Here is a 57,671-nt window from a genome sequence, read left to right as displayed (position 1 = left end):
GAAGATAGTTTGACTAAAATGGTGAATGCAGCAGAGAAAGCTAAAGTGGATTTTGTGTTTTGTAATACCGAAGTATGGCATCAAAATAGTGATACACGACGAATTGCCAAGCCTAATTCAGCACAATTAAAACGACTCGAAAAAGATATTAATTTTCTGTTTTTTAAAAATGTAATAGGTGCTCCATCCGCTACTTTATTTTTGAATAATAAAAAGTATTTCAATTCAAAATTCAAATGGTTAGTCGATGTAGAATTCTATATACGTTATTTAAAGGCGGCAAAATTTGCTTATGTAAATGAAGCTTTGGTTTGCACGGTACATGAAGCACCCGGACAAGTTACGCAAGCCGTAAAAGGTACAAGAGATGTTGAATTGAAAGAGAATATTTTATTGTTTTCTTTATTACTGCCACAGTTGAAACAAACTAAAAACTACGAGTTGTTTTTCGAGTATTTTTTCAGGGATTTTGAAATTAAGAAAATAGAAGAACTGGAAGCATTAACTGATTTAAGCAGGGAATTGAAGAAAATATTCGAAAGAATTTTAAACAAAAAGGACAAAAACGTAACCATAAAAAGATTAATTTGGCGTTTATATAACAGCCGTTATAATAAACGTTATTTTAAATTAGAGCAGTTTTAAATGATTATTGTCAAATTAATGGGCGGACTGGGTAACCAGATGTTTCAATACGCGGCGGGGCGTTGTTTGGCTCATTTACACAAAACTGAACTAAAATTGGATTTGTCTTATTTGGAAGCAGATCCTCAAAACAAATACACGAAGCGGCATTATGCTTTGGATGTGTTTAATATTCATGCAACAATAGCTACAGAAGGTGATGTTAAACCGTTTCTTCCCCTATATCGTAACAAATATCATAGTACTTTACAGCGTAAGCTGCCTATATTGTTTTCAAAAATTGTCGCCAATGAAAGCGGACATGCGTTTATGAAGGAGTTCTACAGTTTTCCTGCCAAAACCTATTTAAATGGTTTTTGGCAATCGGAATTGTATTTTCAATCGGTGAGGGAAATTCTCTTAAATGAATTTACAATCAAGCAAGAACCGGATGCTGCAAACTCGGCATTGGCAGAAAAAATAAAATCGCTTACCGCGGTGAGTTTACATATTCGAAGAGGCGATTATGTAAACAATAAAGAAGCTGCTGCCTTTCATGGCAGTTGTTCTTTAGCGTATTACCATCAAGCTATTTCGTATATAAAGACCGTTTGTGAGTCGGCACATCTTTTTGTGTTTTCGGATGATGTTGCTTGGGCAAAAGCAAATCTAAACTCTATTCTTCCGGTTACCTACATTGATATTAACACAGAGAAGCCACACTACGATATTTGGTTAATGAGTTTGTGTAAACATCATATCATTGCTAATAGCAGTTTCAGTTGGTGGGGTGCGTGGCTTAACCCATATGCCAATAAATTGGTAATTGCTCCAACTCAATGGTTTGCAGGTGTGGAGGCTCATTCGCACAATATTTATCCCGAAAATTGGATAATCATGTAAGTGAAAAAACGTAAGTAAATTTTAATAAAATTTAATCTTTTCCTTAATTAAATCATCTGTTAAAACGCTAATCTTTAGTATTTTTAGCTTTTAATCTTTTATTATGACAGACATGAACGAAAAGCCGAAAAAGAGCTTGATAAAGCGCATTTTGAAATGGACAGGAATTACGTTCCTTTTATTAATCATTTTAATTATTGCAGCACCATTTTTGTTTAAAGATAAAATTGTTGCTCTTGTAAAAGAGGAAGCTAATAATAATTTAAATGCAAAAGTTGATTTCGGCGATTTTGATTTAACCCTCATCAGTACGTTTCCTGATTTTCATTTTGTAATTAAAGATGTACGAATTGTTGGTATCAACGAATTTGAGAAGGATACATTGGCTTATATTGGAGAGTTAAGCACCAACATCAATTTGAAAAGTGTTTTAAGCGGCGATAAATATCAGATTAATTCAGTGGTGATCGATAAAGCCCGAATTAAAGCGGTGGTGTTACATGATGGTAAAGCGAATTGGGATATTGCTAAGGCAAGTGCCGATACTACTACCACTACTGAAGCTCCAAGTGAGCCAACAAAATTTGCATTGCAGCTAAAGCAATTTAAGATTAGCGATACATATATTGTTTACGATGATAAACAAGGTGACATGTATGGAAGATTAGAAGGGTTTAATTACGAATTGAAAGGTGATTTTACACAGGATGTTTTTGTGATGGAGAATTTACTTGATATCGCTAAAACAACTTATAACATGGGCGGTGTTGGTTATTTAACAGATGTACATATTCATTCTAAAGCCGATTTAGACATGGATATGCCGAACATGAAATTTACATTTAAAGAAAATGAATTAAGTTTAAATGATTTGACTTTAGGATTTGATGGTGTTATTACCATGCCAACGGATGACATTGGCTTAGATGTTACTTTCAAAGCTAAACAAACGGAATTCAAATCTATTTTATCTTTAATTCCTGTTGTTTACTCCAAAGACTTTGCTGGATTAAAAACATCGGGTAAACTCGCTTTAAACGGATACGCAAAAGGTACCTATAATGATAAGCAATATCCAGCTTTCGGTGTAGAGTTAACTGTTGCCGATGGTATGTTTAAATATCCTTCTTTACCGAAATCAGTGAACAATGTAAACATTGATGTGAAAGTGAAAAATCCTACCGGTGTACTGGATGCTACAACAATTGATGTCAATAAATTTCATGTAGAAATGGGAGGGAATCCTGTTGATTTATGGGCACATGTTGCTACGCCAATTTCAGATCCGAATATTGATGCACAAGTGAAAGCGAAAATTGTTTTGGCAACTGTAAAAGAATTTATTCCGCTTGAAAAGGGTGATGAAATGAATGGAACCATTACCGCAGATATAGAGATGGCCGGACGAATGAGTTCAATTGAGAAGAAGGAATACGAAAAATTTAAAGCGCAGGGGGTACTTGAAATTGCGGGTATGAATTATAAAAGTTCAACATTACCGTATGAAGTTTTGTTGAATATGATCAAGTTTAATTTTACCAATCAATTTGTAGAGTTAGCAGGCTTTGATGCTAAAATGGGTAATACAGATATTCAAGCTAGCGGTAAGATTGAAAATTTCATGGAGTATGTATTTAAGGATTCATTAATCACCGGGCATTTTAATATGACCTCTAACGTGATTGACTTAAACCAATTAATGGGTCCTGAAGAAGCAACGCCAACCGAAACAACTGCGGCTGCGCCAACTTCAACTGCCGCAACGGGTGTTATTGAGGTGCCGGGTAATATCGATTTTGTTTTGAACGCGAAAATGGGAAAGATAATTTATACCAACCTTAATTTGGAAAACGTAGCCGGTAATATTGTGGTTCGTAAGAAAAAAGTAGACATGACGAATTTAAAACTGAATGTACTTGGTGGCGCTATGCTATTGAATGGTTATTATGAAACAACGAATCCAACCAAGCCTAAAGCAAACTTTACTTTGAAGTTGGATAACTTCGATATTCAAACAACATTCAATGCGTTTAATTCAGTACAAAAATTGGCACCTATCGGTAAATATGCAAAAGGTATGTTCTCGGCAGTTATCGAAGATTTTGACATGGTGTTAAATGATAAAATGGAGCCGGATTTGAATACCGCGCACATGCATGGTAAATTAAAAACTAATAAAGTGAGTGTTGGAGGATATGAACCTTTCGTAAAATTGGGAGATGCTTTAAAGATTGAGCAATTAAAAAATCTTGATTTCCAGAATATGGATGTGTCGTTTGAAATGAAAGACGGTAGGGTTGAGACAAAACCATTTGATGTAAAGGTAAACCAAATCAATACTAACATTAGCGGAAGTACCGGTTTGGATGAAACCATCGATTATAAATGGAAAATGGAAATTCCGCGCGCTATGTTTGGTGCACAAGCCAATAGTGCTTTAAATAGTTTAATGGCACAAGCTAATCAAGCTGCCGGAACAAATGTTAGTTTAGGAGAGAAAGTAAAAGTAAACATCAACTTTGGCGGTACGGTTAGTAAGCCTACCATTAAAACCGGACTAAAAGACGGGGATAAACCCGCTGTTGAGCAAGTGAAAGAACAAGTGGTGGCTGCCGTGGTAGATAAAGCTAACGAAGAAGCACAGAAAATTTTAGATGATGCTAAAGCACAGGTTGAGAAAATGAGAGCAGAAACCCAAGCTCAAGTGGATAAATACAAAGCGGAAGGTTATGCCGCAGCTGACAAACAAGTAGAACAAGCTACTAATCCTATTGCTAAGATTGCAGCCAAGAAAGCGGCAGAATTAGCGAAGAAGGAGGTTGATAAGCAAGCGCAAAAGATGGTGGATGAGAGCGAAAAGCGTTGTCAGAAAACATTGGATGATGCGAAAATAAAAGCCGATGAAACGGCTAATAAACAAAAGAAATAGTTAGAGCTAATTGGCAGGTGAAAAGAAATTTTTAAAACTTTTCTCCTGCCATAATTAAAATTCTTTTTTCATTACCAACAATCCAAACTTTGTCGTTTTCCTTAAAAATTAAATCCGATTCAGGATTAAGAATTCTTTTTCCATCTCTTTCCACTCCTACAACAAGTCCTTTTGTTCTCTCACGGATGTTAGATGTCTTAATGCTTTTTCCAATCAAAACTGATTTTGTATTTATAGTGAAATGAAGAAGTTTTATCTCTGTTTTGGCTTTAAGAATATTTGTAGCAACTTCTTCTTTTTCTATATAATCTTTAAATTTTTTTAATTGATCATCAGTGCCAATAACTGAAATAATGTCTTGTGGATACAAACGTTCAAACCTGTCTGGTACGTTTATAGTAATGTCTTCTCTATCAATTGCAGCAATGTTTACCCCAAATTTTTCCCGAATTTCAGACTCTAATAGCATCTTTCCGATAAATGGCGAATGAGAGTTCAGTTTAAATGATGAAAGATGCGTATCCCAAGGTGTTAAGTGTGATTTTTTGTTATTGTATCGTGTTTCTCGTTCGTTTAGGTTTAAAAGAAAACGCCCTTCAATTTTACCATAAAACTTCTGAATCCTTTTTCTGAATAAATACAAAGCGATAAAAGTTATAAATACACCAAGTAAAGCAGTTCTCGTTGAAAATAAGCTATCAAATAGAAAACCTATCAATACAATCGAGAATAGTATTCTGACAAGTTGCAAAGTAACTAAAGGACTTCTATATTCTTCTATACTCCACATTTTGGCGTAATCGTTTTTGTTTCCGCGCCTGAACGAAAGTGCCCATAAGAAAGGCGAAATAAAAACTATTGTTATTACGGCAGTAATTATACGACTCCATTTATATTCCCAAAAATAGGGTTGTATGAATTTTATATTAATAAGTATAATAGTAACGATAATAACAATAAAAATAATGGAATTACTAATTGTACTTCTTATTAATTTTCGCCACTCACTGATTTCTGTAAGTTTATCTGTACTGATGCTATAATTATTAATTATCTCATTCCATCTATCAGGCAGAATTCTCTGCAGTAAATTATTTGCATTCTCTGAAAACTTAATCATATAAGGAGTAGTGAATGTGGTGATAACTGAAACCGCAACCGCAACAGGATATAGAAAATCGCTTGTAACTTTTAAGCTTAATCCAAGTGAAGCTATAATGAAGGAAAACTCACCTATTTGTGAAAGGGACATTCCTGTTTGAACAGCGATTTTTAAAGGCTGTCCGGTTAAAACAGATCCTATAATTATAAAAAGTGGTTTTCCAAAAATCAAAATAAGAACAGAAAGAGCAACAGGAATAATGTGCTCTATGATAGTGTTGGGGTTAATTAACATGCCAACTGATACAAAGAATATAGCGCCGAATAGGTTCTTAAGAGAAGAGATTAAATGTTCGATTCTTTCGGCTTTTGTAGTTTCCGCGAGAATGGATCCCATAATGAATGCGCCAAATGCAGGTGAGAATCCGGCGTACAGAGCCATAATTACTAATGCAAAACACAAGGCAAGGGAAAAAATTAAAAGAATCTCTTCATTAAGCAAGTTCTTCAAGAACTTTAAAATGGATGGTAAGAAGAAAATGCCTGAAACAAACCAGAGAACAAGAAAGAAAAATAATTTTGAGACAGAAAATAGCAATTCTGTGCCTTCAAATTCACGGCTAATAGATAGAGTGGTTAATATTACCATTAAAATAACAGCAGCAAGATCTTCTACAATAAGAACACTGGTAACTATATTGGTGAATTTTTGTGTTTTAACATTTAGTTCCTGAAAGGCCCTTATAATTATTGTAGTCGATGCAATACCTAATATTCCTCCCATGAAAATACTGTCAGTATTATTCCACCCCAAAAGTTTTCCAAGCAAAAATCCTGATAAAAGTGTTAAGCCAACACCCATAAGCGCTATCACAATAATGCGAGAGCCTTCTTTGAGAAGTTTTTTAAAACTGAATTCCAAGCCTAAATTGAAAAGCAAAAAAATCACTCCTATTTCAGCCCATGTTTTAATGCTTTCAATTTCCGCCACAGTAGGAAAAAATTTGAAATAAGGCCCAACAATAACACCAGCAATAATATACCCAAGAACTATCGGTTGTTTTAGAAATCTAAATAAAATGCCAAATACAGCAGCGCCTAAAAGTATAAGCGCTAAATCAGTTATTAAGGGCGGTAAATGCATCTTTTTGCAAGATACACATTATCACAAATTCAATAAATTAATTGTAGATAATGTTGAAAATAAATATCTTTAAACCCGGATGGGAAGCGAAGTGTTAAAAATATTTTTACCTGCCTTTATTGTTGTTTTTGTATTGATTACATTCTTCTGGAAGTGGTTTAGGAGACTAATAAGACTGGAAGTGTATCGTAGTTTGGAGCAAACAGTTTCTTACAAAAGGGTTAAACGGATAAACGGCGTTTTTTTGGTGCTGTTTTTTCTATTTGTAATTATGACGTTTGTTTATTCATTATTTCCGGAAATGTATTTTGTTTTTGTTCCGTTTGAATCCTTTGATCACCCAATGATTAATAGTGCAGGTGTTTTGCTTCTTAAGGCTGCTCTGATTTGGATGATTGTGGCTCAGCTTCATATTGATAAAGAACTTTATAAATATTCAAGAAGAAGTGGAGATTTAAAGCTTATGGAATTAGTTTACTTCTCGGAGAGAATGTTTTTAGGTGGATTAACCGTTATGTTTGTAGGAATGTTTGTGACGATAACAAATTTAATAGGAATATTGGCTGCGCTTGTGTCCTTGTATTTTTATTACAAATTTATATTGAAGGATAAGGTATTAAATTAGGTTCTATGTGGAGAAAGTTTTCAGGATTGTTACTAAGAAATAAAGCTGTATTTACTGTTGTTGTTCTATTGGCAACAGTATTTATGGGATATGAGGCATCTCAAATTGAATTGTCTTATGATTTTGCACGCATTTTGCCGGACGATGATCCAGCTTATGTAGAATACCAAAAATTCAAAAAGCAATTTGGTGAAGATGGAAACGTCATGGTGATAGGATTTGAGGATAAAAATTTTTATACGCTCAATAAATTCAACGACTGGTACCATCTAAGCAAAACCATTAAAATTATTCCGGGAATTAAGGAAGTTTTATCGGTTCCTACTGCATATAAATTAATTCGTAACGATAGTCTCTCTAAGTTTGATTTTGTTCCGGTTATTACCAAAATTCCGAGAACACAATCGGATGTTGACAGTATTAAATTGGAAATGGATAAACTCAAATTCTACGAGGGTATCATTTACAATAAGGAAACGGGCGCCACTTTAATGGCTATTACCTTTAATACATCAACGCTCAATTCAAAGCGTCGTTTAGATATTGTGCGCGACATCAAAACTCTTACGGAGGGATTTGGAATTAAACATCATGTTCAGATGCATTATTCAGGCATGCCGTACATCCGCTCTCAGATGATGGAAAAAATTTCGCATGAGATGACCTTGTTTTTAGTGTTGGCGATTTTAATTACCGGATTTATTCTTTGGATGTTTTTCCGCTCCGGAGCCAATGTGTTCTTTAGTATAGTAATCGTTTTAATTGGTGTTTTATGGTCGCTGGGTGTCCTTGAATTATTCGGATATAAAATCACCGTCTTAACCGGACTTGTCGCACCGCTCATAATGGTTATTGGTATTCCAAATTGTATTTTCTTAATTAATAAATATCAGGCTGAGTTTGTTCTGCACGGTAATAAAATAAAAGCTTTATCGCGCATGATTGAAACAATTGGTGTTACACTATTCCTGGCTAACGTTACAACTTCTATTGGTTTTGGCGTATTGTATTTTACTAAAAGTACAATGTTAGTGGAGTTTGGTGTGGTGGCAGCTATCAGTGTTATGGCAACTTATATCGTTACGCTTATTTTGATTCCTGTTCTTTTGTTTTTACTGCCTGAGCCCAAAGCAAAGCACACTAAACATCTGGAAGCAAAGCGTATAAATAAAATATTGGATTATGTTGATAGTTTAGTTCAGAATAAAAGACCTGCTATTTATTTAAGCACAGTTATTATAACAGTTATTGGAGCAATAGGAATGCTTAAGATTAGTTTAGTTGGATATGTAGTAGATGATTTGCCTAAGAAAGATCCTGTTTATACCGATTTGCATTTCTTTGAGAGTGCATTCCATGGTGTATTGCCATTTGAGATTTCGGTTGACAGTAAAAAAGAAAATGGAATTTTTGCAGAGAATGCGAAGGTGCTTTATAAGATGAAAGCATTACAAGCCTTGTTTGGCGATTATAAAGAATTTTCAAAACCACTCTCAGTTGTAGAGGCGGTGAAGTTTTCTTATCAGGCCTATAAGGATGGAGCGCCTAAATATTATCGTTTGCCTTCTATTACCGATTTAAAAACTTTATCAGAATATTCCGGTTCGTTAAGCGGACAAAATAATCGGATGAAATTTTTTATTGATAGTACTAAGCGAATTACACGCATTAGTTTTCAAATGGCGGATGTAGGCTCTAAGAGAATAAAGGAATTAGTAGCGGAACTTCGACCGAAAGTAGATTCTATTTTTCCGCCGAAAGATTACGACGTTAGTTTAACTGGTCACAGCTTAGTGTTTTTAAAGAGTAATGATTATTTACTTTATAATTTATTTGAGAGTTTAATCATCGAAATTATATTAATTGCAATTGTAGGAATGGCTTTATTCCGTTCGGTGCGAATTATTGTGTTATCCAAGTTACCATGTTTGATTCCATTAATTATTACAGCGGGCGTTATGGGTTTCCTTGATATTCGATTTAAACCCTCTACCATTTTAATTTTTAGTATAGCCTTTGGTATAAGTTCAGACGGAACCATTTATTTCCTAACAAAATACCGTCAGGAATTAAGAAAACTCGGAGGAGATGCTTTTAAAGCGATAAGCGTAGCTATTAAGGATACAGGCTTCAGTATGATTTATACATCTGTGATTTTATTCTTTGGATTTTCTATTTTCTCTGTATCCAGTTTTGGTGGTACAGCCGCATTAGGCGTATTAATCTCATTAACCTTAATTATGTCATTAATTACTAATTTGGTTTTATTACCGGCAATTCTATTGTCCATTGCTAATAAAAAGCAGAACAAAGAAATCATGAAGGCTTCTATGATAGAAATAGAAGAATAGGACAAATTTAAAATTTAAAAATCCCGCTCAAGGCGGGATTTTTTATTTAATGCTTTATACTGTTTCTTTTGGTTTTATTCGCTTAGTAATTTCTTTACCACCTAAATACGCCATCGGAATGTAAGCCAGAATTAAATCCGTTAAAGTAAACCAGAGTGGGGAAGGAAGCAGAATGATATTGATAATGCCACCAACTAAAAACCAAGCCCCGATACCTAATGCGAATTTCATTTTATGATTTGCGGCAACGGCTGCAGCAATAATGGCACCTGAATAAGTACCTAATGCGTGCGCTAAAAAAGGCATTAAAAAATGTTTGGGTTCCATTAAGTGCATGGAAGCTTTTAATCCTTCCATGGTTGTTATGTCTGCACCTTCCGGGGGCGGAATTACAGAGCCACTCACCATAATTAAGGCCATATTAATGGCACCGCCGCCAAACGCTCCGGCAATAACAGCGATAATATTTCTTACAATTGGATTCATTTGTTAACGATTTTAATAATTGAATAAATAAAAATATGAATTTAATATCAAATATCTGTTAATAACATTAATAGTTGAAATTTGATTATAAAGTGGCGATTTTTAGTAACTCTTAAGCCATTCAATGGCCTCTTCCTTTTTCGAAAAACTTTTGGTTGGAACAATTGGCTTATTCATTTTCATAAAGAAATTCATGAGTAAACTTTTGGCCATATTGTCAACCATTACAACAATAGCTAAACTATATTTGGTTCCCTCTTCAGAGGTAGCGTACTTTCCGGCTTCACTGCTTAAATGTAAAAAATCGTGAGGCTTGAATAAGAGCGGCATTTTCTTTCCTTGACCGAGTTCCTCAACAAGTCGCTGCATTTCTTTTAAATGTAAAACTTCAATGGTCTCAATGGAAGCGTCCCAGGTTATTTCTATAATGCCGTTGTCGTACAATTCAGCTTGTAGAATTCCGGGTGTATGAGATTTTTTTATTAAAACAATTTTTTTCAAATTTTGCGCTTTTCTCAAAGCAATGAAGATACTGTTTTATCTTTTTTCTCCATTAAAAACCTCAATGAATCGATTGTTGTAACGTGTAATTAAAGTAATTTATTGTGGAATATTTTCTGTGAGTATTTCATTCCCCTTTGTGTCATAATAAGTACATGTCATTTGGTGAAGGTCTACTTTCCATTTTTCTATTCCTGATTTAGCGGCATCATTGCGAAAAGTTATATAATCTGTTTTCCCCTGCTGATGATTTTTTAAATCGCTTTTAAATTGGTTCACGTTACAATCCTCCGAAATTGGTATAGAGGAAAATTTAGCAGGCATGCCGGCTTTGAAGTCTGTAGCACCATAAAAAATGGCTCGACTGTCACTGGCAAAAGTTTCGTAATGCGTCACACCTAATTGTTTTATTTCCTTTATGTAGTTTGGAAAATCAGCTCCCGATTTTACTTTTGAATGAGCTGCCGCTATTTGATCGATTGTAAACATGGTTTGTGCTTTTTACAAATGTAATGCAATTACCCACTCAATCCTTGCGTAATAGTCTATTAAGATTCAGAAAATTTGATTGAAACTTCATTTTGCTGAGTTAATGGAATCAATAAAATAACCGAACGTGTCAGGCTTCATTGAAATATTGAAATGAATTTGTGCGAACCCGATGTTTTATTAAAGAACAACTCCCAAAAAACCTTAAAGACTCGTTTTTAAGATAAAATCTTTCCTTTTTTGTATCTTTTTGCTAGCCTTCTGAATTGTATATCCCGAAAGAGCCCTACACACCTATATGGAGATTGATAATGAACAGCAAATAATAGAGAAGGCCAAAGCAAATCCTGCCGGCTTCGAGCCGCTGTATACAACTTATTACGAGCGTATTTTGCGCTTTGTATACAAACGGATGGAGGATGTGGAAGATAGTAGGGATGTAACGGCCATGGTATTTATAAAAGCGCTCAGTAGTATTGGAAAATATCAGCACCAGGGCTTGCCATTTTCAAGTTGGTTATATCGCATCGCTATTAATGAAGTGAATTTGTTTTATCGACGCACCAAGAAAGCGCGTGTTATAAGTTTGGATGAAAAGGGATTAAAAGGAATAGCTAACGAAACAGACGGATTGAGTAAGGAAGATCTTGCAGCTTTGAAAAGGGCACTCTTATATTTATCAGACGAGGAATTACTCATAATTGAACTTCGGTTTTTTGAAGAAAGACCTTTCTCGCAAGTGGCTCAAATTTTAGATATTACCGAGAACAACGCTAAAGTAAAAACCTATCGCATATTAGATAAATTAAGAAAAGTATTTACACAAATTGCATGATGAGTACAGGATAAAATGAAACACATGAAGAATTACAAAATAATAGAAAACCGTCCGGAACTCACACCTGAACAAATTTCCCAGGGGATGAATTTCGCGGCTGTTAAAAGTAGTGCCGTTGGTGCTGGTAAGGCAATTATTAAAACGGCTTCAATTAAAGGTATAATCATTAAAAGTGCAATCACTATTGCTATAATCAGTACAACAGTTGTTGTTTGTTATAAGGTGAGTTCCTCAGAATCAACAATTAACGAGGCAGTTGCAGAAACTAAGGAGAATGCATTAACAGTTAACAAGGATACAATGGCTTCTAAAGCACAGGAAGTCCGTTTTTTTACCGGTGATACATCTGTCGAATCAATTCAGAAGGGTGCTGAGAAGCAAAATTCTGTAAAAAAGGCACCAACGAATATTTCTAATGTCATTAAAACTGAAAGTCATTCACCGTCGAGTCTTCATGCGGCTCCTTTAACGGATACAATCCAAAAGCCGGAGCAAAGGAATAAAGATTATATTTTTAGCGAACCTTTTAAAGCAAGTCCGAATGCTAAATGTGTTCTGCTTAATATGGATGCGCTTGATAATATGGGCTCTGCAGTACCATCGCCAATAACCATGAATTGCAACGCATGTGAGTTCGGTTATATTAGTGCGAGTGAACTGGAGAAGCGTTCTCAGCTTAAAATGGTATGGCTGTCGGTAAAAGTAGATGGTAAATCAAAATTTAATCTGGAGAGTGAGTTAAAAAACATTAGTTTGATTAAAGGTTCCGATAATAAACATCTTCATCCAATAGCTATTGGTATTGGAGCACCCTCCGGTAATTCAGGTGAGGGAAAATTCATAAGTGATAAGTTTCGGGCAATTGATTTAAAAATTATTTTCAATAAGCAGGTAGATGTTTACTTGTTTTTTGAGGAAGCGGCTGTTGGTGATAGAATCATATTTGATGATTTTGTACAGGCTCAGATAGAGGAGTAGGTGTGAACTCCCTCTTTCATAACGTGAAATCTCCCCTTTAGTGGGGGGATAATCACGGATTAAAATAATTGATAATAAATCGGATTGAACCATTCAGTCATTAAAGTGTACTACTCATTAATAAGTAATAAAAAATAAGTTCCGCCGTTCATGTATCTTTTAATAATCTCTACATTATACCTGCAATGAAAAAACATCTATTAGTGATTTTTATGAGTGTAATAGGTGTTGTGGCCTTTTCGCAAAATTCAATAAGTGGTATTGTAACTGATTCAACCCAAGCTCCCATTCCTTTTTGCGCCATGGCTTTATTAAACGCTTCCGACAGCAGTTTGGTTAAAGGCAATATAAGTAACGATAAGGGCGAGTATAAATTTGAGAATATAAGAAGCGGAAATTACTGCATAAAATTCACCAATGTTGGTTATAGGGTTTGTTTTAGTAATGTAATTACCATTGATTCACTTTCAAGAATTGAACTACCTGCTCAACAACTTAAAACGGAAGGCGTTAATTTAAAAGAAGTTTCTGTAGCGGTTTATAAACCTGCGGTTGAATTTAAAAAGGGAATGGTAGTAATGAATGTAGAGGATGATATTTTAGCTAAGGGAAATACGGTATTAGATTTATTAAAAAGATTGCCCGGTGTTATTATTGATCCACAAAATAATATCACTATTAATGGTGTTGGCGGCGCACGTTTTTTAATAGATGATCGTTTGCAGGAAATGCCGGCTCCTCAAGTACTGGATATGCTCGCTGCCATGAGTGCCGACGCTGTTTCAAAGATTGAATTAATCAAAAATCCACCTGCTCGTTATGATGCTGCCGGCACGGGAGGACTCATTAACATAGTAACCAAGCGAGCAAAGGTTAAAGGGTATAATGGAAATATATCATTTGGTATTAGTTATATGAAAAGGTTGCGGTTCGGCCCCTGGGGTTCTTTCAATTATAAATCTAACAAGCTAAGTGTTTTTTCTAATTTCTCCTATGGAAATTGGGATGGTGTAAGCGATCAAAAATTAGAGCGTAATTTATACGTAAATGGCAGCACTCAAACTATAAACTCTTATGGCACTTCCGAAAGTTTTCAAAGAGTGATGTGGGGTGGCGGGGGTATTGAATATGATGTAACACCTAAAACAGTATTGGGTTTTTACATTAATAGTAATTACAATAACGATCATTATAACAGCGATACGCGCACCGAAATTGGCAATGGTAGTGATTTTGGCTACACTCGAATGGATTATACCGTAAAAGATAAATTTAAAATGTATGCTCCAAATTATAATTTAAGTATACTTCAAAAAATAGATACAACAGGCGGACAAATCAAATTGAGTTTCGGTTACAGTAATTTTGTGGAGAAACAATATAAAACGAATGAGAATCATTTTTATGATATAAGTAATACTGAAGTGGCACCGGCAAGTACGTATAATACAACTAACGATCGTGATTTTAAAGTGTTTTCTCCCAAGATTGATTTAAATAAAACATTCAAGAATAAATTATCGCTGGAGGCAGGATTAAAAGCTAGTTTCGCGGATAATTATAGCAGTACTGAATTAAATTTTTTTAATCAAACAACAGGATTGTTTACCGGTGATACAACATTATTTAATGTGTATCGATTTAAAGAAAGAATATTGGCCGCTTATTCTACTTTTTCCAGAAATTGGGATAAAATAGGATTTAGCTTAGGTTTGCGTGCAGAAGAAACGGATCTTGATGCCAAAGACATTAAAACAAATTATGCTTTCAAACGTAATTATGTTGGTTTATTTCCGAGTGGCAGCATAGATTTCAATTTCAATAAAAAGAATTCAATTACCACAGCTTATAGTTATCGAATTGATCGCCCGCATTATGGTATGATGAATCCTGTTCGAACTTTCAATGAACAATTGAATTATGGAGTTGGAAATCCTGAAATCCGACCACAGTTTACCCATAATATAACGTTAGATTACAATTACAATCAGTTCTTAACTTTAAGTGCCGGACTCAATAAAACTAAGGATTTTACGTTTTGGTATACTTATACACCGGATTCTTCGAAGATTAACGTAGATACTATTTCTAACCTTCGCGATCGAGAAAACTATTATGTAAGCTGGTCGGTACAGAAACGAATAAAGTGGTATAGTTTTCAAACATATGGCATTCTGATGTATCGTACGTTTAGCGGCGAGCTATTGGGCGAAGATGTAAGTTCAGAAACGTTTAATTATTATGCCAATTTGAATCAAGAGTTCTATTTGCCAAAAGATTTCAAAATTCAGATTTGGGCAGGGTATAGTTCAAAATTCAAGGATGGTCCGCAAACATACCACGATAGAAGCGCTATCCATATCAGTGTTCATAAAGCGTTTTTTGATAAAAAGCTTAACATCACCTTAGCTTTTCATGATGTTTTGTATAAAGATTATTTTTCTTATTCAACCAGTTTCTCCGATAATAACTTTTATTGGTATGACAGGATGGATACAAGACGTGTTCGCTTAACTGTAAATTATCGTTTTGGTAAAATGCGTATTGAGCAACGGATGAATGCGGAAGGAGATTCAAGAATTAAATCGGGAAAATAGTGGGTTCTAACCTGTATTATTCCTATATATAAATACCTTATATTTACAACAATGAAAAATATCTTAAATTATAGTCTGCTTTTTTGTCTTATAGGTTTATTTACCCAGGCACAAACTAAATCATTTAATGGTTTAGGTTTTGAGGGTGTTTATCGCGGAAAGAATATTGTCATAAAAAACCCATACGGAAAGGGCGGTGTTGGATTCTGTATTACAGAAGTGAAGGTGAATGGTAAAACCACGAAGGATGAAATTAATGCAACCATGTTTCAGGTGAAATTGGATGAACTGGGATTGAAATTAGGAGAAAAAATAAGAGTAGAGTTTATATTTCAAGACGGATGTACCCCAAGTCCTGAACCGATGATTGTAAGTTTAGGAGCCCTTCATAAACAGGAAGCCGGTAAAGACGCGGAAATGATTATTGTCGGAAAATTTTTCTGGAGCAATTTATTTTTAACCAATCCAAAAATGGCCGATGGCAACAATAGTATTAAACAAATCAAAGTAAATGACGAAGTGTTACCACTAAATTTAAAAACTGATGTAGTGGAAGTAACACTTACTAAAATGGGATTACGTGATACGAAAAAATTAATGGACGGAGCAGAAGTTATTATTAATGTAATTTATAACGACGGATACGATCCTCTCCTGTTAAATCCGGAAGCGGTAAAATAAAAACAACTTGCTTAATCAAATAAGCTACCGCCTTTATTGTAAATTGATTTCCCTAAATGCTTATACGCCTTTTCGGTAACTTCCCGTCCACGCGGGGTTCGACTTAAATAACCTTCCTGAACCAAAAACGGCTCATAGACCTCTTCAATAGTTCCCGATTCTTCACCTACCGCAGTGCTAATCGTGTTAATTCCTACCGGACCTCCCTTAAACTTTTCAATAATAGCGGAAAGAATGCGATGATCCATTTCATCTAATCCGTTCTTATCTACATTTAAGGCCTTTAATGAAAATGTAGCAATTTCAATATCTATTTTTCCATTGCCTTTAATTTGTGCGAAGTCGCGAACCCTGCGTAATAATGCGTTGGCAATACGCGGGGTGCCGCGACTTCGTCTTGCGATTTCATAAGCCGCTTCCGGACTTATTTCAACTTTAAGAATATCTGAACTGCGCTCAACAATACGTGTGAGCACTTTACTGTCGTAGTAATTTAAACGGGAATTAATGCCAAAGCGCGCGCGAAGCGGAGAGGTTAATAAACCGCTGCGGGTTGTGGCACCCACCAGAGTAAATGGATTTAATTTAATCTGAACGGTTCTGGCATTCGGTCCGCTGTCGATCATGATATCAATCTTGAAATCCTCCATAGCCGAATAAAGATATTCCTCTACAACCGGACTTAAACGATGGATTTCATCAATAAATAAAACATCGTTAGGCCCAAGGTTAGTCAATAAACCTGCTAAATCTCCCGGTTTATCCAAAACAGGCCCTGATGTAACTTTTAAGTTAACCCCCAAATCGTTTGAAATAATATGGGCAAGCGTTGTTTTACCTAACCCCGGAGGGCCGTGTAATAATACGTGATCTAACGATTCGCCTCTTTGTTTCGCAGCCTCCACAAAAACTCTTAGGTTATCCACCACACTTTCCTGACCGCTAAAGTCATCGAACTCTATAGGTCGCAAAGCCTTTTCCAATTCCCTTTCGGAAGGTGTTAAGTTTTCTTCGTTCGGATCGAGGTTCTCGTTCATGCGACTAAATTAGTACGTTTTAAAGCACAACCTTGCTACAATTTGTAGCTTTTTAATAAATTCTTATTTCCATAAGATTTTTTCTATCATACTTATGGAAATTATAACGCCCCATCATCCTATTTATTGCAATCTATTTTGTAAAATCTATTAACAAAGCACAATAACCCAATTTCCAAATAAACATCAAACCAGAAATATCAAACAAACTTCAAACCTGAAACCTCAAACATAACCGTTAACAATTTCTAACAACTCCAAAGCAACTCAAAAAACCTATGTGCAGTAAAACTGTAATTTTAATCATCAAATTCCTAATCATTTATGTGGCTTAATAAAGTAAAATGGATGGTGCTTGGCATGGCCATCACCGGCGCAGGTGTGTTTGTTTATAACAACCGCGATTATTTTAAATCATTAACAGGAAGCAGCTACAATTCGGGGCCTGCTTATAAAATCAATCCTGAGTTTGCTTCCTACATCAGTGCTTTTACTACCGGCTACGTTTCTACCGGCTCTACCATTAAAGTAAAACTCAGCAGCGAGTTCGCAAATGCCACCGAATTGAATACACCATTGAAGGAGGAGTATTTTTCTTTCGAGCCTTCGATCGAAGGTGAAGTAGTATGGCGCGACGCACAAACACTCGAGTTTAAACCTAAAAACCGTTTGGAACCGGGTACCAATTATAAAGCCACTTTTCATCTGGATAAATTAATTGAAGTGAAGGATGAACTTAAGGAGTTTGAATTCGGATTTCAATCCATTAAACAGTCGGCACAATTACAGGTAAACCAACTGAAATCTTATCACGGTACCGATTATGAGTATTACTCTTTGGCGGGAACTGTTTCTACGGCTGATTTTGCCGATGAAGCCACGGTTGAGAAAATGGTGAGCGCTAAATTGGGAAGTGAAAACCTTCGCCTGAAATGGGTGCATAACGATAAGGAAACCATCCATAAATTTTTAATTGATAGCATTGAGCGTCCGGCTTTAGGAACATCACAGCTTTCTATTAATTGCAACGCGGAACCATTAAAACTGACTTACAACGAAACTAAAACCTTGGAAGTGCCGGCAAAAGGTAAATTCACTTTATTGGCTACCGGCGTTGAAAGCGATAACGAACAGTTTGTCTTGCTTAATTTTTCCAATCCGGTTGATCAAAATCAAACCATGGAAGGATTAATTAACCTTGGCGATTTTAAGGATATAAAATACATCGTCAACAACAATCAGGTTCTTCTTTATCCAACTGAAATTAAATCGGGCACCTATACCTTAACAGTGAGCGAAAGCGTGCGCGATACCAAAGGACAAAGTCTGGATAAGTCATCAGAACACAGCATTGTGATTAATGAATTTAAACCGGCTGTTAAATTTTCAGGAAACGGAAATATACTTCCTTCAACTAACGGTCTGTCCCTTCCGTTCGAAACGGTTAACCTCATGGCTGTAGATGTGAAAATAATTAAGATCTACGAGAATAATGTATTGCAATTCTTACAGCAAAACGATATGGATGGCGGCAGCTATCTGGCGCAGGTTGGTAAGAAAATTATTGAGAAGAGAATTAATTTAGGTCTAACGAATCCTGCCGATTTTGGAGTATGGAAAAAATTCTCTCTTGATTTAAGCTCCTTGATCAAAACAGAACCGGGCGCTATTTACCGCGTATTCCTTGGTTTCAAAAAAGCCTATTCAACTTATCCGTGTTTAGGAAACAGTCCGGATGAGAAATTTGAAATGGAGGATATAAAAGAGGAAGCCGACGAAAATGAAGTTTCTTATTTCGGTTATTACTATGATGATTATTACAGTTACGATTATTATGGAGAGGATGAAGATGACGGTGAATACAGTTGGAGCAATCGTGATAATCCATGTAAATCGGCATACTATCGTCAGTACGAACGTACCGTTGCCCGTAATATTTTAGCTACCGATTTAGGATTAACGCTTAAAAAAGGAAATGACGGAAGCTTATTTGTAGTAGCGAATGATTTATTAAGCACGAATCCTTTAGCGGATGTAACTTTAGAATTATACGATTATCAAAAGCAATTGATTCATACGACAAAAACTAACGGCGATGGACAAGCCTTCATTAGCATTAAAACAAAAGCCAGCTTCCTTGTAGCAAAGAAAGAGCAGCAACGCGCTTATTTACGATTAGATGATGGTTCTGCTTTATCATTGAGCATGTATGATGTGTCGGGCGATTACATTAAGAAGGGTATTAAAGGATTTATTTATGGGGAGCGCGGTGTGTGGCGTCCGGGTGATTCTTTATTCCTGAATTTTATTCTGGAAGATAAACTCGCGAATATCCCAGCCAACATCCCGGTGATATTTGAATTAACCAATCCGCAGGGACAACTCTACAAACGCATCATCAATAACAAGAGCGTTGATGGTTTTTATAATTTCACCACGGTAACAGATAAGAACGTTCCGACAGGATTATGGAACGCGGAAGTAAAAGTAGGAACGATTAAATTCAACAAGAGTATCCGCATCGAAACCATTATGCCAAACCGCTTGAAGATTCAGGTGGATGTGGCCGATAATAAAATCATCAATGGTTCAGAACAAAATAATGTGAAGCTCCATGCCAACTGGTTAACAGGAGCCGCAGTTCATAATTTACCGGCTACTATTGATGTAGCATTAAGTTCAGGGTACACCGAATTTCCGAAATTCAAGAATTATAATTTCGACGATCAAACTTTACGCTTTGAATCACAACAATTGAGCGTGTTTAATGATAAGCTGGATGATAATGGAAACGCAACTATTCCTCTTAATATAAATCTAGAAAGAAGTGCTCCGGGATTCCTTAATGCGAATTTTACAACGCGTGTTTACGAAGAAGGTGGCGCCTTTAGTGTCGACCGCTTTTCTATTGATTATTCACCATACGGACATTATGTAGGCGTGAAATTACCGGAAGGCGAACATAATACCGGAATTCTTTATACCGGCAAAGATCATGAAATACAAATTGCTTCTGTAGACTATAAAGGCAATGCGGTTTCGCGCTCTAACATTAAAGTGCAGTTGTATAAATTGGAATGGCGCTGGTGGTGGGATCAATACAATGATGAATTAGCGAATTACGCGAGTGATGAATACCACAAGCCGGTTTTCGAAGAAATTATTTCTACTAAAAACGGTAATGGTAAAGTAAAAGTGAACATTAAGGAAAATCAATGGGGACGTTATTTAATCCGCGTGAGTGATTTAGATGGCGGACATTCATCCACCGCTATAACGTATTTCGATTGGCCGAATTGGATGGATAGAGACGGTGGCGAGGATAATAAAATTATCTCTAACATGCTTCAGTTTACGACCGATAAAACAGCGTATAAAACCGGAGAAGAAGCAGTTGTTACCATTCCATCTCCTGATAAGGGTCGCGCATTGGTAACCATTGAAAACGGAAGTAGGGTAGTGGAAGCGCATTGGCTCGAAACTGAAAAGGGTACGACGCTATTTAAATTTAAAATCAAACCGGAGATGGCTCCGAATGTGTATGTGCATGTTTCATTAATGCAGCCGCATAAACGTGAGAATGATTTACCAATCCGCATGTATGGTGTCGTTCCAATTACTATCGATGATCCGGAAACCCATTTGAAACCAACCATCTCTATGCCTTCAGTTCTGGTGCCTGAACAAAATGTAACCATTAACGTAGGCGAAGAAAATGGAAAAGAAATGGCGTTTACGATTGCGATGGTAGATGAAGGTTTGTTGGATATTACACGATTTAAAACACCAAATCCTTGGAATGCGTTTTACAGTAAAGAAGCTTTAGGTGTAAAAACCTGGGATATGTATGATGATGTAATCGGAGCGTTTGGCGCGGAACTGGAACGTATACTCAGTATCGGTGGTGACGGCAGCGAAGCCGGTGATGATGGCGCTAAAGCAAATCGTTTCAAGCCAATGGTAAGATTCTTTGGTCCTTTCCATTTGGATAAAGGCGATAAAAAGCAAATCAAATTTAAATTACCAATGTATGTGGGCTCTGTCCGCACCATGGTGATTGCCGGCTATAAAGGAGCTTATGGTCATGCAGAGAAAACAACTCCGGTAAAAGCGCCATTAATGGTGTTAGGTACATTACCACGCGTATTGAGCGTTACCGAAGAGGTGAAGTTACCTATCTCTGTATTTGGTGGCGACAAAAATGTTGGGTCAACCACGGTTAAAGTGGAAGTGAACGGCTTGCTTCAAACGGTTGGGGGTAATTCAAAGACCGTTAGTATCGGCAAAGATGATGAAAAGCTGGTGGTGTTTGATTTGAAAGTGAAGAATGAAACCGGCATTGCCAAAGTAAAAATTACGGCGGAAGGCGGCGGACACACCTCTGTTTACGAAATGGAATTGGATGTGAGAAATCCGAATCCGTATCAAACTACCAGTAAGGATTTCTGGATTGATGCCGGAAAAACTGAGAAAGGTAATGTGAATCCTACAGGTTTGGCAGGTACGAATAGCGGTGTATTGGAATTGTCAACCATTCCTCCGATTAATTTGGAAGAACGTTTGAATTATTTAATCACGTATCCGCATGGCTGCATAGAGCAGACTACTTCTCAAACATTCGCGCAATTGTATCTAAGCGACATCATGGATTTAAGTCCTGAGCGTAAAACGGAAATTGAGAAGAACATTAAATACGGTATCAATGAAATCCGTAAGTTCCAGTTAAGTAATGGAGCCATGGCATATTGGCAAGGCGCCAACGAACCAAATGATTGGGGTTCATCTTACGCAGGGCATTTCCTGGTGTTGGCCGAGAAAAAAGGTTATTCATTGCCGGGAGGATTGAAGAAAAACCTCATGAAGTTTTTACAGACCACCGCTTTAAATTATGAGTTTGCTAAAAACAAATACTGGAACAATGATGTCCTTCAAGCCTATCGTTTGTATGTGTTGGCTTTAGCCGGACAACCAAGTATGAGTGCAATGAATCGTTTGCGTGAGTTCTATAGTTTATCGGAGCAGGCACGCTGGTTATTGGCCGGAGCTTATGCTAAGATGGGACAAATCGATGAAGCCGAAAAAATAATCGCTAAGGCATCATTGAATATTACGCCTTATTCGGTGAATTATTATACGTATGGTTCATCCGATCGCGATATGGCCATTGTTCTTCAAACATTATGTTTGATGAATAAGAAACAACAAGCCTTTGCGCAATTGAAGAAAGTATCGGATGTGTTGTCAAGCAAGTCGTGGTTGAGTACACAAACCACCGCTTTCGGATTGGTATCGGTGGCGGAGTTTATCAAAAAGTTCGGCGGTGCTTCAGCAATGCAGGCAGTGGTAAATGTAAATGGCAAGGAAGTGAATTTGAAAGGCAATGCCGCTATCACGCAGATTCCGATTAGTTTCAAAGGCGCAAACAGTATTAATTACAGCATCGAGAACAATGGTAAAGGCATGTTGTATGCACGCTTAATTAATAGAGGTAAACCTCCGATTGGCGAAGAGAAAGAAGGTAATGAAAATATCGCGGTAAGCGCAGTTTACAGAGATATGAATGGCAATACCATCGATCCATCTAATATGGAGCAGGGCAGTAACTTTATGTTATCGGTAACGGTGAAGAATTTAGGATTGATGGGTGAATTGAAAAATTTAGCCTTAATCAATTACATTCCTTCGGGTTGGGAAATTCATAACAGCCGCATGGATGGCAATGAATCGGCTTTTAAAAATTCGGCTTACGATTATCAGGATATTAAAGATGATAAAGTGATGACCTATTTTGATTTGTATACGAACGAAAGCAAAACCTTCAATATACTTCTCAACTCAAGTTATGCGGGAAAATATTATTTACCGGCTATCAATGTAGAGGCGATGTATGATAAGAGTGTTTACGCCCGTACGAAAGGACAATGGATACGAGTAGTGAAGCAAAAGCAAAATAGTGTAGCGAGTAAGTAATTAGTTTAATGAAAAGAAGGGAACTGATGGATGATTCTGCTGATATAAATTTTTGTTGTTTCGCAGACATCTTTTTAATTCCTTCCATGCACGATATATGAGGGCTTTTTTTATTGAAAATATCAACTCCGTTTCTGAAAATGGTTTAATAAGGTATTCATCCATGCCAAAGCTTATTATTTCTTGCTTTTCTCCTTTTAAAGGAGTACTACTCATACTTATTATTGAAATTCGGTTGAGGTTTTCGTGGCTTGATAGAAAATTAACGAGTCGAATTGAATCATTGCAATCTGGTTTGAAATTCCCCAAAATCATGTCGACCCAGCATTGGTTTAACAGGATAATGGCATCAACAACAGAATCCGCGGCTAAAGTAGTAAAACCGTTTAATTCCAATAATTCGGTAAGATTTTCTCTTATTTCCGGGTTGCTTTCAATAACTAAAATTGTTTTCATATAGGTTTATTTTATGATACAATTTTAGACCGATATTGCCACACTAGAAATCCGAAAAACCTTAAAATCTTACATGCGAAATATAAAAGTTAAAGTATAGAAGTGGTTAAAGTCAAGTATATATGGGAAAAAGTTTCGGTCCGAGCTAAGACTACATGGGGAATTGTGCTTGTTCTTTTGGTTTTGTTTTATTTGTGGTTGCCTTCGCAATTATTTAACAAACCCTGCAGCACGGTTTTGCTGGATGCCAATAATGAGTTACTCTCTGCTAAAATCGCATCTGACGGACAATGGCGCTATCCACAGTTAGACAGTGTGCCGGTAAAGTTTGAGCAATGCATTACTTTGTTTGAAGATGAATATTTTTATTATCATCCCGGCTTTAATCCGGTTTCCATTTTAAAATCCATTCAACGCAATTTTTCAGCCGGCAAAGTAAAGAGTGGTGGAAGTACCATTACTATGCAGGTAGCACGTATGATGCGCGGTAATAAATCCCGAACGTATTATAATAAGCTCGTTGAGATTTTATTAGCGTTTAGAATAGAGCTGAGTTATAAAAAATCCAGTATTTTAAATTTGTATGCGAGCAACGCGCCATTTGGTAGTAATGTAGTGGGAATTTCCGCGGCCTCCTGGCGCTATTTTGGTAGAAGTCCTTTTCAATTAAGCTGGGCGGAGAGCGCTTTATTAGCAGTTCTTCCCAATGCTCCTTCCTTAATTTATCCCGGAAAAAATCAGCAGCGTTTACTGAAAAAGCGGAATACACTTCTGAAAAAATTATACGATAAAAAGATCATTGATGAATCCACGTATAAATTATCGATACAAGAACCTTTACCGGATAAGCCTTATGCTGTTCCGCAACTTGCCAATCATTTATTGAACCGCGGCATTAACGAAAAGGGTTCTTCGCAGATTTATAAATCTACCATTAAAAAAAATCTGCAAATACAGGTCAGTGATTTGCTGAATAAACATGTTGCCAGTTTATCCGCTAATCAAATTCATAATGCCTGCGTATTGGTGGCTGAGGTAGAATCAGGCAATGTGTTGGCCTATGTGGGGAATAGTTCCAGTGAAAAAAACGAACATGAAAATTATGTGGATGTAATTAACGCGCCAAGAAGTACAGGAAGTATTTTAAAACCTTTTTTGTACGCTTTCATGCTTAATGAAAATAAAATTTTGCCGGCTGCCTTAATCGAAGATGTACCAACGCAAATCGGTTCGTACGGACCAAAGAATTTTAATTTAACTTACGACGGATTGGTGCCGGCTAATCAGGCTATAGCGCGCTCCTTGAACGTACCCGCCGTTAAAATGCTGTTGGATTATGGAACGGCTAAATTTCATTACCGCTTAAAGCAATTAGGTTTTAAAAATTTCACCAAGCCAACTACGCATTATGGTTTGTCGCTGATTTTAGGCGGAGGTGAAGCCACGCTGTGGGATATCGCTTCTGCCTATTCTTCCATGGGAAGAGCTTTGTTGGGTTACGACGCTTCACGTAAAAAATACACCGCGGATAATTACCGCCCCTTAAATTATCTGCAGAAAGAAATTGACAAACCTAAAATGGTAAAAGAAGATTTGCTCAATGCTTCTTCCTTATGGTACACCTTTAATGCCATGACAGAATTGATTCGCCCGCAGGATTATGTAGGTTGGATGCAATTTCTTTCCCGCAACAAAATTGCCTGGAAAACGGGAACGAGTTATGGTTTCAGAGATGCCTGGGCTGTTGGTTTAAACGGTAAATACATGGTCGCGGTGTGGGTAGGTAATGCCGACGGAGAAGGAAGGCCTGAACTAACGGGTACCGGCGCTGCGGCACCATTAATGTTTTCGGTATTTAATTTATTGACTGAGAAAAAGTGGTTTAATAAGCCGGTATCGGATATGGAAAACATAAAAGTGTGTAAGGAAAGCGGATTTAAAGCCTCGGAGATTTGTCCGAATACTCAACTGCAATTAATGCCGCTTGGTTCACAAAAAACAAAGTCTTGTCCTTTTCATAAAATTATTTTCACCGATGCCAGCGGAAAATTCAGGGTGAATAGTGATTGTTATCCTGTAAGCGACATGAAGCAAACGCCCTGGTTGATTGTAACGCCTACTCAGGAATATTTTTATAAGCAGCACAGCTTGTTTTACAAGCCCTTGCCGGATTATTTACCGGGTTGTGTTACGGATGAGCATACAAAACTTTTGGATATTGTTTACCCGCGAGAAGGATTTAAAATTTATGTGCCCGTGAATGAGAAAGGAGAAAAAGAGAATTGCATATTAAAAGCTGCTCATAAAAACGCGGATGCTGTTTTGTTTTGGCAATTGGACGGAACATTTTTAGGCAGCACTCAAAAGTACCATCAGATTTCTATTCTCCCTGAAATTGGTAAACACACTTTATTAGTAACCGATGAAAGAGGGGAGATCAGTGTTGTGAAGTTTGAAGTGATTGGAAAGTGATCTCCCGGTCACTGAGCTTGTCGAAGTGTTAGGGATGATTTGTTTAATTGTTCTAATTCATGATCAATTCCGGTAATCCCATCGGACTTGAATCGTAGAAGGCTAATTCTTTTATTTCAACTTTAACCTCATTGATAATAGGGAAATTACTGATGATATCCATCACTCCTTTTTCTGATTTGGCTTCAACAAAAACCCATAGGTTTTGACGTTCCATATCTAAGGAATAACTTAACACAACACGTTGTTCTAACAAATCGTTAATCGTACTGCGTTGCTTGGGTATAAGGGCTGCCAAACGAGATGTAAATACTTCCGGCAGGGAAATGTGAACTAAATAAGTACTCTTCATAACAAATACAGAACAAATTTCGGGTAAAAAAGTTCTGTTTGGCTGTTAAAATAGATTAACGGGTTAAAATTGACTACGGAAGCTCATAAGCTCCGGCATCAGGCTGAACAGAAGTCCTGGAATTCCCCTTAATGTCTAATGGATATAATCCGGCATCAGCCGTATTTCCCAAATTAATGGCATTTGAGCCTGTCTTTAACTCAAAATTGTACACGTTAGGATCGTAAAAGGTGTTTGTGCCATTTATACTGTTACCAACCGGAAAATGCGTGGTGTTAGAAACATTTGTATTCGTACGGATGAGTGAGTTCGAAAAAACATAATTAATGGCAAACGTATTGGTTGTAACAATGTCTAATTCTAATTCGTTACTCTGACTGCCATCAATGATGCAATTTCCGAAATAACATGTGTCAAGAGGAATTTGTTGTGAACCGGCATGATTGTCGACATGAAACGCCGGGGTGCTTCTTCCGTCTTTATTCCAAAAATTAGCGAAGGTGCTATGAACGAATTTATAATTGCCACCTGCTACAAATGCCGCTACATATTCTTTACAATTAGAAAAAACATTATTGCCACCACTCACGTTAAATGCGAGTGCATACAATCCCCATTTTTTCATGTTGTGAATTTTTGTGTTATTGATTTTTAAACGACGCGGTTCGAAGAAATTACCAAACAGAAGTTCGGCCTGAATTCCTATAAAACCGTTTTTTATAATCGCATAATTAATTTCATTATTCACACTGCCTTCATTAATCCAGATGCGATCCCATTGTCCGGGTATATCTTGCATGTAAGGCTCTAATCTGTCGCCCTGAAATACAACTTCATTATTTAATGTACCGTTTACTTTAAGCGTGCCATATCTGTAAACCCACATACCCGCGTTTTGATGAAAATGCACCTTGGTTCCTTGCTGAATGTTTAATTGTTGAGTAGAATCTACCACTAACCAGCCATAAATCACATGTGGTTTATCGTTAGGCCAGGTGACAGTTGTATTTGTAATAGAAGCACCGGTTGTTGGATGATCTGCAATGGTACTGTAAGGTAAATATCCTCCACTTGAAAACTTGATGGCGTTTTTTGGTTTATGATAATAGGCGTCTTGTCCCCATGCTTCTAATTGCACTTCCTGAATATTCGTGTTTACTTCAAATTGAATTGCATCGGAAATAATAAGTGGACTATTCACATTCGTAGGGTTTACATACACCTGCACGAAAATGTAAATACTGTCTTTTGCAGGGATATCGATATTGGAGAATGATTTTCCCGGGGAGCCATCTACATTTAATATGAAAGGTGAAGAAGTTCCTCCTTTTAGGTTTATTGAGCTGATACGTATAGGTTGATTGTGCGGATTTCTAACTCTGAAATTACGTGTGGTGGAACCTGATTGCGTAAATACAGTATCAAACAGAATAGAATCTTGTGAAAATTCTACCTTAGCATTTTCATCTTCTATTAATTTGTTTTTTTTGCAAGAAGTTCCGGCAAATAAGAAAAGAGCCAAAACTGATAATATAAAAAGGAATTGTTTCACGAAATCAAATTTAAGTATAATAACGTAAAATATAAAGGTTTAGTATATTTGAGAGAAGAATAATATGTTGCCTTTTTTTAGAAATAATAAAGAGTTTACCATCCTTTTAGTGGCAGCAGCTATTATTCGTTTTATTCCTTTATTTGATTATCAATTTAGTTATGATGAATTAAGCGCTTTAAGTAGAACTACTTATTCCAATTGGCATGATTTGGTGATGTATGGAGCAAGAATTGACGCACATCCCATTTTGATTCAATGTTTTCTTTACCTAATTGTTCAACTTGTTGGGTACTCGGAAGTTTGGATGAAACTGCCATTTATTTTAATGAGTTTGGGATCCATTTACTATATATATCGCTTTTCATTGAAATGGTTTGGGAAATTACCTGCATTGTTATCTGCAGCTATTTTTTCTTTTTCATTTATCTTTTTATACTATTCGCCCCTTGCGCGGATGTACGCCACCGGTGTTTTCTTTAGCAGTGCGCTTTTATTTTATTGGTTTAATTGGGTATTTGATCCGGAAAAGAAGAAAAGTGATTTTATTTTCACTGTTTTGTTTTTTGTTTTAAGCGCATTGAATGCACACATGGGAGCTTTGTTTGCATTTACATTGGCTGTATCGGGATTGTTTCTCATAGAGCGAACTTATCTCAAAAGGTATCTGGGTTTATGCGTTTTTGTTGTGCTAATTTACTTGCCGCATTTATCAATCACCCTTTTTCAGTTACAATATGGAGGCATTGGTTCTGCGCAAAACGGTTGGTTGCCGCCTCCGGGTAAATGGGCGTTTGCGGAGTTTGTTCAAGTCGTGTTAGGAACAGGTTATGTATGGATGGTTATCATTGCGTTTGTGTTGTTTTCCTTACTTATAAATAAATTAAAGATTGAAAAGAAATCTTTGTTATTGCTTGTAGTATTCTTTGTGAATTATTTGGTGATTTATGTTTATTCTGTAACCAAAGCCCCCATCTTTCAGTATTCGGTTATGTTATTTTCGGCTCCTGCTTTTGTTGTAGGAGCATGTAGTTTAATAAAATTTAAAGATAAATGGAGCATTCCCGCATTGGGATTAGTTTGTGCGGTTTTATTATTTCAGTCGATTTACAGTAAAGAATTTTTTACCTCTGCTGTTCTCAATCAAAACGAATTTCAATACACTGTTTTAAAAGAAGCAAAGGCGAAATATGGTGAGAATAATGTAGAGGCTGTGTTTTTTGATACGGAGATGTATTTTGTTATGCATTATGAATTGAGAGACGGTAAGAAATTAAATTATCATTTAGCACAGGAAGAAGAATTGAACGATCCGGAAAAGTTTAAAAACATTTTAGCGCAAAGGAATGCCGGCAAATTAGTATTAGGTAATCCATCACCCATCCAATTAGCTATGGCTAAAGAATTCTTCTCACATGTAGAGAAATATGGTGAAACAGCGAATGTGTCAGTTTATTTATTGTCGAAAGAAAGAGCGTCAAGAATTGATGAGAATGAACAGAAAATTTTGTTTTATTCAGATTGGCTACATCCAGTTTTCTATAAATACGACTTTGAAGCAGAAAAGTTCAATTTAACAGAGAAGGTATTCACTGTAGATTCCTTAATTGAATTTCCACTTTCGATGAATGCGGCTTTAAAGGATGTTTCTTCTAAGAGAGGAAATGTTATTTTAGCCAAAATCACTTTGCAAAGTGATACTATTCCTGCGAACGTAAGTTTTAATTGTTCGGTAAAAAACGACAAGGATTCTACTTTGTATTTCGGCGGACCGGAAATAAAAGGCTTTTATGAAAGGGGTAAGTATTATGAAGTGTATTGTGAGTTGTTTTTAGGTTCAGAGTACCATTCATGGCTCAAACAAAATTCCAAAGTGAGTTTTTTCATGTGGAATAGAGGTAGGCATCAGTTGAAGATTAAAAATGCTTCGGTTGTAACGGTTGATTTTCGACCTAAACGTTGGGGTTTGTGGTTGTAGGAAAGTCATATCGAATCTCTTCAACTATTATTTTTAGCTTTTGAATAAACTCTAACACCAACAGAATAAAAGAGTCAGGGTTTGAATTAAAGTCAAATTTTTCTATCTCTATAATCAGAGGAGTCAAAGAGTCTATGCCCAATAACATTATAGATGATTTTATTTTATGCGCATTTTTTTTAACGGACTCAAGATTATTTGTTTCAATGGAGTTTTGAATATTTTGAGTGATTTCCCCGGACATTTGAATGAATAAGTTTACCATCTGATTAACAAACTCCTGATTGTTATCGCTGTCTTTGTATAAACGGTCAAGATTATATTTTTTTTCATTCATGGCTTTGTCTTTAGCGGGAATTTCATATTTGATTTTATTTTCCGGAAGTTGCCTTGCGATTTTATGCAATAAATCCACTTTATTAAATGGTTTTGAGATATAGTCGTTCATCCCGGCACTCAAATACTTTTCTTTATCGCCTTCAATAGCATTAGCGGTAAGGGCAATTATAGGAATGGATACTTTTTTTGACCGGAGTATTCTTGTTGCTTCAATGCCGTCTAATACAGGCATCTGTATGTCCATTAAAATAACATCGAAATTATCAGTGTCGATTAAATCTATTGCTTCCTGACCATTAAAAGCCTTTGTTACCGATAAATTATGCTTTTCAAGTATAGTTGTTGCAATTAATTGATTCATTTGGTTGTCTTCAACCAGTAAAATTTTAGTGTTTGTAAAATGGAGATAGTTTTGCGGATTTTTATTGAATTTTCCAAGCGAATTACTTTCTAACTCACCAAATTTCTGAAGTCTGATTGAGAAAGTAAATATGCTGCCAACTCCTTTTTTACTTTTTACATGAATTTCACCTCCAAATAATTTCACTAATTGTTTGCTTATAGTAAGTCCTAATCCGGAACCTCCAAATTTTCTATTAATGCTTGAATCTTCTTGAATAAAACTATCAAAAATGGTATCAAGTTTTGTTTCATCTATTCCGATTCCTGTATCTTCTACTGAGAATTGTATCAACTGTGATTTAGTATCTTCCTCAACTAATTTACATTTAAGAGTTACATTACCTTCTGTAGTGAATTTAATGGCGTTGCTTAATAAATTAATAAGAATTTGAGATAATCTAGTAGAGTCACTATTGAAGTTAAAATTAATTTTATTGTCAATTTCTTTATTTAGAAATAGGTTTTTCTCAGTGATTTTGTATTCGAATTGTATAATTAAGTTATTAATTAATTCATTGAAAGAGAATGGGTGAGCTTCAAGCTCCATTTTTCCAGAATCAATTTTCGAGAAATCTAAAATGTCATTTAATATGACTAATAGATTTTCAGATGAAGATTTTATTGCGTTGAGATAAGATCGCTCTTTGATGTTTAAATTGGCTTCTGATAGTAAATCGGACATTCCTAAAATAGCGTTCATTGGCGTTCGTATTTCATGGCTCATGTTGGCAAGAAAAATCTCCTTAGAACGCATAGAGGATTCTGATTTTTGTTGCGCCTCTTTTAGAAGCTTCTCGTATTTTTTTCGCTGTGTTATATCAAGATAAATACCGATGGAACCAATGTACTGTTTATTAAAATCGTAAATAGGAGCACCACTTACCATTACCCATTTTTTATTTCCGTCTTTACAATTCAGTTCTAATTCATGGGCGTTCGGATTATTGCCTTTTCTTACCGACTGAAGATTAATGACAGAATCAGTTACGTTTTCAAAAATGGAAGTTGCAGGTTTCCCGATTATTTCTTCTTTATTATATTTTGAGAGCTCAAGAAAACTAGGGTTTACATCAATTATGGTATCGTTTGGATCAGTAACCATTAATCCGATGCGCATATTTTCTATTATTCTTCGGTATTTTTCTTCACTTTTTTGTAATATTTCTTGTGCCGATCGTTGCTCAGTTACATCTTTATACTGCCACATGTGACCAAAATACTCACCGTCAATAACAATAGGAAGATAATCTCTTTCTAATATTTTCCCATTAATAAGTTTTACTTCAACGTTTAAGTTTGTTTTTCTATCACTAATACATTTCTCAAGTTCTTCAATAACTTTATTCCCATTTACAAACATGGGCTTCAATTTCTGAATTGCGGTTAAGCAATCATAACCAACTAGTTTTTCGGGTTCGGTGCTAATGCCAAATATATCGCAGAATTTGTTGTTTACTAATACGATTTTTCTCTCACTGTTTTCTAATAGTATTCCGGAATTTTGATTTTTTATTAATGAAGAAAGTTGAGTATTAAGCAACTTTAACTGTGTCTGCGATTTAACGCGCTCTGAAATATCACGTGCTATGGATGAAAATCCTGTTATTTTATTATCACGAATTATTAAATGAACATTTTGACCTAGCCAAATAGTTTCACCGTTTTTGTTAATGATTGGAAATTCCCAATAGGTTGAGTTGACTTTATTCAGTTTTTGTTTATAGTATGTTGCTATCGCTTTTTTTCTATAGTCGGGGTGAATTAATTCTACAAATAATTTGTTTTTGAGATCTTCTAGTGTAAATCCGATTTTTGCCTCGGCTATGGGATTAATATATGTGAAATATCCTTCGTTATTGGTGTTGTAAACTATGTCGGAAGCATTCTCAATCACCGTTTTATATCGCTCTTCGCTGTTTCTTAATGCGGCTTCAGTGTTTTTTAAGTTAGTGATGTCTGTCGCATAAACGTTTTTATAATTAGATCCTTTTACATCAATGATTGAAATTAAATACACTTTGTCGATGAAGTTAATTTCATGATATGTTACGGGTTGTTTGTTTTCTTGTATTTTAGCAATGGCTTTTTGCCATTCTTCCTGAGTTTGAGAATTAGTTGAGTGGTCAATTTCATTTAGAAGGTTTTGTCCGGGACCGTTGCAGTAAATCAATATTCGTCCGCGTTTTGAAAATCTGAAAATCGGACTTGGGTTTTCTTCGGGAATCTTTGCTAACTTATCTATTTCTTCAATATGGCTTCGAATCTCATCAATAATAAAGGCGTTTAAATGATCGAAATCTTTTTTTAGTAACTCTAATTCACGTTCTTTTTCACTCAATGACGACTTTAATTCTAGGTTATGCGCACTTAATTCAATTATTTTCTTGTTCAGGTCTTCTTTACTTAGGTTATTCATAAGTACAAGTTATAAATTTCAGAAATAAAAACAAAATAATTAGATCAGTATAAGTCTATGATAAATTTATAAATGTTTGCCTGATTTAAAAGTATATCAAAAAAAAAACAGATGCCAGTTTGACATCTGTTTTTAAAAGGGTATGGTTTTTCTATAATCCAAATCCGTACGAAGCGATCATGCCATTAGGATAAACGCCCTCTACCAATACACTTCCACTTTTTCCTTCAAGCATTTTTTGAATGTCAGCTGTTGTGTATACTTTTTTCTTGTTAATGGAGGTGATAATAAATCCTTCTTTCATTCCCACACCGGCTAACTTGCCTCCTGTTAATTTGGCAATCTTCACGCCGTTTTCTAATCTGAATTTTGCAAGATACTCTTTGTCTACTTCTTCAAAAGTGGCTCCCAAACTATTTACGCTAGTTAAAACAGGTTCTGCTTTTTTAATCACTTCTGTGCTGTTTTTTATATTGGTTAAAGTAACCGGTATGCTTATTTCTTTATTCTCTCTCATAACTGTAACATTTACTTTATTACCAGGACGGTATTTACTAATTTGTTCTTGTAATTCGGATACGCTATTTACTTTGTTGTTTTCTACGCTTGTGATAACGTCACCAATCTTAATACCCGCATTTTCAGCCGCACCATTAGAGGTAAGTCCGTTAATGTAGGCACCTTTTAACTGCTTTAGATTTTTTTGCTCTGCAAATTTCGAATCAATGTCATTAATGCTAACACCGATATAGGCGCGTTGTACTGTTCCATATTCAATCAAATCAGAAACCACTTTTTTTACAATGTTAACCGGAATAGCAAAAGCATAACCTTGGTAAGCACCATTGCTCGACATAATAGCGGTATTTATTCCTACTAATTCTCCATCCGTATTTACCAATGCTCCGCCACTGTTGCCTGGATTAATAGCCGCATCAGTTTGAATAAACGACTCAATTGGGAATTGTCCGCTTCCGCGATTACCTTCAATGATATTGCCGCGTCCTTTAGCGCTGATAATTCCGGCTGTAACTGTTGAATTTAAATTAAAAGGATTTCCAACTGCTAAAACCCATTCCCCAATTTTAATATTATCACTGTTCCCATAACCAATGAATGGCAGATTTTTCTCTTTTATTTTAAGAAGTGCGAGGTCTGTGCTTGGGTCGGTACCAATTACCTCGGCTTTGTAATTACGTTTGTCATTTAACATCACATCAATTTCATCGGCTCCGTTTACTACGTGGTTATTGGTAACAACATAACCGTCTTCCGACAATATTACTCCCGATCCGCTTCCTTCCTGTATATATGGTTGTCCGCCACTATGGCCATAAAAGAATTGTTCAAATGGATTGTAGCTTAAATTGTTATTACGGGCCGTGGTAGTCTTGATGTGAACCACGGTATTTAATGATTTTTCGGCGGCTAAAACAAAGTCAGGATTGCTGCTCATCATATTGCCGGTATAAGAGGTTAGCTTAACCGGTGAGTTGGATGCAGCCTGTGCCGTGAGATTATGTTTAGCGGTTTTTTCAGTAATCAAGTAAACACTTCCTAAGGCTATAAAACCACCAAAAGTGGCAGCGATAGCGGTTGAAACTAAGCTTTTCATAACAAATAAATTTTTAGTGAATTTACGTTTATAACGCAAAATTAATTCCAATATTCAGGCTGTCAGTTTCTTTTAACAATACTTAACGCGCGCTACTGAAAAATCACTATATTTACATTGCTAAAAAATGCAAATCAAACGTAAAATACCTGCCTTTGTTTTTGGAGTCTCCATTGGTTTAATTATTGGCATCGGTTTTTTCATTTTTAAGCTCGATGACTATTTCAATAAAATTAAATCAGCGGCTACCAACCAAATCAAAATTATTGAAAAGCCTGTACAGCAGGATGACGATAAAGAAAAGCGGGAAGATGAAAAGCAACGTTTTAAAATCAATACCAAAGTTTCTCCGTATACAAATAATAAAGAAGTAGACAGTTTATTAAAGGAGAATGATAATATCAATATCGCTACTGAAGAATTAATCTCGGTAAAAAGTATAAAGTTGATTGATTTGGATGTGATGCAAAAAGATACATTAGCGGCTAATTTAGCCGGTGTGAATACCAATGATCCTGTCAATGTGTTTTTTGTGGAATTTAGAAAAACACCACTTAACTCAAAGGGGTATCGGATGACTAAAAACAGAATTATGCTTTATGGCTTTTCTGATTTTTCTTCTTTTAATTTGTACAAAGTAGATAATGTTTATTATTTGAAGAGTGAAGATCAGGTGTACCGTGTAGCTATTAATCCTGATTTCATGCCAATGGAAAGAGTTAATAATTCGGATTTGTTAGCAAAGATTAATTAATGCAATTGCAGTTTTATAAATATCAAGGTACCGGCAACGATTTTATTTTAATTGATAATCGTAAAAACGAAATTCAATTAAATAACGAGCAGGTAAAATGGTTATGTGACCGTCGCTTTGGTATTGGTGCAGATGGATTAATGCTTCTGGAATTGGAACCCGGCGCTGATTTTAAAATGGTATATTTTAACAGTGATGGTAATCAAAGTACCATGTGCGGCAATGGTGGTAGATGTATTACTGCTTTTGCAAAAAAGATGGGGCTTATCAATGACAGAACCAAATTCATTGCTATTGATGGTGTACATGAGGCTGTAATTCATGAAGGATTTGTTTCTTTAAAGATGAACGATGTGAAGAGTATTGAGAATAACGGCGATCATTATTTCCTGAACACAGGTTCTCCGCATTACGTGAAATTTGTTGACGATGTAAATTCGTACAATGTATTTGAAGAAGGAAAAAAAATCCGCAATAATGAACGTTTTGCTGAAGAAGGCACTAATGTGAACTTTATTGAGAAAAAAGAGGATTCTGTTTTTGTTCGGACTTACGAACGAGGTGTGGAGGATGAAACTTTATCCTGCGGTACAGGCGTAACTGCATCCGCACTGGTTGCAGCCATCAGCGGCGCTTCTACCGGAAAAAACTATTGCAAAATCTCAACTTTAGGTGGCGACCTTCGTGTAAAATTCGATAAGGTTTTGGAAACTAATTTTTATAACATTTGGTTGGAAGGTCCGGCCGAATTTGTTTTTGAAGGTCGTATTGAAGTTAAAGAATAATATTTTCTTGATCGCTACTTCCAAATATCAGTATGCTTACGAAGCATTAAATAATCCCGATGAACTATTAAAGGGAACATGGTTGGTTTTGTTGCACGCCGGAAGAATTCCTGCTCATATCGGTTTAATGATTAATGGAAATTATAATTCATTAACTATAAAGGAACGTGAATTAAACATTAAAGCCGAGTTGATTTTAAAAACAATAAAGCAACGCTCTGTTGAGGCCGTGTTTTTTAAAATTATTAAGCACCCTGTTTTTAGCGAGGATTACCAGTTGCAAATATTTCAAGAACAGATGCAGCAATATACCTCTGTAAAAGCTAATCAAGCAACTTGCCTGAGTCCTATCAAACAATTTTTTGAAGAGTTTTATGCTATTAAAGTGAATAGGGAACGTTTGTTGTTTGATTTTTTGGAAGACCTTAATGATAATGATTACATTGTGGATTGTAAGGCAATCAACGTGATTAATGAAACTTCTGATAAAGTATTCACTTTTCCTACATATACAGCCGAGCAATTAAATAAGCGAATTACGGAAGAACGGGAAATTTATACCAAAGACTAATGTTTATCAAAGGAGAAAATATTTATTTAAGGGCTTTAGAGCCATCAGACGTTGACGTGCTTTATAAATGGGAGAACAACCGCGAAATTTGGCATGTGAGCAACACGCAAACTCCGTTTAGTCGTTATGTGCTCGAGCAATTTTTAGTGAATGCGCATGAAGATATTTATACAAATAAACAATTGCGCTTGATTATTTCACAACACGGAAATGATGCGGCAGTTGGAGCTATCGACTTATTTGATTTTGATCCGTATCATTTGCGTGCAGGCATTGGCATTTTAATCAGCGAAGAATACAGAAATAAAGGCTATGCCTACGAAGCTCTAAAACTTTTGAAAGATTATGCTTTCAATACTTTATTGGTAAAGCAACTTTATGCCAATGTAACGGTTAATGCTCCCGCTAGTTTGCAATTGTTTGAAAAATCCGGATTTGAAAAAATTGGTTTAAAAAAACAATGGAATCGTTCTTCTGCCAATGAATTTAGCGATGAGTGGTTACTACAGTTGATTAATCAGTAATGCGCTTTGTAAAGTTCATACTTCCTTTTATAATTTTGATAATTCTCCTTAATTATCAGTGTAAAGAACCGTCAGGCACAAAAAATACACAAACAAAAACTAAGGATACACTGGTTTATTTAAACCATAGCGATACGGCTCATTATGTTGGGATAAATACATGTAAACTTTGTCACCAGGATATTTACAACAGCTTTATTAAAACGGGGATGGGACAATCCTTTGCTCGCGCGACAAAAGAAAAATCAGCCGCAGATTTTAGTCACCCCGCCATTTATGATAAGTATACGGATTTACACTATACTGCCTTTTGGAAAAATGATAGTTTGTTTTTTAGAGAATTTAAGATTGAGAAAGGTGATACTGTATTCCAAAGAACCGAGCAGGTAAATTATATTATTGGCTCCGGACAACATACGAACTCGCATTTACAAAGTGTAAACGGTTATATGAATCAAATGCCTATGACTTTTTATACGCAAAAGAAGAAATGGGATTTGCCGCCGGGATTTGAAGATGGTCATAATACAAGGTTTACACGTAAAATCGGACTGGAATGCATGAGTTGTCATAATGCATTTCCGGATTTCGAGTTAGGTTCTGAAAATAAATTTAATTCGGTTCCGGAAGGAATAAATTGTGAACGTTGTCACGGTCCGGGTAGTATTCACGTTGCGCAACGACAAAGCGGAAGTAAAGTAGATACTTCAAAATATATTGATTACAGTATTGTCAATCCATCAAAGCTTTCCATCGATCGGCAATTCGATGTGTGTATGCGTTGCCATCTTCAGGGAAACGCTGTGTTGAAGGAAGGGAAATCATTTTACGACTTTAAGCCCGGTATGAAATTAAGTGATTTCATGACGGTTTTTTTACCCAAGTATAAAAATGCAGATGATGAATTCATTATGGCTTCTCATGCTGATAGATTAAAACAAAGCCAATGTTTTATTCAGTCTTACGAAAAATCAAAGGATAATAAATCTTTAAAGCCATACAAAGATGCTTTAACCTGTGTGACCTGTCATAATCCACATGTAAGTGTAAAAGAAACGGGCAAAGAACTATTTAATACAGCCTGCAATAATTGTCACGGTTCGGGTAAAAAATCAATACTGGAATGTACTGAAAAGTCAGTAGTCAAATTCAGACAATCTCCCAACTCTAAACTCCCAACTCCCAACTGTATTAATTGTCACATGCCTTCATCAGGCTCCATTGATATTCCACATGTAACTGTTCATGATCATTACATCCGTAAACCAATAACTAAAAAGGAAAAAGAAAAAATAAAAGAGTTCATTGGTTTATTTGCCATCAACGAAAAAAATCCGGATGCCTTAATACGTGCACGAGCCTATATAAATCAGTTCGATAAATTTGAAGCCAAGCCGGAATATTTGGATTCTGCTGCAGCAATATTAAAGGATGGAACTAAGGATGAGATTTTAATGAACTTACACGCTTTATTGCAATTGCGTTTCTCGCAACAAGACTTTAATAAAATAATCAGCTATGTGACGAAAGTAGGCGAGAGAGAACTCATTGAAAAAATCAGCAAGAAATCCTATGATAATATACACGCGTGGAGTGCCTACCATATCGCGGAAGCGTATTATAATACAGGCGCAATGGACAAGTCAGTCCTTTGGTTTAAGAAAGCCTGTGAATTAGCGCTCTTCAATCTTGAATTCAGAAATAAATTAGGCTCGGCCTATATGAATACTAAGAATATTAATGCTGCAAGAGAGGAATTTAAATATATAGTAACGCAACATCCTAAAAACATTTCAGGTTTCACAAATCTTGGTTTTTTAGAATTAACGCAAAATGAAGTAAAATCCGCAGTAGAGTATTACAATAAAGGCCTTGCACTAGATTTGGATTATGAACCTTTGTTGTTTAATGTGGCAGGATTAAAACTGTATCTAAAGGATAAAAAGGGAGCTATCGAAATTGTAGAGCGCATCTTAAAGCGTAATCCGGATAACCAAAAGGCACAACAAATTTTGGCCAAATTAAAAAGCATGTCTTAGAATAATCTTTTTATTTTTGTAACCATATGGCCTTCGGTAGAAAACTAATTTCAAAATTAATCGTGCTGCTTGTATTGGCAGGTGTTGGTTTTGGCAGCTATTGGGCTTATATTAATTTGTATAAGCCGAATGTTAATACAGAAGGTAAAAACTACAAGTATGTTTTTATTCCCAAGGATGCCGATTATCAATTATTATTAGAGATTTTATACAATGAAAACATCATTGAGAATCATGCTTCATTCGAGTTTATGGCTAAGCGAATGGAGTTGGATAAAAATGTACATCCAGGTAAATTTAAAGTCACAAATGGTATGAATAATCGTCAGATTATTCTCATGTTAAAGAACAACCGTCAGGAAAAAATAAAATTAACTTTCAATTCTCAGATTCATAATCTGGATGAGTTTGCAGAATACCTGGATAATAAACTCGAATTAAGTTATGATGAAGTAGAAGACTTTTTACACGATGATACACGTTTAGAAAAGGAATTTGGCATGGATCCGGATAATGTGATGGCACTTATATTAAACAATGTGTATGATGTAAGTTGGGCTGTTACTGTTGACGAATTATTTACTGAAATAAAGGAACATTTTGACTCTGTTTTCACGAAAGCGCGCAAGGAAAAAGCCGCTAAAATCGGATTTACCTTACCGGAGATTGTAACGATTGCTTCTATAGTTCAAAGCGAAAGTGGCATTTACAGCGAACAGCAAAAGATTGCAGGCGTTTACATTAATCGTGTAAAAAAGGATATGCTTTTACAAGCCGATCCAACATTAAAATTTGCCAATAAAAATTTTGAGGTGCAACGTGTAACGAATGCCGATAAGGAAATTGACTCTCCATATAACACCTATAAGTATAAAGGTTTACCTCCCGGACCAATTTGTTTGGTAAATACTCAATCGATAGATGCCGTTTTAAATTACACTAAGCATAACTTTATTTTCTTCTGTGCTCGTCCTGATTTTAGCGGATACAGCGATTTTGCCGCTACCTACGAACAGCATCAGCGTAACGCGGATGCTTATCAGAAAGCCTTGAATAAGAAGGGAATAATGCGTTAATCCCGCTTTAATTATTCCAATTAGAGGCTATTTATTATCTTTAGACTTCTGATTTTCATTATGACAAAAATTAAGTTTGGAACCGACGGCTGGAGAGCCATTATCGCAAAAGATTTTACGGAAGAAAATGTAGCGCGTGTAACTGAAGCAACGGCTAATTGGTTATTGAAAAATTTCGATAAGCCAAGTATTGTTGTGGGACATGATTGCCGTTTCGCCGGAGAATTATTTGCTGAAACAGTTGCTAAAGTTTGTATCGCCAAAAACATTAAAGTTTATTTAGCGAAGGATTTCGTGAGTACACCTATGGTTTCTTTGGGGGCACTCAAATTAAAAGCTTCTTTAGGAGTTATCATCACGGCAAGTCACAATCCGCCTTCTTATAATGGATTTAAACTAAAGGGTCATTATGGCGGACCATTAGTACCTGAGAAAATACAAGAAGTAGAAGATATAATTCCTGATAAATGCACTATCAATTACAATGCGGTTGATTTAAATGATGCAAAATCTAAAGGCTTATTAGAAATTGCTCCGCTGGAGGATATGTATTTAAAACATGTGGAAGAGCATTTCGACATCAAAGCTATTAAGAATTCGAATTTAAAATTGGCTTATGACAGTATGTACGGAGCCGGTCAGCGCATTATGAAGCGTTTGTTTCCGGATATTGTGCATTTACATAATGATAATAATCCCGGGTTTCACGGACAAGCACCGGAACCGATTCATAAAAATTTATTAGAGTTTAGTGAATTAATAAAGAAGGACGGAAAAATTAATTGTGGTTTATGTACCGATGGTGATGCCGACCGGATTGGATTATACGACAGCAAAGGAAACTTTGTGGACTCTCACCACATCATTTTGTTATTGATAAAATATTTAGTGGAGGAGAAAAAGTACAACGGAAAATTGATTTGTGCATTCTCGGTAACTCCGCGCGTGAAGAAATTAGCGGAAGCCTATAAATTACCTTTAACCATTACGCAAATTGGATTTAAATACATTGCCGGTTATATGGTAACGGAAGATGTTTTGTTGGGAGGTGAAGAGAGTGGAGGTATTGCCATTAAAGGACACATTCCGGAGCGTGATGGTATTTGGATGGGTTTAACCATTTGGGAATACATGGCAAAGAGCGGTAAAACATTAGAACAGCTAATCGACGACTTATATAAGTTAACCGGTCGTTTTGTATATGAGCGTAACGATTTGCATTTGGATGAAGTGGTTAAACAAAGAATCATTAAAGAGTGTAAGGAAGATAAATACAAAAGCTTTGGCTCTTATAAGGTTGAAAAATTGGAAACCATCGATGGTTGGAAGTATTATTTTGAAAACGATCAATGGATGATGATTCGCGCCAGCGGAACTGAACCTGTTCTTAGAATCTATGCTGAAAGTGATACGATTGAAAACACGCGTAAAATCCTGAAGGCAGCTCAGGATACCTTATTAGGTTAATCACTTTACAGTGTTTATAATTTTAAAAGGGCCCTGTGCCCTTTTTTTGTGCTTTTCCTAATTTTATATGGTGCAAACAACCGTGCTCATATATTCTGAGAAGAGTAGTCCGCGTTTAAAATTTATCCTCAATATTTTAATAAAGGATTATTTGGGATTGGATTTTTCCATCACGCAAAACCCGGTATTGTTTGAGCAACATAATTCGGTAAAGATTAATTACTCTTCACAGAAGTTTGTAAAGGAAAGTATTAAAATAATTCCATCCGGTTTATTATTTGAGTACGGGGTAAAAGATCATCACATCGAAGTTCATAATCACGAAGTATATAAACGGATTTTTTTTAAAAATTCCGGACAAATACCATTTGATATATTATCAGCGGCCTTTTGGTTATTGAGCCGCTACGAGGAGTATTTACCTTTTAAACAAGATAAATACAATCGTTTCGATGTGAAAAGCAGTTTGGCGTTTCAGTATGATTTCATTCAGTTTCCATTGGTAAACGAATGGTTTGCGCAAATAAAAAACTTAATCTCTCAAAGTTATCCGGGAATAGAATTCAAGCAGCATCATTTTAGTTTTTTATCTACAGTTGATATTGATAACGCATATAAGTTTAAGTTCAAAGGTATCATGCGCTCATTGGGAGGTTTTTTGAAAAGTCTTTCCAAGTTTAGTTTCAGTGAAATTTTAGAACGTTCTAAAGTGGTGATGAATAAAATGGTTGATCCGTTTGATTCCTATTCGTTTTTACTGGAAGTGCAGAAGAAGTATAATATAAAAGTGATGTACTTTTTTTTGTTGGGTGATTATGGTGTGAACGATAAAAATCATCCTGCTAACAATAAGGATTTTCAGGTATTGATAAAGCATTTAGCAGATTATGCTAAGATTGGTATTCATCCGTCGTATCGTTCCAATAATAATTTAAATCAGTTGAAAATTGAAATCAACAGGTTGGCGAATATTACGCATAGAGATATTAAAAACAGCCGGCAACATTTTTCAATGATTTCTTTTCCTGAAACCTATCAGGCTTTATTGCAAGCCGGCATAGCAAATGATTATTCGATGGGTTATGGAAATTACAATGGTTTCAGAGCCTCCTATTGTATGCCGTATGTTTGGTATGATTTGGATTCGGAAGAAGAAACGAATCTTACTATTCATCCCTTCTGCATCGTTGAAACTACACTAAAATTTACTAATAAAGCCGATGTGAGTACTGCGATGAATTATGTAAAACCAATTATTGATGAAGTAAAGAAACATCAGGGTGAATTAGTCACCATTATACATAATGATACAATGGGAAGTGTTGATGAATGGAAGGGATGGACAACAGTTTATGAAGATATTATTAAAGCTGCAGTAGGAAAGGATTAAGGAGACAGGATTTAGTATCGGAGAATAAATGAAATGAAAGTAATATGCTTATTTGTAAAAATGTAAACCTAATTTTTTTCAGAACCCCTAACCCCTAACTCCTATATCCTAACCCCCTAAATCCTAACTTTTGAACCCACTGCAAAATACAATTCATAAAGAACAGATTGTTTACGAAGACAATCACATCCTTATTATAAATAAATTACCCGGAGAAATTGTGCAGGGCGATAAAACCGGTGATATGCCACTAAGCGAGAAGTTGAAGAACTATATTAAGGAAAGAGATAACAAACCCGGAAATGTTTTTATGGGCGTCATCCATCGTTTGGACAGGCCGGTATCAGGATTAGTCATCTTTGCAAAAACGAGTAAGGGCTTATCACGCTTTAATGAAATGATACGCGAAAAGGATTTACAAAAAACGTATTGGGCGGTGGTTAAAAATAAGCCTGCAAAAACCGAAGATCATTTGATTCATTATTTATTGAAGAATGAAAAGCTTAATAAATCCAAAGCGCATGAAAAACCGGTGAAAGATGGATTGAAGTCGGAGTTAATTTATAAGTACATTAAATCGAGTGATACGTATCATTTGTTGGAGATAAAACTGCTGACAGGCAGACATCATCAAATCCGCGCGCAATTATCTGCCATTGGTTGTCCGATTAAGGGCGACTTAAAATATGGTTTCGATAGAACCAATAAAGACGGGTCGATACATTTGCATGCCTATCAGCTGCAATTCATGCATCCTGTAAAAAAGGAAGAGGTGATTGTGAAAGCCGCACCGTTAATGAACGATCCGGTATGGAATTATTTCAAATAAGTGTCGATAGACTCGATATCTTCAACCGGAATGTATTGTATTAATTGACTTGCCTTTTCATTATCGAGAAAAAGCGATTCATCTCCGGCAATAAATAAAATAGTTCCGTTTAATTCAGAATTAATAATAGAACCGAATTTTTTGGTTCCGTTTTTCAATAGCACTATCGCTTGCGTTGTATTCATAGTTTCTAATTTTTATAGTAATCTTTTTTCTTTATAGAAGTACGGTAAAGTGACTTTCTACTTTACCGTACGCAAACCTAATGCCAAAAGTTGGGTAAGGTGTTAAGGAATGATTAAGGGAGGGTTAAAAGTTAGGGAAGGGGTAAACAAAAAGCCCCGAAGTATTTAAACCTCAGGGCTTTTAAATAATAAAAACTAAAACTAACCTAAGTACTGTTGTAGCAATTTGCTACGGGAGCTATGGCGTAAACGACGGATGGCTTTTTCTTTGATTTGACGTACGCGTTCGCGGGTTAAATCAAATTTATCACCAATTTCTTCCAATGTTAAGCCATGGTTCATTCCTATTCCGAAAAACAACTTCACCACATCGCGTTCTCTTTCGGTTAAGGTTGATAATGCACGGTCGATTTCTTTTGATAATGACTCATTAATTAAACCGTTATCCGCTTTTGGCGAATCATGATTAATTAATACATCTAATAAAGAGCTTTCTTCCCCGTTAGCGAAAGGCGCGTCCATACTTACATGGCGACCGCTCACTTTCATGGTATCAGCAACTTTGTCGATTGGTAAATCTAAAATCTCAGCTAATTCTTCCGCGCTTGGTTCACGTTCAAATTCCTGTTCTAATTTAGAGTAAGCCTTATTGATTTTGTTTAACGAACCTACCTGATTTAAAGGTAAACGTACAATACGTGATTGTTCGGCCAAAGCCTGAAGGATACTCTGACGAATCCACCATACAGCATAAGAAATAAATTTAAAACCGCGGGTTTCGTCAAATCGCTTAGCGGCTTTAATTAAACCTAAATTACCTTCATTGATAAGGTCGGGTAGGCTTAACCCTTGATTTTGGTATTGTTTTGCTACGGAAACAACGAAACGTAAGTTTGCTCTCGTCAACTTTTCAAGTGCTCTCTGGTCGCCTTCTTTGATTTTTTTTGCCAAATGAACTTCTTCCTCTGCGGTAATGAGTTCTTCGCGGCCTATTTCCTGAAGGTATTTGTCTAAAGAGGCACTTTCACGGTTGGTGATTGATTTGGTAATTTTGAGCTGTCTCATCTAATAAAAATAAAAACGTTGGTTTCTCTAATAAACGTGCAAAGATACTAAAAATTACAAGGCTTTTTGATATTTTAACGAATTAAAATGTGATTAAGCTCAGTAATCGACAATAAATGTATTTTGAACGTTGAGTATATAACAAACTGGTCATCAGTTTGTTTATTTGAATCTAAAATTTTCCTAAAATTTCTTTGATTTCTTCGTAATGTAACTTTTTCTCAACAAATTCTTCCAGCTTCTTGTTTTGTTTGGTGACATAGGTAGCAGGAATAGCGCCGCTCCACTTTGGATTTACTTTATTAATAAAACTATTACCGTCTATTTCATCTAACAATACGCACTCGGTTTTGTAATTGTTTTTTTGCAAAAATGGAAACACTTTATCGTTTAAGTTTTCTTTAAAATCCATACTCACCAATAGCACTTTCACCTTCGTGTTTTTAGTTTCCAAACCTAATTTCTCAAAGTCAGGTAATTCCTGAACACAAGGCTTGCACCAGGTGGCCCAAAAATTAATCACATAAATCGTATCACTATTGTTATGAATTCGTTTTAGTAAATCATCAATTTTGTAAACAGAAGGTTTGTTTTGCGCAGTGGCAAATCCAACAAAGAGTAATCCAAAGACTGTTAGTTTAATTTTTTGCTTTGAAATCATACTCTTGCAACAATAATTTAATATCAGTAATCAAATTGTTTACATCAGTGCTGTCAGTTCCATCGTAAAAACCTCTGATGTGTCTTTCTTTATCAATTAAAGCAAAGTTTTGTGTGTGGATGAAATCTTCTGCACCACCGTCGCCTTCTTCCGCATTTAATAAATAGCCTTTGCGCGCTACTTCATATAAATGTTTTTTTTCTCCGGTCACAAACATCCACTTAGCATCTTTTACGCCATGTAATTTTGCATAACTCAACAATTGTGCCACCGAATCGGTTTCAGGATCTACCGTATGTGAAAGTATCATAAAATCACCGCGACTGTGAAACTCCTTGTAAACGCGTTCTAAACTGGTACTCATCACCGGACAAATAGATTGGCAGGTAGTGAAAAAATAATCGGTTACGTATACTTTTCCTTTTACATCGGCTTCTGTAATTTTTTGATTGTATTGATTGATGAAAAAGAATGGCGGGATGGTGTGATACGTTGTATCATTAATCTTTAACGCTCGTTTTGGTCCGTAAAAAGGTAATGAACGCAGCGGTTTGTTCTGGTTTTTATTGTAAAAAAACCAAACCACCAATAATAACGGAACTACTAATAATAGTAAATAAGAAAGTTTAACTTTGGACATAATTCACAAAGTTACGCAAAAGTATGCAAGCGAAAAGTAACAAAAGTCACGAGCAGGTGGAATTGGGTTTTGGCACCAAGTCGTACAATAATAACGTTCGTTTTTTGAATAAAGACGGTACCGTTAATGTGCGCCGTAAGGGCTTGCGAAGTTATGATAATATAGATGTTTATCATTGGCTTATAACCACTAGTTGGACAAAGCTTTTGATTGTAATTCTTGCTTTTTATGTATTGGTAAATACACTGTTTGCTTGCATTTATTTTGCCTTAGGTTATGAGCATTTCGGCGGTATAGAGGGGTTTACCGGTCCGGATCGGTTTATGGATTTATTCTTCTTTAGCGCGCAAACACTCACTACGGTAGGATATGGGCATGTATACCCCAATGCCAATCATGTAAGTACAGTAGCCGCCATCGAATCTTTGTGTGGTTTATTAGGTTTTGCCTTGGCAACCGGGGTTATTTACGGACGCTTTTCCCGACCTAAAGCAGCTTTGATTTATAGTGAAAATGTATTGATATCTCCATACAAAGAAGGAAAAGGATTGATGTTTAGAATCGCCAACTCTAAACAGAATGAGTTAATTGAAATTGAAGCAAGCGTTGTGTTGTCTTACACCAATCTGGAAACCAATAAAAGAGAATTTAACGGTTTAAATTTGGAGAGGAATAAAATTAATTTTCTAACTCTAAGTTGGACCATCGTTCATCCCATCGATGAGCAAAGTCCTATGTATAATTTAACATCCGAGGAATTGGTGAAGCGTGACGCAGAACTAATTATCCTGATCAAAGCCATCAACGATACTTATTCTCAAAACGTTTATTCACGTATGTCTTATAAAGCATCTGATTTTGTGGATAAGGCCAAATTTGTGCCTGTAAAACAAGATTCTGACAATGACGGACATATACTCATCAATTTGTCTGATATCCATAAATACACTCCCGTACATAATTAATTTCTGTTAAAAGCGTTATAGGCTTTTAATTGCGGAACAATATTTGCTGTTAAAAAAACTTAAGCGATTATTGCTTATATTTAATGTTTTTAAATTTGTTAAAATTCAATTATGAACAGAATACAATCGATACTATTAGCTGCTTTTTTAGGAGGCGCCATCATGGCTCAAAAACCTTTCGCTTTTACAGTAGAAGGCAGCGTTAAGAACTATACAAACCGTTACATTTATTTAAATCACAAATGGGGAGAAGATTTTCATACCGATTCAGCTAAAGTAGAGGGTGGAAAATTTAAGTTCAGTTCAAAGAGCCAAGAACCGAATATGTATTGGTTAACATTCACTCCAAACCCAAATACTCAGCCCAATATTGTATTTTATGTAGATGCCGGTAAAACCACTGTTGAAATGAACATGGATTCGCTTCAGAACTTAAAAGTAAAGGGCGGTCAAAGTCAGAAGGATTATGAAGATTACCGCATTATGATGACGGTTTTCAGCATGCAGCAACAGGAATTGGTTTCACAGTATAACGTGGCGCGTTCTAATAACGACATGGCTACCATGCAAGCAAAGCAAGCTGAGTTCGAACAGTTAACCAAAGGGGTAAAAGACGGATTAAAGAAATTTATTAAGGATCATCCAAAATCACCGGTAAGCGGTTACATCATTTATGCAGAATTCGCTAATCCTAACTTCACCATGCAGGAAGTAGAGGAAGCCATTGCTCTCATGGATAAGGCAGCCATGCAAACTAAATTTGGTAAGCTTGCTCAAGAACGTTTGGACAATTTAAGAGGAACTTCAATTGGGTATAAAGCAACCAACTTTACACAAAACACAGCAGATGGTAAGCCTATCAAATTATCGGATTATAAAGGGCGCGTTGTATTGGTTGATTTTTGGGCCAGCTGGTGCGGACCATGCCGTGCAGAAAATCCAAATGTGGTTGCGGCGTATCAAAAATACAAAGACAAAGGATTTACCGTTTTAGGAGTTTCGTTTGACCAAAGTAAAGAAAAATGGTTAGATGCTGTTCAAAAAGATCAGTTAACCTGGGATCATGTGAGTGACTTAAAAGGCTGGGGTAACGAGGTTGGAAAAATCTATAATATAACGAGTATTCCTCAAAACCTGTTGATTGACAGGGATGGTAAAATTTTGGATAAAAACTTACGCGGACCGGCTTTAGAGCAGAAGCTAAATGAAATATTCAAATAACCCTTAATTCAATAAAAAAATTAAATTTGCATTCCGTTTAAAATTAAACTTATGAAGAAGATTTCAATTGCAGTTTTATTTGCAGCTTTTACAATGCCCTTAGCGGCGCAAACCAGCGAGCCAGTGGTGATGACCATCGGCGGTAAACCGGTTTATAAATCTGAATTTGAAAGTGTGTACAGAAAAAACAACACTAAAACTACTTCAGATGAGAAGTCGGTACGCGATTATGCGGATTTATTCTCATTGTTTAAGATGAAAGTGTTTGAAGCCGAATCAATGGGCTTAGATACAGCACAATCATTTAAAAATGAATTAGCAGGTTATCGCCGTCAGCTATCTGCGCCTTACCTAACCGATAAAAACACCAACGATAACTTGATTACAGAAGCTTATGAGCGCATGAAGTATGAAGTGAAAGCAAGTCACATTCTTATTCGTTGTGCTGAAACCGAGTTTCCTAAAGATACCTTAGAAGCATTTACACGCGCTACTTTAATTAGAAATGGCATCATGGGTAAATTACCTACTGCGGCTCAAATAAATGATTACGATCGTTTATTGAAAAATTCTACTCAGGTAAAATCAGACTTGGCTAAAAAAGATAGCGGACTTTATAAAGCAAAATTAAATTCAGTAAAGAAACTTGCTGAATATTATAAAACAACGGGTGCGGATAAATTTATGGAAATAGCACCTAAAACCAGTGATGATCCTTCAGTACCGGATAACAAAGGTGATTTAGGATATTTCACGGCATTAGACATGGTTTATCCTTTTGAAACTGCCGCTTACAATACAAAGCCAGGAGAAGTTTCTAATGTGGTTAGAACCAAATATGGTTATCATATTTTAAAAGTATACGATAAGCGCAATAATCGCGGTGAAATGACAGCAGCTCACATCATGATTAAGTTTGCGAAAGATGCAACACCTCAAGATAAAGCTAATGCTAAAACAAAAATTGATGAGATTGCAGGAAAAATTAAGGCCGGCGAAAAATTTGAAGAATTAGCAAGAACTTTTTCTGATGATAAACAAACTTCTGACCGTGGTGGACAATTAACCCCATTTAAAGGTGGTCGTTTACCAAAAGCTTTTGAAGACGCCGCATTTGCATTAAAAGAAAACGGTGCAGTTTCAGAGCCGGTTGAAACACCGTATGGCTGGCACATCATTAAGCGTATTGATGTGAAAGGACTTTCTCCTTTAGATCAAATGAAGCCTGAATTAAAAGCCCGCGTACAACGTGATAGTCGCTCTCAAATGGGACGCAAAGCATTAATTGCTCGTGTTAAAAAGGAAAGCAACTTCAAAGAAAACGCGAAGAACCGTGACGAATTATTGAAAGTTTTAGATACAACTTATTTAACAGCAACATGGAAAGCAACTGCGGCGGATAAATTAGGAAACAAAGAAATCATCACCATGAATGATAAAAAATTCGGACAGAGCGAATTTGCAAAGTTTATGGAGTCTCAAATGGTGTATCGCAGTCCGACAGATTTAAAAGATTTGTTGTTACAGCTTTATGAGAAGTGGGTTGAAGAAATGGTTGTTCAGTACGAAGATTCTCAATTAGAAACAAAGAATGCGGATTTCAGAAATTTGTTACGCGAATACCGCGATGGAATTTTATTATTTGATTTAACCGATCAAAAAGTTTGGAGTAAAGCAGTGAAAGATACAGCCGGCTTACGTGAGTTCTATAACAAAAACAAAAATAATTATTTGTGGGGCGATAGAGCGGATGTAACTACTTACCGTTGCACCGACGAAAAAATCGCTGCTGAGGTGAGAAAGATGTTAGCGAAAAACAAAGGTGAGAAGGAAATCCTTGAAGCCATCAATAAAACGTCTCAATTAAATTTAGCGGTAGAAAATGTGATGTTCTTAAAAGGTGAGAATAAGAATATTGATGATAATTGGAAAGAAGGAATTGTATCCAAAAACATTAAAGATGATAAGGACAGTAAGTTTTTAGTGATTAAAGTAAATAAGATTATTCCTAAATCACCGAAAGCATTAAATGAAGCACGTGGTGCAGTTACTGCAGATTTCCAGGTTAATTTAGAAAAAGAATGGATCGCTTATTTAAAAAATAAATATCCGGTGAAAATTGATGAAGCAGTTTTGAAAACTGTAAAATAAGAGAACCTGAATTTATATTAAAATTAAAACGGCTGTCGAACAGACAGCCGTTTTCATAAATAGAATTGAAATATTACGTATACATATTCCTTTTTTGGTTGGTTTTTACGGCTTGCAATAATTCAAATCAGCAAACCGATGAAAAAGCAATTGCTATTGCGGGTGAAAAGTCGCTAACCGAAAACGAGTACAAACGTTTTAATTTTTTCAGCGAATCAGTGAAAGATAGTAGCGCTATGGCGAGAAAGTTGATTGAAAATTGGGCCAAGGACGAATTGTTTTATCAGGAGGCCAAACAAAAACTTCTGCCGGAAGATATGGACATTGAAGCGGAAGTAGAAAGGTATCGTAAAGAGCTTATCAATTATAAATATGAAGTTAAATTGATAGAAAACAATCTGGATACCGCAGTAACGAAGGAAGAAATTCAGGCCTACTACGATGCTAACCGCGATAATTTCATTTTAAAGGATAATATCGCTACGGTAAATTATTTTAAAATTCCGGTTGCGTCTAAGGCCATTGATAAATTCAAAAAGGCTATTTATTCACCCAATCCTAAGGATAAAGATCAGTTGAAAAATTTGTGTTTACAGTACGCCGATAATTATTTCATGAACGACAGTACATGGTTATTATTGGAAGATATTAAAAAAGAAATTCCGCAATTACGCGATGTGCCTGAGTTTAATTTTTATGCAGGACGTTATTTTGAATTTACAGATAGCTTAGCCTGGTACTATCTGAAGATAAAGCAGATTAAAGTTAAGGATGCTTTGTCCCCTATCAATTACGAATCGGCAAATATTAAGAAAATCATTCTTAATCAGCGAAAAATGAAGCTTATCAGGCAGTACAAAGAACAAGTAATGGAGAAAGCTAAATCAGAGGGAAAATTCAAGGTGAATTGATTGTTAAAAAACTCAAATTTACCCCTAGTAATCAAAATCTTATCCGCAAACAAATTTTTATGCTTAACTTAGCTCTCTATGCTAAAAAAAGCGTTTTTTATACTATTTCTTGCACTCGGTTTTAATTTATCGGCACAACAAGTCATCGACAAAGTGATTGCGGTTGTGGGTAAATATCCACTTTTACTTTCTGATTTCGAAACCTACCAAATTGAAAAACAAAAAGAGGATCCCAATGCACCAAGATGTAAAGCGTTTGAAGAAATTCTTTACAGTAAATTATTGTTGGCTCAAGCCGACCGAGATAGTGTTGAGGTGCAGGATGCAGAAGTTGAACAGGAATTGGAAAAACGTTTAGCGTATTATATTCAAATGTTTGGTGGCGATGAAAGTAAGTTTGAAGCTTTTTATGGTAAGCGCACAAATGTTTTCAAAGATGAAATGCGAGATGATGTGCGTGAGCAATTATTAGCACAAAAAATGCGTCAGCGTATTACCGGTGAAATTAAATTAACGCCTTCAGAAGTTCGTCAGTATTATAATTCTTTACCTCAGGATAGCTTACCTGTTATAAATACTGAGTTGCAAATTGCACACATTGTAAAAATGCCTCCTGTTAATGAGCAGGCAAAAGCGGATGCGCGAGCAGCGATTGAATCATATCGCGAGCGGGTTTTGAAAGGGGAGAGCATGAGTGTATTGGCAGCTTTGTATAGTGAAGATCCGGGCTCAGCTAAAAATGGCGGACGCTACGAATCAGTTATGCGTGGGGTAATGGTTCCTGAATTTGAAGCGGTAGCATTTCGTTTAAAGAAGGGCGAAGTTTCTGAAGTATTTGAAACACCATATGGATATCATTTTATTGAAATGATTGCGCGTAAAGGTGAAACAGTTGATTTACGCCATATTCTCATTGCACCTAAAATGTCGCAGTTAGATGTTTACAACGCAAAATTGTTTTTAGACTCGTTACAAAAGCAAATCATTGAAGGGAAAATAACTTTTGAGGAAGCAGCGAAAAAATACAGCGATGATAAGGAAACAAAACAAAACGGTGGTTTATTAATTAATCCAATGACGGGCGCAACCAAATGGGAGAATGAAGAAATCAGTCAGATGGATCAAAACTTAGTTTTTGTATTTGATAAGATGAATGCAGGTGATGTTTCAACACCGGTGCAGTATAATTCTATGGATGGCAAGCCTGGTTACCGAATCATTACTATTATTTCACGTACCGATCCACACAAAATTAATTACAAAGATGATTACGCTAAACTTTTAACCATGGCTACATTTGAGCGTCAGCGTAAATTAATCAGAGAATGGATTGAGCGTCGATCAAAAGTTACTTATATAAAAATTGATCCTGAGTACAATTGTAAATTCGAATACAACTGGCATATATCAAATTAATTCTATGCAATTTAAATCAGATACAGAAGCGGCAGAAGCATTTGTTGCCAAATACAAGCAACTTAATTCGGAAATAGGTAAAGTTATTGTTGGACAACAAGACACGATTAAAGATGTTTTAATCAGCGTGTTTTGTAAAGGACACTGTCTATTGGTTGGTGTTCCGGGATTGGCAAAAACTTTATTGGTTAATACTATATCTGATGTTTTAGGTCTAAGTTTCAATCGTATTCAGTTTACACCTGACTTAATGCCCGGAGATATTATTGGTAGCGAGATATTGGATGAAAGCCGGAATTTTAAATTTGTAAAGGGACCTTTGTTCGCTAATATCATTTTAGCGGATGAGATTAACCGTACGCCTCCAAAAACACAGGCCGCATTATTAGAAGCCATGCAAGAGCGTCATGTAACGGCCGCCGGAAAAAAATACGAGTTAGGAAATCCTTTTTTTGTTTTAGCTACTCAAAATCCAATTGAGCAAGAGGGAACTTACCCTTTGCCTGAAGCGCAATTAGATCGTTTCATGTTTAATGTTTGGTTAGATTATCCGAAGTTTGAAGAGGAATTGCAGGTGGTGAAGCAAACAACAACATCGAGCAATGTTAAGCTAAACAAAATTTTAACTTCCGAAGAAATTTTAGCTTTTCAGGAATTAGTGCGCAAAGTACCGGTGGCAGACAATGTAGTGGAGTACGCTGTTAAATTGGTGAATAAAACACGATTGAACAGTGAGTTTTCTTCTGATGTTTCAAAGAAGTATTTAGCATGGGGCGCTGGTCCGCGTGCTTCCCAGTATCTAGTATTGGGCGCAAAATGCCACGCCTTATTAAATGGAAAATTCAGTCCGGATATTGAAGATGTAAAAGCCATCGCGATACCTGTTTTAAGACATCGTGTTGTTTTAAATTATAAGGCGGAAGCGGAAGGAATGAATGTTGAAAGTATTATTAAGCAATTAATGTAATGAAGCAGAAATTTGATTTCGCTTGATTACGAATTCTATAAAAAGATTATAAATGGAAAATAAGCCCGAAAGTTTTGAGGAAAAAGCAAAGGAGTATTTTGATGAGAAGAAATACCGAACCATTATCGTAGGAAAAGATGGTTATAAAAGTAATGAGGATTTAGAGGATGCTATTGCGGCATTGGTAGAAGATAAAATCAGCACGGAAGAGAAGGAAGAAATTTTAAAGCATTTAAAAGCGAGCAAAGCAAAGCAAGCTTTATTTAAGGCTATTCAGTCGTCAAAGAGTGATGCTAAAAAGGCTAAATTAATAGCAGCGTGTTGGGAGATTGATTTAGATTGCACAGATGACTTTTTGTTTTTTGTTGACTTAACCTGCAATGAAGATTTTAATGTTTCGTTAGAAGCTTTAACAGTCATCGAAAACATTGAGAATGCGATTCCCGCTAATCAATTGGAACAAGCGCAAAAACAAGTAACGGCCAAAATAAAAGAAAAGCCGGATAACATTGATTTGTTGGTAGATTTACTGCAGATTATCAAAGATAGATCAGAAGCGGTTTAAAAAAAATATTCAATCAAATAAAAAAGGCCATTCATAGGAATGGCCTTTTTGTTTTCGTAAGGTTGAATTACTCAACAATAATTTTGTTTGTTGTCGCCTTTCCATTTATACCAACTTTAATAAAGTAAATGCCTTTAGAGGTTGATGCTAAGTTAATGTTTTGGTTGCCTTTTTTCATTAACTGACTGAATACAACTTCTCCTAATGCATTGGTAATTTCTACTTGCGCATCCGCAGGTAATTCAATCATGAATTTACCATTGTTAGGGTTAGGGAATACATTAAATGAATTATTAGCAGCTATGTTGTTGATGCCTGTACATGCGCTCACGTTTTGTGTAACAATACTCGTGTTAGAACAACCGGTTACTGTATTAGTTCCGGTAACAGTGTAAGTTGCGTTAACGGTTGGAGAAACAACTATTGAAGCACCACTTCCTGCCGGTAACCAGACATAAGTATTCGCGCCTGTTGCAGTTAATGTTGCATTTTGTCCGGCACAAATTAAAGTATTGCTGGTAGTCGCGCTCACAGTTGGAAGCGCGTAAACATTAATAGCTACTGTATTTGTTGAAGCAACAATACAACCGGTTTGTGTTCCTGAAACTGTATAGGTAGTACTTACACTAGGAGTAACTGAAATAGAAGCACCGTTTATTGCTCCCGGATTCCATGTATAAGTATAACCTGTTGCTGTCGTTGATGCGCTGATGGTAACAGAAGCATTCGGACAAACAGAGCTGGCACTTTGTGCAACAGAAATTGCCGGTGTAAGTCCCATTGAATAAGTTGGAGCAGGAGTGATGTTGTTTTTCCAATAGAATTGTAAATCCGGATAACCGTAATGGTAATTTGTAAGAACATTAGTAGGGAATGTGTTTTGAGTACAGCTGTTGCAATAACGCATATCAAAATACGTAAGCTTGCTGTTTATCTGACTGGATGTTCCAAAATAGTACCCATCGCTCACATCTTGATACAATTGAAGAACGTATTGTGTTCCTTGAGTTAACCAAATCGGATTTGGCAGTGGAGCATAAGAATAAGTTGCAGCCGGACCGCTTACTTGAATTTGTGAAATGATGTTAGTAGTGGTATTATCAAATAAAGTAACATAGCGAGTAGTTCCTGTTGGTTCACGTTTACCAAAGCTCGTTACCAAAATGTCTTCATTCGGAGAAAAACGGAATCCGCGTTGAGAGTTACCAACACCACCGGCACCGCCTGAACTAACCGAATCAGTAGAAGATTTCATACCAATGAATACACCCGGAACAGATGAAACAGATGTAGCTGAACTATTTCCATGAAAGAAATAGAAAGTACGATTACCTCCCGCAGGAATAGTATCGATTTTAACCCAAACAATGGTTGTTGCTGTATTGATACCAGACTCTAACCAATGGTTGTATAAAGTACTACCATTACAATTTTTTCCAAAACGAATATCGTCGCCGGAAGTTTGCATTTGAGAAGCTGCAATAAGTGATTGCGTGTTAATAGTAAGTTTTAACTGGTAATCAATGGCAGTTACGCTTGCACTGTTGTAAACAGTGATTGGTGATACATTGGAATAACCGGTTAACTGGGCTTTAGTGGTAAATACAAAGCCTACTGCTAAAAACAATAAAGAGTATATTTTTAATTTCATGTGAGTTAATTTTAATGTTATTTATTAGAGTTATTTGTGCTAATAATTTTAGCTTTTTTCATTTCGGCTAATTGTTGTTTTTCCTTTTTTAATTCCTCAGCCGGAAAAGAAGGATCGGATTCATCAATTTTAATCTTATTTTCCAGTTCCTTAATTTTTGAACTTTTTTCTTTTTCAGATGCAAAAGAAATTGAGCTGGATGTTTTTTTGGAAGTAGGAGCTTCCTGTGCACATAGGGATGTAGCACCAAGACCAAGAATGATTCCGGTCAGATAAATGGTTTTTTTCATAGTAATAGGGTTTTAAGTAAAATTAAACTATTAATTCGATTCATTTAAAGAAATGTTCAAAATAATAGAGTAGAACTAATATAAATCAGTTTTTGGAGATAAAATAATTATAAATGAGTATTAGCGTTTACCTGCCACACACTCAATTAAATCATCTTGCTGCAAGTATTTATTGGCTAAATCTCGTAATTCAGCAGACGTCACATTTTTTACGCTTTCAAAGTAGGTGCTGTAATAATTGTATCCGAGATTAAATTCATAAATAGCTTTGAACTTTTCAGCAAGCGCGAATGGTCCGTCCACACTTCGTAAAAACTGACCTAAAATATAATTGCGAACCGTTTCTAATTCTTCTGTACTCACTAAATCTTCGCGCAAACGTTTTATCTCTTTATAAATTTCATCCAATGCATTGTTTGTGACATCAGCACCAACCTCAGTGCTAATCGCGAAATAACCTGCATTAACATACGACGTTAATCCGGAGCCGATACCATAGGTGTATCCTTTATCTTCGCGAATGTTTGCCATTAAACGCGAACCGAAATAACCACCCAATATTGTATTTAATACCTGAAATTTGAAATAATCGGGATGTGTTTTATTGAATAGCACACGGCCAATTCGGATGGCCGATTGAATTGCATCATTCTTCTCCACTAAAACGTGTTTTTGTCCGGTTGATTGAATGGCCGGCATTTTTTTTGTGACT

45 protein-coding genes (2 of these 45 only partly in view) are annotated in these 57,671 nt (G+C 35.9%); 28 read left to right on the top strand and 17 right to left on the bottom strand.

Going from position 1 to position 57,671, the window contains the following annotated elements; translation table 11 throughout:
* The 3 genes from J0L69_15170 to J0L69_15160 form a co-directional block, all read left to right on the top strand.
* Positions 1-645, top strand: the 3' portion of a protein-coding gene (locus J0L69_15170) for a glycosyltransferase (protein ID MBN8694534.1). The gene continues 288 nt to the left of window position 1, outside the view; only the last 645 of its 933 coding nucleotides appear in the window; its start codon lies off the left edge, out of view; the stop codon is at positions 643-645.
* The gene (locus J0L69_15165; protein MBN8694533.1) at positions 646-1,527 is read left to right on the top strand and encodes an alpha-1,2-fucosyltransferase; all 882 of its coding nucleotides are present in this window, start codon (positions 646-648) and stop codon (positions 1,525-1,527) included.
* A 103-nt stretch (positions 1,528-1,630) separates the two neighbouring features.
* Positions 1,631-4,456 carry an AsmA family protein gene (locus tag J0L69_15160; GenBank protein MBN8694532.1) on the top strand — a complete coding sequence of 942 codons (2,826 nt, stop codon included), beginning with the start codon at positions 1,631-1,633 and terminating at the stop codon, positions 4,454-4,456.
* A gap of 31 nt (positions 4,457-4,487) precedes the next feature.
* Here J0L69_15160 and J0L69_15155 read toward each other — a convergent pair whose 3' ends face one another.
* The gene (locus tag J0L69_15155; protein MBN8694531.1) at positions 4,488-6,701 is read right to left on the bottom strand and encodes a cation:proton antiporter; all 2,214 of its coding nucleotides are present in this window, start codon (positions 6,699-6,701) and stop codon (positions 4,488-4,490) included.
* A gap of 79 nt (positions 6,702-6,780) precedes the next feature.
* Between J0L69_15155 and J0L69_15150 the strand changes: the two genes are divergently transcribed.
* Positions 6,781-7,326: a hypothetical protein gene (locus tag J0L69_15150; GenBank protein ID MBN8694530.1), complete on the top strand. Its 546-nt coding sequence runs from the start codon at positions 6,781-6,783 to the stop codon at positions 7,324-7,326.
* Positions 7,327-7,331: 5 nt separating this feature from the next.
* Positions 7,332-9,677: an MMPL family transporter gene (locus J0L69_15145; protein ID MBN8694529.1), complete on the top strand. Its 2,346-nt coding sequence runs from the start codon at positions 7,332-7,334 to the stop codon at positions 9,675-9,677.
* A 54-nt stretch (positions 9,678-9,731) separates the two neighbouring features.
* Here the strand turns inward: J0L69_15145 and J0L69_15140 are convergent, their stop codons facing one another.
* The 3 genes from J0L69_15140 to J0L69_15130 form a co-directional block, all read right to left on the bottom strand.
* A complete protein-coding gene (locus J0L69_15140) occupies positions 9,732-10,163 on the bottom strand; it encodes a hypothetical protein (protein ID MBN8694528.1) in 432 nt (143 codons plus the stop codon).
* A gap of 102 nt (positions 10,164-10,265) precedes the next feature.
* A complete protein-coding gene (locus J0L69_15135; GenBank protein MBN8694527.1) occupies positions 10,266-10,664 on the bottom strand; it encodes a hypothetical protein in 399 nt (132 codons plus the stop codon).
* Between the two features lie 99 nt (positions 10,665-10,763).
* A complete protein-coding gene (locus J0L69_15130; GenBank protein ID MBN8694526.1) occupies positions 10,764-11,153 on the bottom strand; it encodes a DUF1398 family protein in 390 nt (129 codons plus the stop codon).
* A 298-nt stretch (positions 11,154-11,451) separates the two neighbouring features.
* On the opposite strand from J0L69_15130, the gene J0L69_15125 reads away from it, so the two are divergent.
* The 4 genes from J0L69_15125 to J0L69_15110 all read left to right on the top strand — a co-directional run bounded on the left by J0L69_15125 (position 11,452) and on the right by J0L69_15110 (position 16,247).
* The gene (locus J0L69_15125; protein MBN8694525.1) at positions 11,452-11,988 is read left to right on the top strand and encodes a sigma-70 family RNA polymerase sigma factor; all 537 of its coding nucleotides are present in this window, start codon (positions 11,452-11,454) and stop codon (positions 11,986-11,988) included.
* 24 nt (positions 11,989-12,012) lie between these two features.
* On the top strand, positions 12,013-12,969 hold the full coding sequence (locus tag J0L69_15120) for a hypothetical protein (GenBank protein ID MBN8694524.1): 957 nt from the start codon (positions 12,013-12,015) through the stop codon (positions 12,967-12,969).
* Between the two features lie 185 nt (positions 12,970-13,154).
* Positions 13,155-15,566, top strand: a complete 2,412-nt coding sequence (locus J0L69_15115; protein ID MBN8694523.1) for a TonB-dependent receptor — start codon at positions 13,155-13,157, stop codon at positions 15,564-15,566.
* Positions 15,567-15,617: 51 nt separating this feature from the next.
* A complete protein-coding gene (locus J0L69_15110) occupies positions 15,618-16,247 on the top strand; it encodes a hypothetical protein (GenBank protein ID MBN8694522.1) in 630 nt (209 codons plus the stop codon).
* Between the two features lie 11 nt (positions 16,248-16,258).
* Here J0L69_15110 and ruvB read toward each other — a convergent pair whose 3' ends face one another.
* Positions 16,259-17,284 (bottom strand): Holliday junction branch migration DNA helicase RuvB, encoded by a 1,026-nt coding sequence (gene ruvB / locus J0L69_15105; protein MBN8694521.1) that lies wholly within the window; start codon positions 17,282-17,284, stop codon positions 16,259-16,261.
* Positions 17,285-17,608: 324 nt separating this feature from the next.
* Here ruvB and J0L69_15100 point away from each other — a divergent pair, with 324 nt between their 5' ends.
* Positions 17,609-23,254 (top strand): hypothetical protein, encoded by a 5,646-nt coding sequence (locus tag J0L69_15100; protein MBN8694520.1) that lies wholly within the window; start codon positions 17,609-17,611, stop codon positions 23,252-23,254.
* Here the strand turns inward: J0L69_15100 and J0L69_15095 are convergent, their stop codons facing one another.
* On the bottom strand, positions 23,255-23,710 hold the full coding sequence (locus J0L69_15095; GenBank protein ID MBN8694519.1) for a response regulator: 456 nt from the start codon (positions 23,708-23,710) through the stop codon (positions 23,255-23,257). It abuts the gene before it with no gap.
* Positions 23,711-23,812: 102 nt separating this feature from the next.
* On the opposite strand from J0L69_15095, the gene pbpC reads away from it, so the two are divergent.
* Complete coding sequence (gene pbpC, locus J0L69_15090; GenBank protein MBN8694518.1) at positions 23,813-26,182, top strand: penicillin-binding protein 1C; 2,370 nt, start codon at positions 23,813-23,815, stop codon at positions 26,180-26,182.
* Positions 26,183-26,234: 52 nt separating this feature from the next.
* On the opposite strand, the gene J0L69_15085 is transcribed toward pbpC, so the two are convergent.
* Together J0L69_15085 and J0L69_15080 are read right to left on the bottom strand one after the other, a co-directional pair.
* Positions 26,235-26,534 (bottom strand): hypothetical protein, encoded by a 300-nt coding sequence (locus tag J0L69_15085; protein MBN8694517.1) that lies wholly within the window; start codon positions 26,532-26,534, stop codon positions 26,235-26,237.
* A 73-nt stretch (positions 26,535-26,607) separates the two neighbouring features.
* Positions 26,608-28,086, bottom strand: coding sequence for a hypothetical protein (locus J0L69_15080; GenBank protein ID MBN8694516.1), 1,479 nt, complete (start codon positions 28,084-28,086; stop codon positions 26,608-26,610).
* Between the two features lie 64 nt (positions 28,087-28,150).
* On the opposite strand from J0L69_15080, the gene J0L69_15075 reads away from it, so the two are divergent.
* A complete protein-coding gene (locus tag J0L69_15075; protein MBN8694515.1) occupies positions 28,151-30,064 on the top strand; it encodes a glycosyltransferase family 39 protein in 1,914 nt (637 codons plus the stop codon).
* Here the strand turns inward: J0L69_15075 and J0L69_15070 are convergent.
* Entirely contained in the window at positions 30,039-33,221 is a 3,183-nt protein-coding gene (locus tag J0L69_15070; protein MBN8694514.1) for a PAS domain S-box protein, read from the bottom strand. The two genes, J0L69_15075 and J0L69_15070, sit on opposite strands and share 26 nt — an antisense overlap.
* A gap of 151 nt (positions 33,222-33,372) precedes the next feature.
* Positions 33,373-34,836 (bottom strand): Do family serine endopeptidase, encoded by a 1,464-nt coding sequence (locus J0L69_15065; protein MBN8694513.1) that lies wholly within the window; start codon positions 34,834-34,836, stop codon positions 33,373-33,375.
* Between the two features lie 127 nt (positions 34,837-34,963).
* Here J0L69_15065 and J0L69_15060 point away from each other — a divergent pair, with 127 nt between their 5' ends.
* The 9 genes from J0L69_15060 to J0L69_15020 all read left to right on the top strand — a co-directional run bounded on the left by J0L69_15060 (position 34,964) and on the right by J0L69_15020 (position 44,271).
* Positions 34,964-35,590 carry a hypothetical protein gene (locus tag J0L69_15060; protein ID MBN8694512.1) on the top strand — a complete coding sequence of 209 codons (627 nt, stop codon included), beginning with the start codon at positions 34,964-34,966 and terminating at the stop codon, positions 35,588-35,590.
* Entirely contained in the window at positions 35,590-36,375 is a 786-nt protein-coding gene (locus tag J0L69_15055; GenBank protein ID MBN8694511.1) for a diaminopimelate epimerase, read from the top strand. Before J0L69_15060 ends, J0L69_15055 begins: the two co-directional genes overlap by 1 nt.
* Complete coding sequence (locus tag J0L69_15050; protein MBN8694510.1) at positions 36,359-36,946, top strand: hypothetical protein; 588 nt, start codon at positions 36,359-36,361, stop codon at positions 36,944-36,946. Before J0L69_15055 ends, J0L69_15050 begins: the two co-directional genes overlap by 17 nt.
* Complete coding sequence (locus J0L69_15045; GenBank protein MBN8694509.1) at positions 36,946-37,470, top strand: GNAT family N-acetyltransferase; 525 nt, start codon at positions 36,946-36,948, stop codon at positions 37,468-37,470. Before J0L69_15050 ends, J0L69_15045 begins: the two co-directional genes overlap by 1 nt.
* A gap of 35 nt (positions 37,471-37,505) precedes the next feature.
* Positions 37,506-39,509 (top strand): pilus assembly protein TadD, encoded by a 2,004-nt coding sequence (locus J0L69_15040; protein ID MBN8694508.1) that lies wholly within the window; start codon positions 37,506-37,508, stop codon positions 39,507-39,509.
* 26 nt (positions 39,510-39,535) lie between these two features.
* On the top strand, positions 39,536-40,585 hold the full coding sequence (gene mltG, locus J0L69_15035) for an endolytic transglycosylase MltG (protein MBN8694507.1): 1,050 nt from the start codon (positions 39,536-39,538) through the stop codon (positions 40,583-40,585).
* A gap of 60 nt (positions 40,586-40,645) precedes the next feature.
* The gene (locus tag J0L69_15030) at positions 40,646-42,052 is read left to right on the top strand and encodes a phosphoglucomutase/phosphomannomutase family protein (protein MBN8694506.1); all 1,407 of its coding nucleotides are present in this window, start codon (positions 40,646-40,648) and stop codon (positions 42,050-42,052) included.
* A gap of 67 nt (positions 42,053-42,119) precedes the next feature.
* A complete protein-coding gene (locus J0L69_15025) occupies positions 42,120-43,442 on the top strand; it encodes a polysaccharide deacetylase family protein (protein ID MBN8694505.1) in 1,323 nt (440 codons plus the stop codon).
* A gap of 139 nt (positions 43,443-43,581) precedes the next feature.
* Positions 43,582-44,271 carry an RNA pseudouridine synthase gene (locus J0L69_15020; GenBank protein ID MBN8694504.1) on the top strand — a complete coding sequence of 230 codons (690 nt, stop codon included), beginning with the start codon at positions 43,582-43,584 and terminating at the stop codon, positions 44,269-44,271.
* On the opposite strand, the gene J0L69_15015 is transcribed toward J0L69_15020, so the two are convergent.
* The 4 genes from J0L69_15015 to J0L69_15000 all read right to left on the bottom strand — a co-directional run bounded on the left by J0L69_15015 (position 44,259) and on the right by J0L69_15000 (position 46,822).
* A complete protein-coding gene (locus J0L69_15015; GenBank protein MBN8694503.1) occupies positions 44,259-44,456 on the bottom strand; it encodes a hypothetical protein in 198 nt (65 codons plus the stop codon). The two genes, J0L69_15020 and J0L69_15015, sit on opposite strands and share 13 nt — an antisense overlap.
* A 201-nt stretch (positions 44,457-44,657) precedes the next feature.
* Complete coding sequence (locus J0L69_15010) at positions 44,658-45,521, bottom strand: RNA polymerase sigma factor RpoD/SigA (protein ID MBN8694502.1); 864 nt, start codon at positions 45,519-45,521, stop codon at positions 44,658-44,660.
* A 172-nt stretch (positions 45,522-45,693) separates the two neighbouring features.
* Entirely contained in the window at positions 45,694-46,182 is a 489-nt protein-coding gene (locus tag J0L69_15005) for a TlpA family protein disulfide reductase (protein MBN8694501.1), read from the bottom strand.
* Complete coding sequence (locus J0L69_15000; protein ID MBN8694500.1) at positions 46,160-46,822, bottom strand: SCO family protein; 663 nt, start codon at positions 46,820-46,822, stop codon at positions 46,160-46,162. Before J0L69_15000 ends, J0L69_15005 begins: the two co-directional genes overlap by 23 nt.
* A gap of 23 nt (positions 46,823-46,845) precedes the next feature.
* On the opposite strand from J0L69_15000, the gene J0L69_14995 reads away from it, so the two are divergent.
* The 7 genes from J0L69_14995 (at position 46,846) to J0L69_14965 (ending at position 55,018) form a co-directional block, all read left to right on the top strand.
* Positions 46,846-47,787 (top strand): ion transporter, encoded by a 942-nt coding sequence (locus J0L69_14995; GenBank protein ID MBN8694499.1) that lies wholly within the window; start codon positions 46,846-46,848, stop codon positions 47,785-47,787.
* A 408-nt stretch (positions 47,788-48,195) separates the two neighbouring features.
* A complete protein-coding gene (locus tag J0L69_14990; protein ID MBN8694498.1) occupies positions 48,196-49,008 on the top strand; it encodes a TlpA family protein disulfide reductase in 813 nt (270 codons plus the stop codon).
* Between the two features lie 51 nt (positions 49,009-49,059).
* Entirely contained in the window at positions 49,060-51,159 is a 2,100-nt protein-coding gene (locus J0L69_14985; GenBank protein MBN8694497.1) for a peptidylprolyl isomerase, read from the top strand.
* Between the two features lie 65 nt (positions 51,160-51,224).
* The gene (locus tag J0L69_14980) at positions 51,225-52,070 is read left to right on the top strand and encodes a hypothetical protein (GenBank protein MBN8694496.1); all 846 of its coding nucleotides are present in this window, start codon (positions 51,225-51,227) and stop codon (positions 52,068-52,070) included.
* Between the two features lie 78 nt (positions 52,071-52,148).
* A complete protein-coding gene (locus J0L69_14975; GenBank protein MBN8694495.1) occupies positions 52,149-53,486 on the top strand; it encodes a peptidylprolyl isomerase in 1,338 nt (445 codons plus the stop codon).
* A 4-nt stretch (positions 53,487-53,490) separates the two neighbouring features.
* Entirely contained in the window at positions 53,491-54,453 is a 963-nt protein-coding gene (locus J0L69_14970; GenBank protein ID MBN8694494.1) for a MoxR family ATPase, read from the top strand.
* A gap of 52 nt (positions 54,454-54,505) precedes the next feature.
* On the top strand, positions 54,506-55,018 hold the full coding sequence (locus J0L69_14965) for a hypothetical protein (GenBank protein ID MBN8694493.1): 513 nt from the start codon (positions 54,506-54,508) through the stop codon (positions 55,016-55,018).
* 67 nt (positions 55,019-55,085) lie between these two features.
* Here the strand turns inward: J0L69_14965 and J0L69_14960 are convergent, their stop codons facing one another.
* The 3 genes from J0L69_14960 to J0L69_14950 all read right to left on the bottom strand — a co-directional run.
* Positions 55,086-56,669 carry a DUF2341 domain-containing protein gene (locus tag J0L69_14960; protein MBN8694492.1) on the bottom strand — a complete coding sequence of 528 codons (1,584 nt, stop codon included), beginning with the start codon at positions 56,667-56,669 and terminating at the stop codon, positions 55,086-55,088.
* Positions 56,670-56,686: 17 nt separating this feature from the next.
* Positions 56,687-56,959: a hypothetical protein gene (locus tag J0L69_14955; GenBank protein ID MBN8694491.1), complete on the bottom strand. Its 273-nt coding sequence runs from the start codon at positions 56,957-56,959 to the stop codon at positions 56,687-56,689.
* Positions 56,960-57,079: 120 nt separating this feature from the next.
* On the bottom strand, positions 57,080-57,671 hold the end of the coding sequence (locus J0L69_14950; protein MBN8694490.1) for an insulinase family protein. 689 nt of this gene lie beyond the right edge of the window; 592 of the gene's 1,281 nt are visible here — the last part of the coding sequence; the start codon falls outside the window, past its right edge; its stop codon occupies positions 57,080-57,082.

This window comes from Bacteroidota bacterium (assembly GCA_017303905.1).
Taxonomy (GTDB): Bacteria; Bacteroidota; Bacteroidia; order B-17B0; family Aurantibacillaceae; genus JAHEYG01.
The sequence above is the reverse complement of the archived record's forward strand: the minus strand, read 5'-3'. Positions and strand labels throughout refer to the sequence as shown.

Bases quoted from the DNA above. Each gene is read 5' to 3' on its own strand.
- J0L69_15030 (MBN8694506.1), top strand. From the start codon at position 40,646: ATGACAAAAATTAAGTTTGGAACCGACGGCTGGAGAGCCATTATCGCA.
- J0L69_15120 (MBN8694524.1), top strand. From the start codon at position 12,013: ATGAAGAATTACAAAATAATAGAAAACCGTCCGGAACTCACACCTGAA.
- J0L69_15060 (MBN8694512.1), top strand. From the start codon at position 34,964: ATGCAAATCAAACGTAAAATACCTGCCTTTGTTTTTGGAGTCTCCATT.
- J0L69_15000 (MBN8694500.1), bottom strand. From the start codon at position 46,822: ATGTCCAAAGTTAAACTTTCTTATTTACTATTATTAGTAGTTCCGTTA.
- J0L69_14955 (MBN8694491.1), bottom strand. From the start codon at position 56,959: ATGAAAAAAACCATTTATCTGACCGGAATCATTCTTGGTCTTGGTGCT.
- J0L69_15005 (MBN8694501.1), bottom strand. From the start codon at position 46,182: ATGATTTCAAAGCAAAAAATTAAACTAACAGTCTTTGGATTACTCTTT.
- J0L69_15165 (MBN8694533.1), top strand. From the start codon at position 646: ATGATTATTGTCAAATTAATGGGCGGACTGGGTAACCAGATGTTTCAA.
- J0L69_15110 (MBN8694522.1), top strand. From the start codon at position 15,618: ATGAAAAATATCTTAAATTATAGTCTGCTTTTTTGTCTTATAGGTTTA.
- ruvB (MBN8694521.1), bottom strand. From the start codon at position 17,284: ATGAACGAGAACCTCGATCCGAACGAAGAAAACTTAACACCTTCCGAA.
- J0L69_15125 (MBN8694525.1), top strand. From the start codon at position 11,452: ATGGAGATTGATAATGAACAGCAAATAATAGAGAAGGCCAAAGCAAAT.
- J0L69_15055 (MBN8694511.1), top strand. From the start codon at position 35,590: ATGCAATTGCAGTTTTATAAATATCAAGGTACCGGCAACGATTTTATT.
- J0L69_15145 (MBN8694529.1), top strand. From the start codon at position 7,332: ATGTGGAGAAAGTTTTCAGGATTGTTACTAAGAAATAAAGCTGTATTT.
- J0L69_15070 (MBN8694514.1), bottom strand. From the start codon at position 33,221: ATGAATAACCTAAGTAAAGAAGACCTGAACAAGAAAATAATTGAATTA.
- J0L69_15130 (MBN8694526.1), bottom strand. From the start codon at position 11,153: ATGTTTACAATCGATCAAATAGCGGCAGCTCATTCAAAAGTAAAATCG.
- J0L69_14995 (MBN8694499.1), top strand. From the start codon at position 46,846: ATGCAAGCGAAAAGTAACAAAAGTCACGAGCAGGTGGAATTGGGTTTT.
- mltG (MBN8694507.1), top strand. From the start codon at position 39,536: ATGGCCTTCGGTAGAAAACTAATTTCAAAATTAATCGTGCTGCTTGTA.
- J0L69_15025 (MBN8694505.1), top strand. From the start codon at position 42,120: ATGGTGCAAACAACCGTGCTCATATATTCTGAGAAGAGTAGTCCGCGT.
- J0L69_14985 (MBN8694497.1), top strand. From the start codon at position 49,060: ATGAAGAAGATTTCAATTGCAGTTTTATTTGCAGCTTTTACAATGCCC.
- J0L69_15100 (MBN8694520.1), top strand. From the start codon at position 17,609: ATGTGGCTTAATAAAGTAAAATGGATGGTGCTTGGCATGGCCATCACC.
- J0L69_14990 (MBN8694498.1), top strand. From the start codon at position 48,196: ATGAACATGGATTCGCTTCAGAACTTAAAAGTAAAGGGCGGTCAAAGT.
- J0L69_15150 (MBN8694530.1), top strand. From the start codon at position 6,781: ATGGGAAGCGAAGTGTTAAAAATATTTTTACCTGCCTTTATTGTTGTT.
- J0L69_15085 (MBN8694517.1), bottom strand. From the start codon at position 26,534: ATGAAGAGTACTTATTTAGTTCACATTTCCCTGCCGGAAGTATTTACA.
- J0L69_14960 (MBN8694492.1), bottom strand. From the start codon at position 56,669: ATGAAATTAAAAATATACTCTTTATTGTTTTTAGCAGTAGGCTTTGTA.
- J0L69_15140 (MBN8694528.1), bottom strand. From the start codon at position 10,163: ATGAATCCAATTGTAAGAAATATTATCGCTGTTATTGCCGGAGCGTTT.
- J0L69_14965 (MBN8694493.1), top strand. From the start codon at position 54,506: ATGGAAAATAAGCCCGAAAGTTTTGAGGAAAAAGCAAAGGAGTATTTT.
- J0L69_15075 (MBN8694515.1), top strand. From the start codon at position 28,151: ATGTTGCCTTTTTTTAGAAATAATAAAGAGTTTACCATCCTTTTAGTG.
- J0L69_14970 (MBN8694494.1), top strand. From the start codon at position 53,491: ATGCAATTTAAATCAGATACAGAAGCGGCAGAAGCATTTGTTGCCAAA.
- J0L69_15015 (MBN8694503.1), bottom strand. From the start codon at position 44,456: ATGAATACAACGCAAGCGATAGTGCTATTGAAAAACGGAACCAAAAAA.
- J0L69_15155 (MBN8694531.1), bottom strand. From the start codon at position 6,701: ATGCATTTACCGCCCTTAATAACTGATTTAGCGCTTATACTTTTAGGC.
- J0L69_15160 (MBN8694532.1), top strand. From the start codon at position 1,631: ATGACAGACATGAACGAAAAGCCGAAAAAGAGCTTGATAAAGCGCATT.
- J0L69_15045 (MBN8694509.1), top strand. From the start codon at position 36,946: ATGTTTATCAAAGGAGAAAATATTTATTTAAGGGCTTTAGAGCCATCA.
- J0L69_15065 (MBN8694513.1), bottom strand. From the start codon at position 34,836: ATGAAAAGCTTAGTTTCAACCGCTATCGCTGCCACTTTTGGTGGTTTT.
- J0L69_14975 (MBN8694495.1), top strand. From the start codon at position 52,149: ATGCTAAAAAAAGCGTTTTTTATACTATTTCTTGCACTCGGTTTTAAT.
- J0L69_15010 (MBN8694502.1), bottom strand. From the start codon at position 45,521: ATGAGACAGCTCAAAATTACCAAATCAATCACCAACCGTGAAAGTGCC.
- J0L69_15095 (MBN8694519.1), bottom strand. From the start codon at position 23,710: ATGAAAACAATTTTAGTTATTGAAAGCAACCCGGAAATAAGAGAAAAT.
- J0L69_15115 (MBN8694523.1), top strand. From the start codon at position 13,155: ATGAAAAAACATCTATTAGTGATTTTTATGAGTGTAATAGGTGTTGTG.